Origin of the sequence: Propionicicella superfundia DSM 22317 (genome assembly GCF_000423465.1) — a bacterium.
Lineage (GTDB): Bacteria > Actinomycetota > Actinomycetes > Propionibacteriales > Propionibacteriaceae > Propionicicella > Propionicicella superfundia.
The window spans coordinates 1-55,228 of the sequence record NZ_AUIA01000019.1; the positions used below are offsets into that span (position 1 = coordinate 1).

The 55,228-nt window shown below is 68.8% G+C and carries 57 protein-coding genes and 1 pseudogene; 35 read left to right on the forward strand and 23 right to left on the reverse strand.

The window, feature by feature from the left end; translation table 11 throughout:
- A partial coding sequence (locus tag G555_RS22540; RefSeq protein ID WP_425413819.1) for a YncE family protein occupies nt 1–2,701 on the forward strand: 2,701 nt, incomplete at its 5' end.
- An 87-nt stretch (nt 2,702–2,788) separates the two neighbouring features.
- On the opposite strand, the gene G555_RS0103580 is transcribed toward G555_RS22540, so the two are convergent.
- Nucleotides 2,789–3,193 (reverse strand): winged helix-turn-helix transcriptional regulator, encoded by a 405-nt coding sequence (locus G555_RS0103580; RefSeq protein ID WP_028707800.1) that lies wholly within the window; start codon nt 3,191–3,193, stop codon nt 2,789–2,791.
- 99 nt (nt 3,194–3,292) lie between these two features.
- Between G555_RS0103580 and G555_RS0103585 the strand changes: the two genes are divergently transcribed.
- From G555_RS0103585 to G555_RS17800, 4 genes are all read left to right on the forward strand, one after another.
- Entirely contained in the window at nt 3,293–3,928 is a 636-nt protein-coding gene (locus G555_RS0103585; protein ID WP_028707801.1) for an NAD(P)-dependent oxidoreductase, read from the forward strand.
- A 206-nt stretch (nt 3,929–4,134) separates the two neighbouring features.
- Nucleotides 4,135–5,817 (forward strand): ATP-binding cassette domain-containing protein, encoded by a 1,683-nt coding sequence (locus tag G555_RS17795; protein WP_051208384.1) that lies wholly within the window; start codon nt 4,135–4,137, stop codon nt 5,815–5,817.
- The gene (locus G555_RS0103595; RefSeq protein WP_051208387.1) at nt 5,814–7,586 is read left to right on the forward strand and encodes an ABC transporter ATP-binding protein; all 1,773 of its coding nucleotides are present in this window, start codon (nt 5,814–5,816) and stop codon (nt 7,584–7,586) included. Before G555_RS17795 ends, G555_RS0103595 begins: the two co-directional genes overlap by 4 nt.
- Nucleotides 7,587–7,716: 130 nt before the next feature.
- Nucleotides 7,717–8,547 carry a Bax inhibitor-1/YccA family protein gene (locus G555_RS17800; RefSeq protein ID WP_425413821.1) on the forward strand — a complete coding sequence of 277 codons (831 nt, stop codon included), beginning with the start codon at nt 7,717–7,719 and terminating at the stop codon, nt 8,545–8,547.
- A gap of 121 nt (nt 8,548–8,668) precedes the next feature.
- Here the strand turns inward: G555_RS17800 and G555_RS21705 are convergent, their stop codons facing one another.
- Entirely contained in the window at nt 8,669–9,382 is a 714-nt protein-coding gene (locus G555_RS21705; RefSeq protein WP_084634673.1) for an NUDIX hydrolase, read from the reverse strand.
- 112 nt (nt 9,383–9,494) lie between these two features.
- On the opposite strand from G555_RS21705, the gene ypfJ reads away from it, so the two are divergent.
- Nucleotides 9,495–10,355 (forward strand): KPN_02809 family neutral zinc metallopeptidase, encoded by an 861-nt coding sequence (gene ypfJ, locus G555_RS0103610; RefSeq protein WP_028707805.1) that lies wholly within the window; start codon nt 9,495–9,497, stop codon nt 10,353–10,355.
- 30 nt (nt 10,356–10,385) lie between these two features.
- On the opposite strand, the gene G555_RS0103615 is transcribed toward ypfJ, so the two are convergent.
- On the reverse strand, nt 10,386–11,333 hold the full coding sequence (locus G555_RS0103615) for a hypothetical protein (protein WP_156887419.1): 948 nt from the start codon (nt 11,331–11,333) through the stop codon (nt 10,386–10,388).
- A 57-nt stretch (nt 11,334–11,390) separates the two neighbouring features.
- Here G555_RS0103615 and G555_RS0103620 point away from each other — a divergent pair, with 57 nt between their 5' ends.
- The 3 genes from G555_RS0103620 to G555_RS17810 all read left to right on the forward strand — a co-directional run bounded on the left by G555_RS0103620 (nt 11,391) and on the right by G555_RS17810 (nt 13,075).
- Nucleotides 11,391–11,972 carry a DNA-3-methyladenine glycosylase gene (locus tag G555_RS0103620; protein WP_028707807.1) on the forward strand — a complete coding sequence of 194 codons (582 nt, stop codon included), beginning with the start codon at nt 11,391–11,393 and terminating at the stop codon, nt 11,970–11,972.
- A 135-nt stretch (nt 11,973–12,107) separates the two neighbouring features.
- A complete protein-coding gene (locus tag G555_RS0103625; protein WP_028707808.1) occupies nt 12,108–12,503 on the forward strand; it encodes an SRPBCC domain-containing protein in 396 nt (131 codons plus the stop codon).
- Nucleotides 12,504–12,643: 140 nt separating this feature from the next.
- Complete coding sequence (locus tag G555_RS17810; RefSeq protein WP_036921117.1) at nt 12,644–13,075, forward strand: Hsp20/alpha crystallin family protein; 432 nt, start codon at nt 12,644–12,646, stop codon at nt 13,073–13,075.
- 236 nt (nt 13,076–13,311) lie between these two features.
- On the opposite strand, the gene G555_RS0103635 is transcribed toward G555_RS17810, so the two are convergent.
- The 5 genes from G555_RS0103635 to arsM form a co-directional block, all read right to left on the reverse strand.
- Nucleotides 13,312–14,130 carry an ABC transporter permease gene (locus G555_RS0103635; RefSeq protein WP_245581185.1) on the reverse strand — a complete coding sequence of 273 codons (819 nt, stop codon included), beginning with the start codon at nt 14,128–14,130 and terminating at the stop codon, nt 13,312–13,314.
- Nucleotides 14,127–15,119 carry an ATP-binding cassette domain-containing protein gene (locus G555_RS0103640; RefSeq protein WP_342662664.1) on the reverse strand — a complete coding sequence of 331 codons (993 nt, stop codon included), beginning with the start codon at nt 15,117–15,119 and terminating at the stop codon, nt 14,127–14,129. The genes G555_RS0103635 and G555_RS0103640 overlap by 4 nt, the downstream gene beginning before the upstream one ends.
- A gap of 11 nt (nt 15,120–15,130) precedes the next feature.
- Nucleotides 15,131–15,619, reverse strand: coding sequence for a Clp protease N-terminal domain-containing protein (locus tag G555_RS17815; protein WP_051208389.1), 489 nt, complete (start codon nt 15,617–15,619; stop codon nt 15,131–15,133).
- A complete protein-coding gene (locus G555_RS0103650; protein ID WP_028707811.1) occupies nt 15,612–15,851 on the reverse strand; it encodes a hypothetical protein in 240 nt (79 codons plus the stop codon). The genes G555_RS17815 and G555_RS0103650 overlap by 8 nt, the downstream gene beginning before the upstream one ends.
- Nucleotides 15,852–15,934: 83 nt before the next feature.
- The gene (gene arsM / locus G555_RS21710; protein WP_084634675.1) at nt 15,935–17,113 is read right to left on the reverse strand and encodes an arsenite methyltransferase; all 1,179 of its coding nucleotides are present in this window, start codon (nt 17,111–17,113) and stop codon (nt 15,935–15,937) included.
- Nucleotides 17,114–17,200: 87 nt separating this feature from the next.
- Between arsM and msrA the strand changes: the two genes are divergently transcribed.
- A complete protein-coding gene (msrA, locus tag G555_RS0103660) occupies nt 17,201–17,833 on the forward strand; it encodes a peptide-methionine (S)-S-oxide reductase MsrA (RefSeq protein ID WP_425413820.1) in 633 nt (210 codons plus the stop codon).
- Between the two features lie 24 nt (nt 17,834–17,857).
- Here the strand turns inward: msrA and G555_RS0103665 are convergent, their stop codons facing one another.
- A complete protein-coding gene (locus tag G555_RS0103665; RefSeq protein ID WP_028707814.1) occupies nt 17,858–18,295 on the reverse strand; it encodes an Lrp/AsnC family transcriptional regulator in 438 nt (145 codons plus the stop codon).
- Between the two features lie 103 nt (nt 18,296–18,398).
- On the opposite strand from G555_RS0103665, the gene ddaH reads away from it, so the two are divergent.
- Nucleotides 18,399–19,271, forward strand: a complete 873-nt coding sequence (gene ddaH / locus G555_RS0103670; protein WP_051208391.1) for a dimethylargininase — start codon at nt 18,399–18,401, stop codon at nt 19,269–19,271.
- A gap of 165 nt (nt 19,272–19,436) precedes the next feature.
- Here the strand turns inward: ddaH and G555_RS0103675 are convergent, their stop codons facing one another.
- Genes G555_RS0103675 through G555_RS17820 form a run of 3 tightly spaced genes read right to left on the reverse strand, consistent with a single transcriptional unit; the run spans nt 19,437 to nt 21,761 of the window.
- Entirely contained in the window at nt 19,437–19,757 is a 321-nt protein-coding gene (locus tag G555_RS0103675) for a putative quinol monooxygenase (RefSeq protein WP_028707816.1), read from the reverse strand.
- Between the two features lie 10 nt (nt 19,758–19,767).
- The gene (locus tag G555_RS0103680) at nt 19,768–20,475 is read right to left on the reverse strand and encodes a uracil-DNA glycosylase (RefSeq protein WP_028707817.1); all 708 of its coding nucleotides are present in this window, start codon (nt 20,473–20,475) and stop codon (nt 19,768–19,770) included.
- Entirely contained in the window at nt 20,472–21,761 is a 1,290-nt protein-coding gene (locus G555_RS17820) for an MFS transporter (protein ID WP_245581186.1), read from the reverse strand. Before G555_RS17820 ends, G555_RS0103680 begins: the two co-directional genes overlap by 4 nt.
- A 74-nt stretch (nt 21,762–21,835) precedes the next feature.
- On the opposite strand from G555_RS17820, the gene G555_RS17825 reads away from it, so the two are divergent.
- Genes G555_RS17825 through G555_RS0103700 form a run of 3 tightly spaced genes read left to right on the forward strand, consistent with a single transcriptional unit; the run spans nt 21,836 to nt 24,258 of the window.
- Entirely contained in the window at nt 21,836–22,966 is a 1,131-nt protein-coding gene (locus G555_RS17825; RefSeq protein WP_051208393.1) for an AI-2E family transporter, read from the forward strand.
- 51 nt (nt 22,967–23,017) lie between these two features.
- The gene (locus tag G555_RS0103695; protein WP_028707818.1) at nt 23,018–23,875 is read left to right on the forward strand and encodes a hypothetical protein; all 858 of its coding nucleotides are present in this window, start codon (nt 23,018–23,020) and stop codon (nt 23,873–23,875) included.
- On the forward strand, nt 23,872–24,258 hold the full coding sequence (locus G555_RS0103700) for a DUF2089 domain-containing protein (protein ID WP_028707819.1): 387 nt from the start codon (nt 23,872–23,874) through the stop codon (nt 24,256–24,258). Before G555_RS0103695 ends, G555_RS0103700 begins: the two co-directional genes overlap by 4 nt.
- A 66-nt stretch (nt 24,259–24,324) precedes the next feature.
- On the opposite strand, the gene greA is transcribed toward G555_RS0103700, so the two are convergent.
- Both greA and G555_RS0103710 read right to left on the reverse strand, forming a co-directional pair.
- Nucleotides 24,325–24,834 (reverse strand): transcription elongation factor GreA, encoded by a 510-nt coding sequence (gene greA, locus G555_RS0103705; protein WP_028707820.1) that lies wholly within the window; start codon nt 24,832–24,834, stop codon nt 24,325–24,327.
- 62 nt (nt 24,835–24,896) lie between these two features.
- Nucleotides 24,897–25,298: a DUF4307 domain-containing protein gene (locus G555_RS0103710; protein ID WP_169337856.1), complete on the reverse strand. Its 402-nt coding sequence runs from the start codon at nt 25,296–25,298 to the stop codon at nt 24,897–24,899.
- 78 nt (nt 25,299–25,376) lie between these two features.
- Here G555_RS0103710 and mca point away from each other — a divergent pair, with 78 nt between their 5' ends.
- The 3 genes from mca to G555_RS0103725 all read left to right on the forward strand — a co-directional run bounded on the left by mca (nt 25,377) and on the right by G555_RS0103725 (nt 27,331).
- The gene (gene mca / locus G555_RS17830; RefSeq protein WP_051208395.1) at nt 25,377–26,309 is read left to right on the forward strand and encodes a mycothiol conjugate amidase Mca; all 933 of its coding nucleotides are present in this window, start codon (nt 25,377–25,379) and stop codon (nt 26,307–26,309) included.
- Nucleotides 26,310–26,386: 77 nt separating this feature from the next.
- Nucleotides 26,387–27,037 (forward strand): DUF1707 SHOCT-like domain-containing protein, encoded by a 651-nt coding sequence (locus G555_RS21055; protein ID WP_051208397.1) that lies wholly within the window; start codon nt 26,387–26,389, stop codon nt 27,035–27,037.
- Nucleotides 27,038–27,100: 63 nt separating this feature from the next.
- Nucleotides 27,101–27,331, forward strand: a complete 231-nt coding sequence (locus G555_RS0103725) for a hypothetical protein (RefSeq protein ID WP_028707822.1) — start codon at nt 27,101–27,103, stop codon at nt 27,329–27,331.
- Nucleotides 27,332–27,344: 13 nt separating this feature from the next.
- Here G555_RS0103725 and trhA read toward each other — a convergent pair whose 3' ends face one another.
- Complete coding sequence (gene trhA, locus G555_RS0103730) at nt 27,345–28,022, reverse strand: PAQR family membrane homeostasis protein TrhA (RefSeq protein ID WP_051208399.1); 678 nt, start codon at nt 28,020–28,022, stop codon at nt 27,345–27,347.
- A 105-nt stretch (nt 28,023–28,127) separates the two neighbouring features.
- Between trhA and G555_RS0103735 the strand changes: the two genes are divergently transcribed.
- The 3 genes from G555_RS0103735 (at nt 28,128) to G555_RS0103745 (ending at nt 31,198) form a co-directional block, all read left to right on the forward strand.
- Nucleotides 28,128–28,934, forward strand: coding sequence for an isoprenyl transferase (locus G555_RS0103735; RefSeq protein ID WP_028707824.1), 807 nt, complete (start codon nt 28,128–28,130; stop codon nt 28,932–28,934).
- 242 nt (nt 28,935–29,176) lie between these two features.
- A complete protein-coding gene (gene phoH2 / locus G555_RS0103740) occupies nt 29,177–30,511 on the forward strand; it encodes an RNA 5'-3' helicase PhoH2 (RefSeq protein ID WP_028707825.1) in 1,335 nt (444 codons plus the stop codon).
- Nucleotides 30,512–30,646: 135 nt separating this feature from the next.
- Nucleotides 30,647–31,198 carry a DUF4245 domain-containing protein gene (locus tag G555_RS0103745; RefSeq protein WP_169337858.1) on the forward strand — a complete coding sequence of 184 codons (552 nt, stop codon included), beginning with the start codon at nt 30,647–30,649 and terminating at the stop codon, nt 31,196–31,198.
- A gap of 74 nt (nt 31,199–31,272) precedes the next feature.
- On the opposite strand, the gene G555_RS0103750 is transcribed toward G555_RS0103745, so the two are convergent.
- The 3 genes from G555_RS0103750 to G555_RS0103760 are packed head-to-tail and all read right to left on the reverse strand — an operon-like array spanning nt 31,273 to nt 33,371.
- Entirely contained in the window at nt 31,273–31,500 is a 228-nt protein-coding gene (locus G555_RS0103750) for an exodeoxyribonuclease VII small subunit (RefSeq protein ID WP_028707827.1), read from the reverse strand.
- Nucleotides 31,478–32,722, reverse strand: coding sequence for an exodeoxyribonuclease VII large subunit (xseA, locus tag G555_RS0103755; RefSeq protein WP_028707828.1), 1,245 nt, complete (start codon nt 32,720–32,722; stop codon nt 31,478–31,480). Before xseA ends, G555_RS0103750 begins: the two co-directional genes overlap by 23 nt.
- Nucleotides 32,723–32,777: 55 nt before the next feature.
- A complete protein-coding gene (locus G555_RS0103760; RefSeq protein ID WP_028707829.1) occupies nt 32,778–33,371 on the reverse strand; it encodes a hypothetical protein in 594 nt (197 codons plus the stop codon).
- 46 nt (nt 33,372–33,417) lie between these two features.
- On the opposite strand from G555_RS0103760, the gene G555_RS0103765 reads away from it, so the two are divergent.
- Entirely contained in the window at nt 33,418–34,362 is a 945-nt protein-coding gene (locus G555_RS0103765; protein ID WP_036921123.1) for a 4-hydroxy-3-methylbut-2-enyl diphosphate reductase, read from the forward strand.
- Between the two features lie 72 nt (nt 34,363–34,434).
- Nucleotides 34,435–35,673, forward strand: coding sequence for a threonine ammonia-lyase IlvA (gene ilvA, locus G555_RS0103770; protein WP_028707831.1), 1,239 nt, complete (start codon nt 34,435–34,437; stop codon nt 35,671–35,673).
- A 44-nt stretch (nt 35,674–35,717) separates the two neighbouring features.
- Here ilvA and G555_RS17840 read toward each other — a convergent pair whose 3' ends face one another.
- Entirely contained in the window at nt 35,718–37,286 is a 1,569-nt protein-coding gene (locus G555_RS17840) for a DNA recombination protein RmuC (protein WP_051208407.1), read from the reverse strand.
- Nucleotides 37,287–37,420: 134 nt separating this feature from the next.
- Between G555_RS17840 and ychF the strand changes: the two genes are divergently transcribed.
- From ychF to G555_RS21715, 3 genes are all read left to right on the forward strand, one after another.
- The gene (gene ychF, locus G555_RS0103780; protein WP_028707832.1) at nt 37,421–38,494 is read left to right on the forward strand and encodes a redox-regulated ATPase YchF; all 1,074 of its coding nucleotides are present in this window, start codon (nt 37,421–37,423) and stop codon (nt 38,492–38,494) included.
- 142 nt (nt 38,495–38,636) lie between these two features.
- The gene (locus tag G555_RS0103785) at nt 38,637–39,887 is read left to right on the forward strand and encodes an ATP-binding protein (RefSeq protein WP_028707833.1); all 1,251 of its coding nucleotides are present in this window, start codon (nt 38,637–38,639) and stop codon (nt 39,885–39,887) included.
- A 712-nt stretch (nt 39,888–40,599) separates the two neighbouring features.
- Nucleotides 40,600–41,076, forward strand: coding sequence for a GNAT family N-acetyltransferase (locus G555_RS21715; RefSeq protein ID WP_084634677.1), 477 nt, complete (start codon nt 40,600–40,602; stop codon nt 41,074–41,076).
- A 162-nt stretch (nt 41,077–41,238) separates the two neighbouring features.
- On the opposite strand, the gene G555_RS23190 is transcribed toward G555_RS21715, so the two are convergent.
- Nucleotides 41,239–41,361, reverse strand: a complete 123-nt coding sequence (locus tag G555_RS23190; protein ID WP_281168169.1) for a hypothetical protein — start codon at nt 41,359–41,361, stop codon at nt 41,239–41,241.
- Between the two features lie 344 nt (nt 41,362–41,705).
- Here G555_RS23190 and G555_RS17845 point away from each other — a divergent pair, with 344 nt between their 5' ends.
- The 4 genes from G555_RS17845 (at nt 41,706) to G555_RS0103810 (ending at nt 46,178) form a co-directional block, all read left to right on the forward strand.
- On the forward strand, nt 41,706–42,236 hold the full coding sequence (locus tag G555_RS17845; protein ID WP_051208403.1) for an Lrp/AsnC family transcriptional regulator: 531 nt from the start codon (nt 41,706–41,708) through the stop codon (nt 42,234–42,236).
- Between the two features lie 3 nt (nt 42,237–42,239).
- Entirely contained in the window at nt 42,240–43,379 is a 1,140-nt protein-coding gene (alr, locus tag G555_RS0103800) for an alanine racemase (protein WP_084634679.1), read from the forward strand.
- Between the two features lie 193 nt (nt 43,380–43,572).
- The gene (gene ald / locus G555_RS0103805) at nt 43,573–44,685 is read left to right on the forward strand and encodes an alanine dehydrogenase (protein WP_028707835.1); all 1,113 of its coding nucleotides are present in this window, start codon (nt 43,573–43,575) and stop codon (nt 44,683–44,685) included.
- Nucleotides 44,686–44,714: 29 nt separating this feature from the next.
- Entirely contained in the window at nt 44,715–46,178 is a 1,464-nt protein-coding gene (locus tag G555_RS0103810) for an amino acid permease (protein WP_084634681.1), read from the forward strand.
- A gap of 219 nt (nt 46,179–46,397) precedes the next feature.
- Here G555_RS0103810 and G555_RS0103815 read toward each other — a convergent pair whose 3' ends face one another.
- Entirely contained in the window at nt 46,398–47,429 is a 1,032-nt protein-coding gene (locus tag G555_RS0103815; protein ID WP_169337859.1) for a LacI family DNA-binding transcriptional regulator, read from the reverse strand.
- A gap of 398 nt (nt 47,430–47,827) precedes the next feature.
- On the opposite strand from G555_RS0103815, the gene G555_RS0103820 reads away from it, so the two are divergent.
- The 6 genes from G555_RS0103820 to rbsD all read left to right on the forward strand — a co-directional run bounded on the left by G555_RS0103820 (nt 47,828) and on the right by rbsD (nt 53,818).
- A complete protein-coding gene (locus G555_RS0103820) occupies nt 47,828–48,844 on the forward strand; it encodes a LacI family DNA-binding transcriptional regulator (protein WP_028707838.1) in 1,017 nt (338 codons plus the stop codon).
- Nucleotides 48,844–50,352: a sugar ABC transporter ATP-binding protein gene (locus G555_RS0103825; RefSeq protein WP_028707839.1), complete on the forward strand. Its 1,509-nt coding sequence runs from the start codon at nt 48,844–48,846 to the stop codon at nt 50,350–50,352. Before G555_RS0103820 ends, G555_RS0103825 begins: the two co-directional genes overlap by 1 nt.
- Nucleotides 50,353–50,377: 25 nt before the next feature.
- Nucleotides 50,378–51,364, forward strand: coding sequence for an ABC transporter permease (locus G555_RS0103830; protein WP_028707840.1), 987 nt, complete (start codon nt 50,378–50,380; stop codon nt 51,362–51,364).
- A 73-nt stretch (nt 51,365–51,437) separates the two neighbouring features.
- On the forward strand, nt 51,438–52,388 hold the full coding sequence (locus G555_RS0103835) for a substrate-binding domain-containing protein (RefSeq protein WP_028707841.1): 951 nt from the start codon (nt 51,438–51,440) through the stop codon (nt 52,386–52,388).
- An 18-nt stretch (nt 52,389–52,406) separates the two neighbouring features.
- Entirely contained in the window at nt 52,407–53,342 is a 936-nt protein-coding gene (locus tag G555_RS0103840) for a ribokinase (RefSeq protein WP_028707842.1), read from the forward strand.
- A 92-nt stretch (nt 53,343–53,434) separates the two neighbouring features.
- Nucleotides 53,435–53,818 carry a D-ribose pyranase gene (gene rbsD / locus G555_RS0103845; protein ID WP_028707843.1) on the forward strand — a complete coding sequence of 128 codons (384 nt, stop codon included), beginning with the start codon at nt 53,435–53,437 and terminating at the stop codon, nt 53,816–53,818.
- A gap of 157 nt (nt 53,819–53,975) precedes the next feature.
- On the opposite strand, the gene G555_RS22155 is transcribed toward rbsD, so the two are convergent.
- Entirely contained in the window at nt 53,976–54,200 is a 225-nt protein-coding gene (locus tag G555_RS22155; protein WP_156887421.1) for a hypothetical protein, read from the reverse strand.
- 147 nt (nt 54,201–54,347) lie between these two features.
- Nucleotides 54,348–54,818: pseudogene (locus G555_RS0103855) on the reverse strand (DUF805 domain-containing protein); the annotation flags it as partial.
- Nucleotides 54,819–55,228 lie beyond the last annotated feature (410 nt).

A 55,228-nucleotide genomic window follows, 5' to 3' on the forward strand; every position in this document is an offset into this window, starting at 1 on the left:
CGAGAGGGTCACGTCGGATGGGGCCGCCTACACCGTCCCCGACACCTGGACCGCCGGAGAGAACCTCACCATCAGCGGCACCGGGTGGACCAATACCCCCGGCACCGCCGGGTCGGTCATCGCCCTCAAACTCGACGACGGCGGCGTCACCCGCACCACCGGCACTCTCGCCAACCCCGCCACCGGGGCCACCATCTCCAACACGACCATCTGGGCCGTCGTCCAGGCAGACGAAACCGGCGCCTGGGAACTCTCCGTCCCCTTCCCCACCACCGCCACCGCCAACACCACCTGGGCCGCCGGCGAGACCCACACCCTGCGTTTCCTCACCGGCTCCCTCCTCACCGGCGACAAGACCCGGTCCGCCGACGCGACGGTCACCATCACCACCGCATCGACACCCTCCGCGTCCCCCAGCCAAACAGCCACCCCACCCCAAACCACAACACCCACCCAGACCCCGGCGGGCGAGACCGGCAACGGATCCATGGCGGTGAGCCCGTCGAAGACTCCCGCGGGCAGCGTCGTCACGGTCGAGGGCACGGGCTTCGACGCCAGGCCCACGGGCACCGGGTTCCTCGCCTTCAAGCTGAACGACGGTCAGATCGCCTTCGACGCCGAGCAGCCCGATGGCGAGACCACCTCCGGGACCGTGTACGTGAGAGACACCGACCTGCTGCCCGACGCGGACGGACACTTCAGCATCCGCCTCCAGTTGCCGGCTGACCTCGCCGACGGTGCCTACTGGGTGCGCGTCCTGAGCGGCACCGACGGCGGCACGACCGTCAGCAAGTACGCCACCTTCGAGGTGGGCACGGTTGAGGGCGGCGACGCGACGGCCACGATCGCCAAGGTCTCCACCGCCACCACCGGCGCGGTGACGGTCTCCATCGAGGGCTCCGGCTACGTCGCGGGCAGCGCCGTGTCGCTCACGTACGGGGGCCAGGCCGTCCAGTGGAGCGGCAACGCCGCCACGGTGACGGTCGGCGACTCCGGCGCCTTCTCCGGGAGCGCCACCCTCGCCGCCGGCACCGCCCTCGCAGGTGAGCACACCATCACTGTCGTCGGCAGTGAGGACGGCTCGAAGGACCTCGCGTTCACGTCCACTCCCGCGGCCACTCTGAGCGGGACCAGCCAGAACAGCACCATCACGGCGACCGTGGTGAACCTGCCCGCCGGCGCGACCGTCACCGCACTCGGCGTCGGCGACGCCAACTGGCTGTCCGCGTCGGTGACCGCCGACGAGACCGGCAAGGCCGAACTGGGCAGCGTCGAGATCCCGGCCGATGCCACGCTTGCCGCCGAGATCGTCGTGCGCTACACCGCTGCTGCCGTCGATCGCGAGTACGCGACCGGGCAGAAGATCACCCCTGACAACACTGTGGTCAACTCCGAGGGCTTCACCGTCACCGAGGCGGCCGTCACGAACGGCCTCTACCAGTCCGCGCTCAACCCGAGCACCGGCAAGCTGTTCGTGACCACCGCCGTCGGACGTCCGCCGGTCACGCAGACGTCGCTGATCAAGCTGGACGGCACGACCCTCGCCGTCGAGACGGAGATCACCCCGGCCGTGGCCGACGAGAGCACCGGCGGACGTTACGCGGTGTACGGCATCGGTCTGGACAACGACCTCGGCCAGGTGTGGGTCACCAACACCCGGCAGAACACCGTCGCGGTGTACTCGCAGGACGATCTCAGCCTGATCAAGCAGTTCCCGGCGGGTTCCACTGCTCACTCCCGTGACGTGGTCGTGGACGAGACCACGCATCTCGCCTACGTGTCGTCCTCGAATCAGAACTACATCGACGTCTACGACGGCCAGACGCTCACCTACAAGGAGCGGATCACTCTTGGGGACGACGACCACCCGTTCACCACGGTGATGAGCCTGGACCTGGATCCGGAGACCGGGAAGCTGTACACCGTGAGCCTCAACTACCCGACGGCGGCCGTGATCGACACCCGTGCGGACGCCGCCGCGCGCAGCGCGAGGGTGACCTACTACTCGCTGGGCACGAACGTCGCCTCCGCCTCGGGCGTCGCGGTGGATCCGGAGCGCAACCGGTTGTTCGTCGCGTCGCAGGCCACCAACAACGTGGTGGTGCTCGACCTGGCGACCGGCGAGATCGTGGCCGACATCCCGACGGGAGCGGGCGCCCTGAATGTGACGTTCGACCCGGTGTACGACCTGGTGTACGTCAGCAACCGGACCGGCGGGACGATCACCGTCATCGACGCGACGACTCTGGAGAAGGTCGCCAACCTCGATGGCGGCGTCAATCCCAACCACGTGACGACGGGGTCGGACGGCACGGTCTATGCCGTGAACAAGGCGCCCCTGGATGCGTCCGGCAACCCGACGAATGCGGTGATGCGGATCGTTCCGCTGGAGGCGTCGACCGAACCCACGACGTCTGCAGATCCCACGACGTCTGCAGATCCCACGTCGGCCACGCCGGTGACGACGGCGCCGTCGGCGAGCGGGTCGGCGTCCTCGTCGGATCCCGGCGCGACCGACTCGAACTCGGCGGCCACGACCGCCGGCTCTTCGGCGGCGACCGACGGCGACCCCGCCGGCTGGGCGGGCCCGCTCGCAGACACCGGAACGGATGCGACGGCGGGCCTGATGGGCGCCATCGGGCTCGTGACAGCGCTGGTCGGCAGTGGGTTGGTCCTGCGCAGGCGCCTGCCGAAGCAGTAGCCGCTGCTGCGTGGACGGGGCTCCTGGACCGATGTCCGGGAGCCCTGTTCCATGCCCACGGCCGGCCCGATGAGGACGGCGCAGGACCTACTCGTCCGCTGCGTGCAGGCTCTCGTAGTCGGCCTGGGCGGCACGGATGTCGCCGAAGTGGCTGATGGACCAGGCCTCCAGGGCCTTGAGGGGCGCACGGAGGCTCTGCCCCGCGTCGGTGAGCGTGTACTCGACGCGGACCGGGACCTCGGGGTGCACCGTGCGCCTGACCAGCCCGTCGCGTTCCAACTCCCGCAGGGTATGGGTGAGCATCTTCTGCGAGATGCCCTCGACCCGCCGCCGCAGCTCGGAGAAGCGGACGGTCTCGTCGCCCAGCGCTCCGACGACGAGGACCGTCCAGCGATCGCCGATCCGGTCGAGGATGCGGCGGGTCGGGCACCCCTGGAGGTAGGGGTTGAGTGCGGGATGGTCCTCGTCCTGCGCGACGGATGTGGTTACCACAAGGTGCCTTCTTCCGAAGTGAGACTTGGTCACCTAACGTAACCATATCGGTCGGATCTTCCCGGCCTGTCCATCGACGAACTCAGGAGTTGTGAACGCATGAGCACCATCGCCGTCATCGGAGGCACCGGATACGCCGGCTCCGCCATCGTGAAGGAAGCAGCCGGGCGCGGCCACGAGGTGATCTCGGTGAGCCGGTCACTGCCCGCCGAGCCCGTCTCCGGGGTGCGTTACGAGCAGGGTCAGGCCATCGCTGCAACCTCGGTGCTCGACGGTGTCGACGTGGTCGTCGGAGCGCTCTCCCCGCGCGGGGACAACCAGGGAACCCTCGTGGACGTGTACACGCTGCTGGCCGCCGCGATCGCGGATGCCGGAACGCGGCTCGTCGTGATCGGCGGGTTCGGCTCGCTGCGTCCGGCTCCCGGCGCGCCCCGCTTCGCCGAAGGGGAGGGGCTGCCTCCGGAGTTCGCCGCCGAGGCGGGCGAGATGAACTCCGTCCGGGCGGCGCTGGAGACCACGCCAGAGACCCTCGACTGGGTGTTCGTCAGCCCCGGTGCCGTGTTCGGCGCCCAGGCCCCGGGCGAGGCGCGCGGGACCTATCGCACCGGCGGGGACGTCGCGCTGGTCGACGCCGACGGCAACTCCGCCATCAGCGGGCCGGACTTCGCCACAGCCGTCGTGGACGAGATCGAGACGCCCACGGTTCATCGGGCGCAGATCAGCTTCGCGTACTGATCGACGAGGCGGTGCGCCGCTCCGGAGGCATCGCGCCCGAGTCCGCGCATCTGATCGCCGGCCGAGGGCTCGGAGATCGACGCCCGCCCTGACACGACACCCTCTCGGGCCCGCGGCGAGTTAGGCTGACCTCACAACCGGGCGCGGCCAGGCCGCCGTCCGTCCTCGGCCCCGTCGCCGGGGATCCGCTCGCAGGAGGTTCGCCCATGGGCCGCGCCGACCGAGGCGCCAGGACTCCGCTCGACCCGGCCGTGAGCCAGGCCTCGCCCCGATGGGTGATGATCTGCTCGGCGACCGTCGCCTGGCTGGGTGCCGCCGCGACGGCGCTGCTCTTCGTCCGGCTCGGCGCGGGGATCGACACCGTCGCGGCCGGCCGTGCCATCTCCGTCGCGGACATCGTCCTCATGGCGTTCCTGGTCCTGCTCGCGGGACTCTCCGCGGCGGGCGTGGCCGTCTTCTCCGTGTGGTCCGGCGGCGAGGCGGAACGCCGCCTCCGCCGCGTGGTCGTGGCCGGCGTGTTCGCGCGCGGAGTCCAGGACGCCGAGCAGAGATCCGGGGCGAACCTCTCACTGGCCACCGAGGGCGTGGAACGCACCGCCCAGTACAGGGCAGGCTTCCTCGGCCCGGTGGTGGGGGCGGTCTCGACACCGCTCGTCGTGCTGGTCGTGATGGCACTCGGCGTGGACGCGGTCACCGCAGGCTGGCTGACCCTTCTGCTGCTGCTCGTGCCGCTCCTGATCGGCGGCTTCCAGCGCATCGTGAGCCCGGTCGGCACCGCCTACCGGCGGTCGCAGCAGCGCCTCACCGCTGCCTTCCTCGAATCCATCCAGGCGCTGGAGACGCTCGTGTACTCGCGTGCGGGCGGTCGCGCCGCGGAGCGGCTCGCCCACGAGGGAGAGGCGCACCGGGCGCAGACGATGCGGCTGCTGGCGGGGAACCAGCTCATCATCTTCGTCCTCGACGCCGCGTTCTCCCTCGCCATGATCGCCACCGGCACGGTCATCGCCGTGTCCCGCGTGGGAGCGGGCGCGCTGACCGCGGGGGAGGGGATCGCGATCGTCCTGATGACGCTCCTGCTCGTCGGCCCGGTCGACCAGGTGGGCAAGTTCTTCTACGTGGGCATCGGGGGTCGCGCCTCCCAGCGCGCCATCTCCGCGCATGCCGCGGCCGCCCGGGGCGCCATGGCGCCGGACGCGCACGTTGCCTCCCGCGACCGGCGGGAATCCCCCGGATCTCTCGTCCTGGACGACGTCACCGCCGCCTGGCCCGACGGACCCGACATCCTGCGCCGGCTCTCACTGCGCGTCGAGCCGGGGGAACGCGTTGCCCTCGTCGGCCCCAGCGGAGTCGGGAAGTCGACGGTGAGCGCGCTCATCCAGGCGCACCTGCTGCCGCGCTCCGGGCACGTCGTGGTCGACGGCCTCGACACCGCGGCGACCGACGCCGCCCGGATCCGGAGCCGGCTGGCCGTCGTCGAGCAGCGGACGTTCCTGTTCCTGGGGTCGATCGCGGACAATCTGCGTCTCGCCTCGCCCACGGCCACCGACGAGGAACTGTGGCAGGCCTTGGACGTCGCCGGCCTCCGCGCCGAGGTGGCCGACCTGCCCCAGGGACTCGCCTCCCCGGTCGGCGAGCAGGGCAGACTCCTCTCGGGCGGGCAGGCCCAACGCCTGGCCATCGCGCGCGCCGCCCTCCGCAATGCCCCGATCCTCGTGCTCGACGAGCCCACGTCGCAGGTCGATCTCGCCGCCGAGGCCGCGATCCTCGCCGCACTCGACAGACTCGCGGAGGGGCGGACGGTCCTGATGATCGCCCACCGGCCGAATGCGATCGGCGCCGCCGACCGGGTCATCGATCTGGGAGCCGTCGGAGCGGGGGCGTCGCGGTGAGCGGGACCACGACCGCGGGCCGTCCCGCCACCGAGCCGCAGGTGGTCGACCGGTGGCGCCTCACCCGGTGGCTCGTCGCACAGACGCGCGGGCTTCTCGCGCCGCTCACATTCTCGGTGCTCGCCCGGATCGCCGGGATGCTCCTCGGCGTGGCTCTTCTCGTGGTTGCCGCCACCGCCGTCGCCAGGATCGCGGTCGGGGACCCGGTCGCCCTTCTCGGGCTGGTCGGCCAACTCGTCGGCCTGAGCCTCGCCAAGGCCCTGCTGCGCTACCTGGAGCACTATGCCGGACACTGGGTCGCGTTCAGCGCGCTCGCCCGGCTGCGAGAGGTCTTCTTCGCACGCCTCGTCCCGCAGGCACCGGCCGCGACCCAGGGACGCGCCGGGGCCGAGCTCACCGATCGTGCGACCAGGGACATCGACCGGATCGAGTCCTTCTTCGCCCACACCTTCCCGCCCGGCGTCGCGGCCATCGTCGTCCCCATCGTCTCCCTGGCCTGGCTGGCCGTCGCGGTGGACGCGACGCTCGCGCTCGTCATCGCGCCGTTCGTGGTCGGCGTGGCCCTTCTCGTCCCTCTGCTGTCGAGCCGCCGGACGTGGCGGCTGACACGCGAGGTCGCCGGCCGCCGGGGCGACCTCGCCACCCACGTCGGCGACGACGTCCAGGGGGTCCGCGAGGTCCTCGCCTTCGACCTCGGCGAGCGGCGGCTGGCCGGGCTCGACGCGGCGGACCGCGTCCTCAGCGCCGCGCGGACCCGTTCGGCAGCCCTGCAGGCGGTGCGTTCCGGGGGGATCGCGACACTGAACGGGGCGGTTCTGGTGGCCGTTCTCGTCACGGGCGGCGCCATCGGGAGCTCCGTCGTGGACGTGGCGGCGGCGCTGGCCGTGGCCGTCTCCTTGTGGGGTCCGTCCCGTGGGGTCGACGACTTCGTCGCCAGCCTGGACGCCGCCTACGCCGCGGCCGCGCGCGTCCGAGAGGTGGCCGACGCGGCGCCGCTCGTGCGCGAGCCGGCACACCCGCGGACGATCGAGGCGGCTGCCGGCGCACGCGTCGACGTGACCGACGTGACCTTCCGCTACCCCGGACGCACCGAGCCCGCCGTCGCGGACCTCAGCCTGGAGTTCGCCGCCGGGTCGTGGACGTGTCTCGTCGGGGTCTCGGGCAGCGGGAAGTCCACACTCGCGTCCCTCCTCGCACGCGGCTGGGACCCGGTCGCCGGCGAGATCCGGCTGGCGGGCGTGAACGTCGCCGATCTGACCCTCGACGACCTCCGCGCGTGCGTGACGCTCGTCCCGCAGCGTCCGACCGTGCTGCGCGGAACCATCGCCGACAACCTTCGTCTCGGGGTGCCGGACGCATCCACCGAACGGCTCCGGGCCGCCGTGGCGACAGCGGCGCTCGACACCTGGATCGACGGTCTGCCCGACGGGCTCGACACACCCATCCGGGAGCGCGGGCTCAACGTCTCCGGCGGTGAGCTGCAGCGCCTCGCGCTCGCCCGGGCGCTCGTCGGGACGCCTCGCGTCCTCGTGCTCGACGAGGGGCTGAGCCAGCTCGACGCCGCCACCGCCGCCGCGGTGCGGGAGCGCCTCGGCGGCCTTCAGCGGACGACCGGGATGACCGTGGTGGAGATCACGCATCGAGCCGATCTCATCCCCGACACGGTCCGGGCGGTCGTGCTGGACGCGGGGCGCGTGCACGAGCAGGGTCCGGCAGGGTCGCTGCGAGGTGCCGGGGGAGCGTTCGACCGCGTCGCGGCCCGGGCATGAGCGCCAGGCCGCGGGACGTGGCGGCGCTGCGGACAAGTCCGGGGTCATCCCCGATGGGCTCGACCGTCCGCGTTGTCTAGACTGGAGTGACTCACGTCAGGAGGAAGCCTTGGAAAGTCGTAACCCGGTCCTGTCCCGACCCGATGTGTGGTCGCCGAACGGGGGGCAGACGACCTATCCGACCTACGCCCAACCTGCCGGGCAGATGCCGGGCCAGGGTTCTGCGCCGCAGTACGACCAGTACGGTCAGCCCGTTCACTACGCTCAGCAGCCCGTGACGCAGCAGGCACCCGGCGTCATGACCCTGGACGACGTCGTGCTGAAGACCGGCATCCTGTTCGCCATCCTGGCCGCCTCGGCGGCGGCGACGTGGCTGCTGGTCCCCGACGCCTTGCTGTACCCGGCCCTCATCGTCTCCTCGATCGCGGGCTTCGTGACGGTTCTGTTCGTGTCGCTGCGCCGCAAGGTCCAGCCCGCGTTCGTGTTCCTGTACGCGCTGGTCGAAGGCGTGTTCATCGGGGCCATCAGCAAGATCTTCGAGAGCCTCTACACGGGGATCGTCGGCCAGGCGATCCTGGCGACGTTCGTCGCGGCCGGCGTCACGCTGGCGGCCTACAAGTTCCTGAAGATCCGCGTCACCCCGATGTTCCAGCGGGTCGTCATGATCGCGACGATCTCGTTCGCCGTCCTGCTGCTGGTGAACTTCGTGTTCGCGATGTTCGGAGCCGGCCTCGGCATCCGCACCATCGGATCCGGTGCGGGTCTGCTGGCCATCGCCGTGTCGGCCATCGCGGTCGTCCTGGCGGTGCTCAACCTCATCCTCGACTTCGACCACATCCAGCGCGGCATCGAGATGCGGGCCCCGGCCGAGCAGTCCTGGGTCGCGGCCTTCGGGCTCATGGTGACCATGGTCTGGCTCTACGTCGAGCTCCTGCGGATCCTGTCCTACTTCAGAGACTGACCCTCGCGCGAAGGGCGGCCCTGCGGGGCCGCCCTTCGTCATGCCCGGTGCGTGCGGGAGCGGCCGTGTACTGCTCGGGAGCGACCGGACTGCCGGAGACGGCCGGCCGCGTCCTGGTGTCTCAGCCGGCGTGACGCTCGGTGTTGTCGGTCAGGTCGGGCAGGTGCCGGTCGAGCAGCATGCGGAATCCGCTCGTCCACGCCGCCCGGCGCCATTCCGCCAGCGGCACCCAGCGCGCCGACGCCGTGGTCCCGCCGATGTCCTGCACGACCGGGACGGTCGGGTCGGGGCACTGGGCGGAATAGATGACCCGCACGGCATGGAAGTCCTCCAGCACCCCTCCGGGGGACAGCCCGATCCAGTGGTCGGTCTGCACATCGAGGAGCTGGTCGAGCTCGATGGCCTGGCTCGCCTCCTCGCGCACCTCGCGCACGACCGCCTGCGACGGACTCTCGCCGGCATCGATCCCGCCACCGGGAAGGCCGAACATGCCGGGCACGGCGGTCTTCTCGGAGAACTCCGTCGCGAGGACACCGCGAGTCGAGAGCACGATGGCGTAGGCGGCGGGGCGCTGCCGCTGGACGATCTCGTCGGCGACGGAGATCTCCAGGCCCGGGTCCATCATCCGCACGCGCTGCGGACTGATGGTCCGGGCGGAGTGGTGCCGCGCGACCTGCACGGTGATGCGGATCTCATCGTGCACGAGCCCGGCGGAGAGGAAACGGACGGCCCGGTACCCCCGGGCCCACAGCAACTGCCGCGGATCGGCGCCGTGATGCAGATGGACGACGAAGAGCGCGGGCCTTCCGGCCGCCGGCACCGCAACGATCTGCATCGATCCATAGTTGCACACGTCCACGGCGCTTCAAGGCGCCGGCCCGCGAGGAAGACCATTCCGCATCGGTTGGCCGCTCGCTACGCTCGACGCACCGATCCGGGAGGTGCCGATGCAGTACAACGAGAATGCGCAGCTCGATCCGTCGCAGATGGGCGGCGGGGGCGGAGGCAGGTCCGGGGGGAAGATCGCCCTCGGGGGAGGAGCAGGCCTCCTGGTGGTGATCCTCGCGCTCGTCTTCGGGCTGAACCCTTCGGCGTTGCTGGGCGACGGCACGACGACCGGCGAGACGTCCACCGGCGCGTACGCGCACTGCACCCGGGGAAGTGACATCTCGGCCGACCGGGACTGCCGCTTCGTGGCGTACACCAACTCCATCCAGGCGTACTGGGCGTCCGCGGTGGAGGGCTACACGATGTCGACGACGAAGACCTTCACCGGTCGGATCGACACCGCGTGCGGCACCGCCACCTCCGCGGTCGGCCCCTTCTACTGCCCGGCCGACAGCACCGTCTACCTCGACACCGGCTTTTTCGACGATCTCGTCACCCAGCTCGGCGCGCAGGGCGGCGATGCCGCCGAGGCGTACGTCATCGCGCACGAGTACGGGCATCATGTGTCGAACCTGATCGGCACGCTCGACGAGGTGCAGCGAGCCGGAAACCAGACCGGCGCCACGTCCCCCCAGGTGCGGCTCGAACTGCAGGCAGACTGCTTCGCCGGTGTGTGGCTCAAGAACGCCCAGACCCAGGAGAACGGCCCGATCAGCGGTGTCACGACCGATGACCTCAAGCGTGCCGTGGACGCGGCCCAGGCGGTCGGTGACGACCGCATCCAGGAGCAGACCACCGGTCGGGTCGACCGCGAGTCGTGGACGCACGGGTCGACCGAGCAGCGCTCGCGCTGGCTCCTGGCGGGCTACTCGTCCGGCAACCCGAACTCGTGCGACACGTTCTCGGCCAAGACTCTCTGAGGCCTCCCGGTCACGGTGCCGCCCGGGAGGTCAGCCGACCTTCTCGCCGTCCAGCGTCGTGGTGAAGCTCGTCCCGCCGACCGTGAAGTACATCTTCGGTGTGCCGGTTCCCTCGCGATCCTCGACAGCGACGCTCCAGACCGTCTCGCTGGTGAACGTGCCCTCCTGCCGCAGGCCCTCCAGCACCTGCCAGATGCGGTCGGCGGACACGACGGAGGCGTGGAACTCGGGCCGGTCGGGTGCGTTGCTGCGCCCCGACGTGGACGCGGGGAACTTCGCCGGACGGAGCCGGCGCAAGGTCGTGTTGTTCATGCCGACGTAGTCGATGTAGGCACCCAGTGCCGAGTCCACGCCGACGCGGAACACCTGCTGCTTCTGCCCGATGGCGTCGGTGAGTCCCTCCTCGATCCCCGACTTGGTGTGGAAATCGAGCGTGGACACCAGCGTCCCGTCGGAACGGAAGAACACCGGTCGCGACTCGGGGTTCGTCGACACGGTCATGAGGACGTCCCCGCCGGAGTAGTCGACGACCTGCAGACTCTGCTGGGCATCCGATCCGGACACCGAGGACGCGGTGCGGAACAGGGCGCCGACATCGCTGAGGTTGAAGTCGTTGATGTCGAAGATGGCCTGGTCGACGTACTGGATGTCGGTGGCGACCTGCTTGATCGCGCCGTCGCGGTACCCCCACGCCTGGGCCTCCGCCCCGACGACGACCGTCACGGTCGCCTCGGTGCGGCTCACCTGAACCATGATGGTCCTGCTGTTGCCCGCAGCGTCGATGAGCTTGCGGATGATCTCGAGCCCCGCTTCGGGCTGGGTGAAGTCCGGTGCCGTGGTCGCCGACGCGGTCACGCTCGGGCTGGCCGGCGAACTGGTGGCGACCGTCGGCGGTGAGGACGGCGTCGTGCAGCCGCCCGCGAACAGCACGAGGCCGATGAGCGCCGTCGCCAGCATCCGGATCGTCCTTCGAGCCACCCTTCGAGACTACAGGCCGGGTGTCTGGGCAGGCTGTGGATGGGCGATGCTGGAGGGGTGCGTCCTCTCACCGATCCGGCGGTTCTCGTCGCTCCGACCCTTCTCGGCGCCGTGGTGCGCGTGGGCGATGTCGCCGTTCGTCTGACCGAGGTGGAGGCGTACGCGGGGGAGAGCGATCCCGCGTCCCACGCGTACCGAGGTCGCACGCGGCGCAACGCGGCGATGTTCGCGGAGGCGGGGGCCATCTACTGCTATCTGTCCCACGGGATCCACACGGCGGTGAACATCGTGTGCCGGGAGGAGGGCGTCGCCGAGGCGGTGCTGTTGCGGGCGGGCGAGGTCGTCGCGGGCACCGAACTCGCGAGGCAGCGGCGAGGAGCCGGGGTGCCGGATCATCGGCTCGCCCGCGGCCCGGGCTGTCTGGGGCAGGCGCTGGGCCTTCGGGTCCTCGACTCGGGCCGACGGCTCGGAGACGCGGGGCTGTCCCTCGCACCCGCTGCGGTGCCCGCGTCGTGGACGCGCGGCGCCCGTGTCGGCGTGTCGCGCGCTGCGGACGTCTTGTGGCGGTTCTGGATTCCCGGCGACGCCACGGTCTCGGCGTACCGCCGCAACCGGCACGCACCCGCGCCGCCCGCGTGAGGCCCGAACCGGACCGAAAGACCTGCGGCAGATGGGACGGCAGGCCGATTCGCACTCCCCGGACAACCGGCAGCGGGGTAACATTTCGCTACGGTTGCCCTACGGGGCTACAACGCAAAGAAGCGAGGTTGAGCGATGTCGCAATTGCACACAGAGGAGACGACGGACACCTCGAACGCCGTGGTCGTGTCGCGCCTGGTTCAGAGTTCCGTCAAGGAGGTCTGGCGACGGCTCGTCAGCGACGAAGGCGCGAACGCGATACTCGGGGAGGGAGGCGTCCTGGGCGACAAGGGACACTCCTGGCGCGCGGCTGACGGCACGTACGGTGTCGTCCGCAGCTATCACCCGCTCGAGCAGATCCGCTTCAGCTGGCACGCCCACGACGGCGCGCCGGGCTCGATGGTCGACCTGCGTATGACTGCCGAGGGCGAGGCCGGCACCACGGTGGAGGTCCGCCACGACCGGCTCGGGCCGGACACGGATCCGAGCGAGATCCAGCGCCGCTGGGAAGAGGCACTGGACCGATTCTGAGGCGAGAGCGGCGGGCCACGGCCCGCCGCTCATCGCTTCCGGCGGCGGATCTCCGGCGTTCGGAATACCTCGTCGTGCGAGGGCGTTAGCACTCATGTAACGAGAGTGCTAATCACTCGTCGAGGAGGGAGTTGGAGACAATGGCTCGTAGCTTTGATCCGCTGCGTGAGATGGAGTCCTGGTTCTCGCAGGTGAATCGCCTGCCGGCGACGGTGGCCATGCCCATGGACCTGTACCGGGACAACGACAAGTTCGTGGCGAGGATCGACCTGCCGGGTGTGGATCCGGCCAGCATCGACGTCGACATCGACGGCCGCACGCTGACGGTCCGCGCCCAGCGCGCGGCGGACGTCCTGTCCGACCAGGCCAGGTGGTTGACGCGGGAGCGGCCCGCCGGGACGTTCGCCCGGCAGTTGACGCTCGGGTACGACGTCGCCCTGGACGGTATCGAGGCCGACTACAGCGACGGTGTCCTGACGCTGCACATCCCCGTGGCCGAAGAGGCGAGGCCTCGCAAGGTCGCCGTGCAGCATGTCGGCGGCGTCAAGCCGATCGAGGCGACCACGGAGTGACCTCGGACTGACACATCCCCGTGGGGGCCCGTGCGTCGCGCACGGGCCCCCACGGTCATGGACACGTTCTGGGTTTCTCCACGGTGGCGTGTCGACAGATACGCGGCTGTCCGCCGCCGCAGCGTCCTTCCAGAACCCCTCTCGGGCAAGCCAGATCGAACATCACCCATCGGTGCGACGGTCCCTGTCGCCAGGGCGGACCGGGGGTGGTTCTCACTTCCCTCGAAGGCCAGAGGTCAGGTCCTGCGCATATAGGCACGCGTGGTCAAGGGGGCGAAGATCGCGACGATAATTGCCGCTCCGAGCAGCGTCCACCAGGCATCGGTCCCCCAGACGCCGTCGTTCGTCAGCGCGCGCAGGGCGGTGATGAGATGCGAGAGCGGGTTCCATTCGGCGATGGGGCGCAACCAGGCGGGGAGTGTGCTGGTGGGGACGAAGGCGTTGGAGAAGAAGGTCATGGGCATCATGATGAGCGTGGCGATCCCCTGGACGGTCCCGGTCGTGCGGGCGGTTACGCCGAGAAGTGCCCAGATCCAGCTCACCGCCCACGTCACCACGATGACGAGCAGCGCTCCGGCGAGAATGCCCCATCCGCCGCCGGGGCGCCAGCCGATAAGGAGTCCGACGAGCATGGTCAGGCTCGTGATGACCGCGTAGCGAATCGTGTCGGTCACCAAGGGCCCGGCCAACGGTGCGACGCGGGCGATCGGCAGGGACCGGAAGCGATCGAACACGCCGGTGTCCATGTCCTCTCTCAGTTGTGTTCCTGTCAGGATCGAGGCCTGGACGACCGATTGCACGATGATCGCAGGGATGAGCGAGGGGAGATAGTCGGCGACGCTTCCGGCGATGGCGCCGCCAAAGAGGAAGGCGAACATGAAGGTGAAGATGAACGGCATCATCAAGACGTCGACCCACTGCTCGGGCGTTCTGCGCAGGCGCAGCAAGGCCCGATAGGCCATCGTCACGGTTTGAGAGATGGTGTCGTACAGGCCGATGTGCTTCTTCAGCACCGGGGGGACCAGGGCCGGCTGTTCCTGAGCGAGCGCGGTCACGCGGCCACCTTCCCCGTGATCTCGGTTTGGGGATCCGCGGTGCCGTGACCCGTGATGGTCATGAACACCTCATCAAGGGTCGGTCGTTCCACGCTGACTTCTGCGAGGCGAATGCCCTGCGTCCGTAGCGCGATGAGCAGATCGGTAATGCGTTCAGGGTCCGCCATCGGGGCGGTGATGTGCCCGCGTTCGGGTGTGGCCGAGGCGCGGGTGCCGAGGACGTGCTCGGTGGTCGCCAGCGCCGCGTCGGTGACGGCGGCATCTGCCAGGGCGAGCTGGAGTGTTGCCGTGCCGACGAGCGCCTTGAGGTCGTTCGCCGTTCCCTCGGCGACGACGCGTCCACGGTCGATGACGGCGATGCGGTCCGCAAGATGGTCGGCCTCGTCGAGGTACTGGGTTGTAAGGAGCACGGTCGACCCATTCGCGACGAGGTCGCGGATGACGTCCCACATCTGTCCGCGTGTGCGGGGATCGAGGCCGGTCGTCGGCTCGTCGAGGAAGATCAGCGGGGGCTGTGCGATCAGGCTGGAGGCGAGGTCGAGGCGCCGCCGCATGCCGCCAGAGTATTTGGCGACCGGCCGAGTCGCGGCCTCGGCGAGTCCGAAGGCGTCGAGCAGATCGAGCCCCCGACGCTTCGCGCCTTGTCGTCCGAGGCCGAGCAGTCGCCCGAAGACGACCATGTTCTCGATTCCGGAGATCTTCTCGTCGACCGAGGCGTCCTGCCCGGTCACGCCGATGAGCTGCCTGACGACATCCGGCTCGTCGATGACGTCATGGCCGAAGATGCTGGCGCGACCGCCGTCGGGTCGGAGCAAGGTGGTGAGCATGGAGATGGTGGTGGTCTTTCCGGCCCCGTTCGGGCCGAGGACCCCGTAGACCGTGCCTCGATCGACACGCAGGTCGACTCCGTCGACCGCGCGAGTCGTGCCGAAGGTCTTGACGAGGCCTTCCGCGACGATCGCGATGTCGGTCGCATCGATGGAAGTCACTGGTTGTCCCTTCATAGGTTGTGGAGTGCCGTCTGGGCGGCGGAGAGGAGTTCCGTCCGGTCGAGGCCGCCGCGGATCAGCGCGCGGGGAACGGTTCCAAGCTCGGCGGAGAGGATGCCGACGAGCAGCGTGAGATCGCTGGGGGGCTGAGTGCGTTCTCGTCGGCCGGGAGTGAGACGGCTGCCGCGATCCCAGGCTTCTTTGGCGGACGCCGAGAGACGTGGGTGGCCGGTGAATGCACGTGGCGCGGCCGCCAGCCGGGTCGGATCCGGGATGCTCAGGCCGATCCTGGCGAGAGTGTGGTCGCGCTCCCGGTCGAGGGCGGTCGAGAAGGCCTCGTGGGTCAGGCCTTGCGGCGAGAGGATCCGGGCGGCTGTGCGGTCTTGGTCGGAGAGCAAGGCGAGGAGCAGATGTTCCGCCGCGACGGTCGCAGACGAACGAGTGGCCGCCTCGGCCTGTGCGACGTCAAGCAGGGCGCGGAAGCCCGCCTGGTCAGCCATTGTTCCTCCTGCGCAGATCGAGGCCCAGTGAGGCCACTCGGCGCACGTGCTTCTTGTGCACCGCCTGCCGGGTGACGTCGAGGGCTTCGGCGATCTGTGCCCATCCCCAACCGGAGCGCAGCGCCCGTTCGACCGCGGAATCCTCCAATTGGTCGGCGAGCGCTCGGAGGGCACCGACGGCTGCGAGATCGTCGGCGATGGGGTCGTCCGCGGAAGCGGATCCGATACTCATGGGTGCAACTCTAGTTGCTTAACCAGCGTTAGGCAACTTGAGTTGCTCTGCCTCGGCGGAGTCAACACATGTTCGGAGAGAGGTCAGGGGTGAACGGGCGCCGGGACGACCGGCTTCGTGGCGCGGATCGTCGCTGACCGGGCCGCATCGTGCACCGCGTGCGACACGGTCACGGAGACACCTTCGAAACCCGCTCGCCTGAGGGCGGCACGGTACTGATCGGCCGTGAGGGCGCCGGCGATACACCCTGTCCACTGTGCGACGTCCGCACGGGTCTCTTCGTCGAGGTCCCCGGTGAGGACGACGTCCGAGATCGCCAGCCGGCCCCCGGGGACCAGTACCCGGAAGGTCTCGGCGATCGCACGCTCCTTGTCGGCGGCGAGATTGACCACGCAGTTGCTGATGACGACGTCCACGGAGCGGTCGGGCAGCGGCAGATCCTCCAGGACTCCCTGTATGAACTCGGCATTGGTGACGCCGGCGCGTGTCGCCTGCGACCGGGCGAGGTCGAGCATCTCCGGCGTCATGTCCACGCCGACCGCACGGCCCGTCGGCCCGACGCGCTGAGCGGCGATGAGGACGTCCGCTCCGGCCCCGCAGCCCAGATCGAGCACGGTCTCACCCGGCTGCGGGTCGGCGGCCGACGTGGGCACGCCGCAGCCCAGCGAAAGCCCGAGAGCCTCGGCGGGAGCGCCCTGGGCGTCGTCGGCGGTGTAGAGGGTCGCGCCGAACACCCCGTCGGGCGTGAGCGCGGCCGGGGTGCAGCACGACGCGGACGCCTCGCGGGCGATGGCCGCGTATCGCTCGCGGACGGATTCCCGGATGTCGGCGTCGGGCGCCGATTCGGTGGACGCGGGCGGAGTGCAGCAGGAGGTCGTCGCGTCGGCCGCGGGGCCGCAGCAGTCGGCGCCGGCGGCGTCGTCGGCGCAACAGTCACCGGTGAGGATGGCGACGGCGTCGGGCATCTCGCCGGCGCAGGCCGGGTTCACCCGATAGGTGGATTGGGTGCCGGATCGTGTGACCGTGAGGAAGCGCGTGGCCACCAGGGCCGCCAGGTGGTGGCTGATGGTGGACTGGGACACCGGGAACGTGGCGGTGAGGTCCTTCACGGACGCCCCGCCGGGGTGCTGGGCGATCCATGCGAGGAGTTGGACGCGGGTCGCATCCGACAAGGTGCGGAACCACTCCGCGTACTCTTCGGCGCGATCGCGGGCGAGCATGCGGGGTGCGGGGAGGACCGGTAGGCCGAGGACGTCGCTCATATCGGGAATCTATCATCGACGATCATCGATGCAAACTGTGCCCGCTCGCCGGAATGATGGCCGCCGCGCGCGCGTTAGGGTGGCATGGTGCGATGGACACGGAGTGTGACGGCCGAGAACGCCCTGCCGGGGCGATCGCGGCCGATCCTGACAGGTGTGGTGTACCACGAGGTGTTCGGCACCCCGCTGGAGCCTGTGCCGAGCGGTCCCGAGGTCGCCTACGTCGCTCTCGGTTGTTTCTGGGGGGCCGAGAAGCTGTTCTGGGGCGTCCCCGGCGTGATCTCGACGGCAGTCGGCTATCAAGGCGGGTTCACGCCGAATCCGACCTATGAAGAGGTGTGCTCCGGGATGACCGGGCATGCCGAGACGGTTCGCGTCGTCTTCGATCCGGCGACGGTGTCGTACCGCGACCTGCTGAAGGTGTTCTTCGAGAACCACGATCCCACGCAGGGCGACAGGCAGGGCAACGACATCGGCACGCAGTACAGGTCGGCGATCTTCCCGGTGTCCGAGGAGCAGCGTGCGGCGGCCGGTGAGGTTCGCGACGCCTTCCAGGCCGAGCTGTCCGGCCACGGGTACGGCGCGATCACCACGACCATCGCACCGGGTGCGCTGCCCCCGTTCTATCTCGCCGAGCGCTATCACCAGCAGTACCTCGACAAGAACCCGAACGGGTATTGCCCGGTCCACGCCACCGGCGTGACCTGCAACGCCGGCTGAGGCGGATGCCGTCGTCCGCGTCGGTCAGCCGGCGTCGCGATTGACCAGGCGGCTGAGGACGATGGCCGAGCGGGTGTGATCCACGCTCGGCGCGCTGCGGACCCGCTCCAGGGCCTCTTCCAAGGACTCGATGTCGCGCGAGCGGATGTGGACGAGCGCATCCGCGTCACCGGTCACGGTCGCTGCGTACACGACGGCCGGCTCCGCGGACAGGATGCGGCGCAGGTCGGCGGGGGCGACGGTGCCGCGACAGAAGAGCTCGATGTACGCCTCGGTGCCCAGACCCTCCAGCCGGGGATCGACCTGCACAGTGAAGGCACGGATCACGCCGGCCGCGGTGAGCCGGTCCACGCGCCTCTTCACGGCGGAGGCCGAGAGCCCGACCCGGGAGCCGAGTTCGCCGAAGGGAGCGCGCGCGTTCTGCCGCAGGAGATCGATGATGGCGCGGTCGATGGCATCCATGCGTCGCAGTGTACGCACTAATCATGCGTGTAAAGAGCAATTGTCGCAGATATCCTGCGCGAAATACCAAGAATGCGCACGTAATCGGTGTCACCATGAAGGCATGACGCTCGTTGACATCCCCTCCGCGGCACCGGCCGGATCGGCCGCAGGCGATCCCGCGCGGCTGGCCGCGCCCAAGCGCGTCCTCATGTGCCGCCCGGAGCACTTCACGGTCAGCTACCGCATCAACCCCTGGATGCACCCCACGCAGCCGACCGACACCGCGCGGGCACTGCGGCAGTGGACGGACCTGCGTGAGACGTACCGCCGGCTCGGCATCGACGTCGAACTCGTCGCCCCGCGGCCCGGCCTGCCGGACATGGTGTACGCCGCCAACGGCGGCTTCGTGCTGGACGGCGTCGCTCTCGGGCCGCGGTTCCGCCACGTCGAGCGCGCATCGGAGGCACCGGCCTACATGGGGTGGTTCGCCGAGCGCGGGCTGCGCGTGGTCGAGCCGACCTCCTACAACGAGGGCGAGGGCGACTATCTCCTTGTCGGCGACACGATCTTCGCCGGCACCGGCTTCCGCAGCGATCGGGCGAGCCATGCCCAGCTCGGCCGTGTGTTCGGACGTGAGGTGGTCAGTCTGCGTCTCGTCGATCCCCGCTTCTACCACCTCGACACAGCCTTCGCCGTCCTCGACTCGGCAGGTGGTCCGCGGTCGGTGGCGTACCTGCCCCAGGCCTTCGACCGGGCGAGTCGCAGAATCCTCGCCGACCGCTTCCCCGACGCCCTCACGGTGAGCGAGGCGGACGCGACGGTGCTCGGGCTGAACTGCTTCAGCGACGGACGCAATGTCGTCGTCGCCGCTCAGGCGACAGGGTTCGCCCGGGATCTCGCCGCAGCCGGCTACGTGGCGCATCCGGTCGATCTGTCGGAGCTCCTGCGAGGGGGCGGCGGCGTGAAGTGCTGCACTCTCGAGCTGCGCTGGTGACGTTCCCGCCGGTGACGACCCGCGGCGACCGCGGTGCGCTTCACCCTCGCACCGGCGTGCTCACCCCGTGTCTCGGATCATCGTCCGCACCGGCAGAATCCGTTACAGATAGAGCATGCCTGTGGTGGTTTCTGGTCGTCGGAGTTTCGACCTGCCCGGTGGCTCTCAGTCGATCGTGATCTCGCCCATCTTGTCCCAGCCCGTGCCGTCGACCTGACGGCTCACGATCTTCGGGGTGTGGGCGAGGGCCTTCGGCATCTCCTTGATCGCCTTCTTGAAGTGCTCGCTGTTGACGTGGGGGACGGCCCCGTCGTCGGTGAACGCTTCGATCAGCACCCACTCGTGGGGGTTCTCGACGCTCTTGGACCACTCGAACCACAGGTTGCCCGGCTCCGCACGGGTCGCCTTCGTGAACTCGTCCACGAGGTCGAGCCAGGTGTCGGTCCATTCGGGCAGCGTCTCGTACTTGACCACGATGAAGTACATCTTCGTCCTCTCACACTCGGGATGAGGTGAGCCTAGTCCCCGTCGCGAGGTCCCAGTCGATGGGGTCCGCGCCCTGCGACACGAGCTGCTCGTTTGCGCGGCTGAAGGGCCGCGACCCGAAGAAGCCGTTGGCCGCCGACATCGGGGACGGGTGCGCGCTGGCGACATACGGGATCGCGCCGAGGGCGGGCACCACGGACTGCGCGTCACGCCCCCACAGGATCGCCACGAGCGGGCCGCCGCGGCTGACAAGCGCCTCGATAGCGGTCTGCGTCACCTTCTCCCATCCCTTGCCGCGGTGCGACCCGGGTCGGCCGGGCGAGACGGTCAGCACTCTGTTCAGCAGCAGCACGCCCTGCTCGAACCACGGCGTGAGATCGCCCGACGGAGCCGGCGGGACGCCGAGGTCGGCCTCCAGCTCGCGGTAGATGTTGACGAGGCTGCGAGGCAGGGGACGGACGTCGGGCGCCACCGAGAAGGACAGTCCCACGGGGTGGCCGGGCGTCGGGTACGGGTCCTGGCCGAGGATGAGCACGCGCACGTCCGCCAGCGGGCGAGTGAAGGCGCGCAGCACGTTCTCTCCCGCCGGAAGATAGGCCCGGCCTGCGGCGATCTCGGCGCGCAGGAACCGTCCCATCTCGGTCACCGTGTCGGCGACGGGGGCGAGCGCGTCGGCCCAGTCGGGCGCGACGAGTTCGCGCAGAGGTCTTGCCGTCATGTGGGATCTCCCTCCTGGTCGACGGCGTCGGCGACGGCCGCCGCGCTCCCGCCGGCCTCATCGGCGATGTCGGTGGGCCCGGGCGGCCGATCGGCCGGGGGCCGCTCCCGAGGCATGAACAGTGCGTACACGGCGCCGCCGAGCAGGATCGCGGCACCCACGGTGAACGCAACGGGTATCGAGAACCGGTCCGCCAGCCAGCCGGCCACGATCGGCCCGACGATGGATCCCACATCGGACGTCATCGAGAAGACCGCGACCGGGGTGCCTCCTCCTCCGCCGGTCGCGTCGCCGACGGCCGCGGTCGGGGCCGTCCCCTGCATCGCGGCACCGATGCCGTAGGCCGACAGGATGACGATGAGCCAGCCGATGGTCGGTGCCAGGGGGATGAGCAGGGTGCTGGTCCCGCACACGACACCCGCGGCGATCATCACGGGTCGCCGGCCCACGCGATCGACGATGCGCCCGATGGGGAACAGGGCGATCGTCTGGCACACCGCGGCGACGGCGAACGCGGTGCCCGTCCAGGTCGTGTCCTGGTGCAACCCCTCCACGACGACGATGGGGACGAGGGCGTTACGAACGCCGAACGACTGCCAGCCCTGCCCGAACGCCATCGCGCACGCGGCCTGATAGCGGACGTCCGCGACGACCTGCCGGAACGGGCGGCTCGCCGCAGGGCGGGAGCGGTGGGCGGCCGCTCGCCCGCCGCGCAGCAGCAGGGTGACGAGTGCCGCGGCCGCGAACAAGGTGGCGGCATAGAAGTAGAACGGCGCCGTCAGGGACACGGCTGCGAGCAGCCCTCCCACGGCGGGCCCGGCCATGCCTCCGAGCAGGAACCCTCCCTGATAGACGCCGCTCGCGCGACCGCGCAGATCCTCGGGCGCCGATGCCAGCAACAAGGCCAGCGCGGCCACCGTGAACATCGCCGAGCCGACGCCGCCGAGCATCCGGAACACGAGCAACTGGGCGAAGGTCTGCGACAGGCCCATCGCCGCGGACGACATCCCGACGATGGTCATGCCGATCGCGATCGCGTTGCGTTCCCCGAGCCATCGGTTGATCCACCCGCAGAAGGGACTGGTCACAAGCCGCATGAACGCGAAGGCCGAGACGACGAAGCCGAGGGCGAGGTTGTCGACCCCGAACGTCTTCGCGTACACGGGCAGGACGGGGACCATGACTCCGAAGCCCAGGGCGACGAGGAAGCCGTTGAAGGACAGCACCCAGACCGATCGGGGGAATCGGGCGGCCTCCCGCATGCCGCCGAGCCCTCGCCACACCACGGGCACGAGGGTACTCGCCCGAGCCGCCGCAGGTGGGTCGGCTACCCTGGCCGGAGGCACGACGGGAGGCAACGATGGCGAACGACAACGACCCCACGCTCGCGAACGACTTCACTCCTCCGGCGCTGCGGATCGCCGCCGGGTGGGCCTGGCGGCTCCTGCTCGTCGCCGCGCTGGCCGGCGGGATCGTCTGGCTGATCAGGTACTTCTCCACGGTGACGATTCCGCTCGCCGTGGCGATCCTGCTGACCGCGCTGCTCACCCCGCTCCACCGGTGGCTGCAGCGCCGCAAGGTGCACCGGGTGGCGTCGACGCTGGTCTGCCTGCTGGTCCTCGTCCTCGTCGTCGGAGGCGTGCTCACGCTGCTCGGTGCGCAGATCGCCTCCGAGGCGCCGAGCCTGTCCGAGAACGCCATCGCCGGCGTGCAGCAGCTTCTCGCGTGGCTCTCCGACGGGCCGCTGCAGGTCAACGACGAGATGATCCAGGGCTGGACGACGCAGCTCACCACGGCCCTCCAGGACGCCGCCGGGAGCATCGCCGGCGTGGTCGCCTCGGCGGGAGCGAGCGTCGGGCATTTCCTGGCCGGCGCCGCCATTGCGATCCTGACCACCTTCTTCTTCCTGCTCGAGGGGGAGCGGATCTGGTCGTTCGTGGTCTCCTTGGTGCCCGGCCCGGCGCGGGCGCGCACGCGGCACGCGGCAGGCGACGGCTGGATCTCCCTGGTCGCGTACATGCGGGCGCAGGTGGTGGTGTGCCTGGTGGACGCGACCGGCGTCCTGATCGCGGCTCTGCTGCTGCAGGTGCCCCTGCCGTGGGCGTTGTTCGGGCTCACCTTCGTCGCCTCGTTCGTCCCTATCCTCGGCGCCTTCGTCGCCGGCGCCGTGGCGGTTCTGCTCGCGCTCGTGGCGCATGGCTGGGTGACGGCGCTCATCATGCTGGGCGCGGTGATCCTCGTCATGCAGTTGGAGTCGCACTTCCTGCAGCCGATCCTGCTCGGCAAGGCCGTGGACATCCACCCGCTCGGCGTGCTGCTGGGCATCGCCGCCGGTTCGGTCGTGGCGGGGCTGGTGGGCGCCTTGATGGCGATCCCGGTGGTGGCGTTCTCCGTGGCGTTCGCGCGGTCGTTGCGGCATCCGGAGCAGTCGTTCGGGCTCGGCGATGACGGACGTCCACCCGAGAGAGGGACGACCCTCAGAGAACCCTGAGAATGGAAAGGCGCGCTTTCGATTCTCGAAAGCGGGGCCTAACGTTGAGGCATGAGCACAAGTCCGGAACTCCAGCGCATCCTTGAGGACCTCGCCGCCGGCCGCATCGACGCGTCCGCGGCCGCCAGGCTCATCGAAGACGCCAAGGCCAAGCCCGCCGAGCCCGACACCGCCGACCTGCCACCGGAGGCGGACCCGGCGCCCGGCACATATCAGCAGCCCGCCTTCGGGGACGAGGTGCCGCCGAGCAGGCGTCGTGCCGCGGGGACCCGGGGCGTGGACCGGATCTCGGTGCGCGCCATCGGGCGCCGTGTCCGCATCGTCGGCGATCCTGCCGTCGCCACGGCCTCGGCGGAGGGGCCCCATGTCCTGCGGCGCAACGGGTCGGTGCTGGAGGTGACCAGCGACGGCGACATCGGGCCGAGCCTCGACGGGTTCACCCTGCTGCGGCCGCCGCGGTCGCTGGACGACATCCGTGCATTGGGGCTCGGCAAGGAACTGCTGCTGCACGTCAACCCGAGCATCATCGTGGACGTCGAGTTGACCGCCGGTTCGCTCGCCACCGAGAAGGTGCCCTATCTGGGCAAGGTCAGGGTCACCGCGGGAGGGGCTGTCCTCACCGACGTCAGCGAGGTCAACGACGTCCTGGTGCAGGCCGGGTCGACCGTGGTGAAAGGCGTCATCGCCACGGGCCGCAACCGGATCCGGTGCGAGTCGGGATCGCTCACCGTGCACCTCGGTGCGGGCTCCCAGGTGACCATCCACGCCGAGGCGCAACTCGGAAAGGTGGCGTGGTCGGGCGCTCACTCGGGGGCCGCCGACGAGGTGGTCCTGGGCGACGGGTCGGCTCGGCTCGATCTCGCCGTCGTCATGGGCTATGCGTCGGTGAAGGCCGGTGAGTCCGAATGAGGCGTCGCTCCACCACGTACCACGCGCCCCGTGAGTGCCCGGTCTGCGGGGACGAACTCGTCGTGACACGGCTCGGCTGTCCGGGGTGCGGCTCCGAACTGGCCGGGACGTTCGAGAACTGCCGGTTCTGCGCCCTGGACGAGGGCGAACTGGAGATCCTGCAGGTGTTCCTGGCGTCGCGGGGGAACCTGCGCGAGGTCGAGAAGCACCTCGGGGTGTCCTACCCGACGGCGCGACTGCGTTTCACCGAGCTCCTGCTGAAGCTCGGGCTCGCCGGGGAGACCGATCCCCCCGCGCAACTGTCCCAGGAACAGGTGCTCGCCGAGGTGACGTCGGGTGCCCTGTCCCCGGAGGAGGCGGCGAGGCTGATCGCCGAACTGTGAGGGAACGCCGGCACGCAAGCCGACAGGCCCGGGAGACTCTCCCGGGCCTGTTCGCGTGTGCGGGGTTCAGCCCGAGAAGGGAGCGACGTCGAGGATCGTCACGCTGATCTCCCGGCCGTTCGGCGCCTTGTACGTCGCGACATCGCCCTTGCGCTTGCCCAGCACCGCGGTGCCGATCGGGGACTGCGGCGAGTAGACGTCGTCGGTGACGGAGCCGTCCAGTCCGAGCACTTCGCGCGATCCGAGCAGGAAGGTGTCGGTGTCGTCGGGATCGCCGTCGAAGGCCACGGTGACGCGGACGCCGGGCGCGACCTCGTCGCTGCTGGGCGCCTCGCCCACCTTCGCACGGGACAGCATGTCCTTGAGCTGGCGGATGCGGGCCTCCTGGTGGCCCTGCTCCTCGCGTGCGGCGTGGTAGCCGCCGTTCTCGCTGAGATCGCCCTCTTCACGGGCTTGCGCGATCTTTGCGCTCACCTGGGCGCGACCTTCGCCGCTCAGGAACTCATACTCGTTCCGCAGCTTGTCGAACGCCTCCTGCGTGAGCCAGATCACGCCGCTGGCATTTTGGTCAGACATCCCACCACCCTATCAGCACGCGTATCGCGGGCGGCCCTCTCCGAGGCCGGTGCCGGAGGGGTTCAGACGGTCCGGCAGTCGCCCAGCGACGCGGACGTGCCGCGCTTGAACGTCTTCACGGTGACGTCGAAGCGGACTTGCGACTGGTCGCCGGGCGGGACGTCGACCGTCAGTTCGCCGACGCGTTCGTAGCTCTCGGACTGGACGTAGACGTCGCAGGTGGCGGCGCGCGCAGGATCGGCGCGCTCCACGATGAGGTTGACCTCCACCGAGGTGTCGGAGCGGACGGTGAACCCCGCGACCTGACCGGCCACGTCGGGATGAGCCGCCTCCCACGCCGCCCAGACGAGCCAGGTCAGCCCGGCGAGGACGAGCAGAGAGCTCAGCGCGACGAGCACGACGCGGCCGCTGCGGGGCCGTGGATACCGTCGCCGAATCCGCTCGGCGTCGTGCAGGTCGCTCACGCCGTCATTGTGCCCCATCCCGCTCCGGCAGGCGGTCACGGCGGGGCCGGGGGACGGGGGTGCGCTTGACTATCCCTCATGCCTGTCGAACTGCTGAACCGTGTGGACGCCGACGGAGCGCCCTTCCGGTTGCTCCACGTCCATGCCCATCCCGACGACGAGTCGTCCAAGGGCGCGGCGACGACGGCGAAGTACGTCTCGGAGGGCGTGCGGGTCGTCGTCGCGACGTGCACGGGCGGGGAGCGGGGGTCGATCCTCAACCCGAAGCTGCAGGGGATCGTGCCCGAGGGCGAGATCGCCGAGGTGCGCCGGGGCGAGATGGCGCGGGCGCGCGAGATCCTCGGCATCGAGCAGGTGTGGCTGGGCTTCGTCGACTCGGGGTTTCCCGAAGGCGATCCGCCGCCGCCGTTGCCCGAGGGCTGTTTCGCTCTGGAGGACGTCGACGAGGCGGCCGGGCGGCTGGTCAAGGTGATCCGCGACCTCCGACCCCACGTCGTCACGACCTACGACGAGCGCGGCGGGTATCCCCACCCCGACCACGTCATGTGCCACAAGATCTCGATGGCGGCCGTGGACGCCGCCGCCGACCCCGATCGCTGGCCGGAACACGGGGAACCGTGGGTGGTGAAGAAGGTCTATTACCAGATGTCGTTCCACCGGCGCCGGTACGCCGAACTGGACAGGCTCATGCACGAGCGCGGACTGCCGTCTCCGTACGCGGAGCGGCTGCGGGACTGGACCGAGGACGAGCTGGGTCCCCGGCTGACGACCTTCATCCCGTGCGCCGACTATTTCGAGGTGCGCGACGCCGCGCTGCTGGCGCACGCGACGCAGGTCGATCCCGACGGGTCGTGGTTCGCCGTTCCCCTGGAGATCCAGCAACTCGGCTGGCCGACCGAGGACTACCAGCTCGTGCGCAGCACCGTGGACGTCCATCTGCCCGAGACCGACCTGTTCGCCGGCCTGTACGGCCCGGGGGACGACGACGGAACGTGGTCCTATTCGATCTGACCCCGGTGGCCAGGGGTTTCAGCGACAGGCACACCCGAGGGTAGCCTGAGGGTGGCCGCCGACGTGAGGAAACGGTGATGAGCGGACCGGTGCACGACCAGGGCCTTCCGGCAGGCTCCGAGGGGTGGGGCGGCTTCACGGCCGACCCGCGCGACCCCGCGACAGCGGGCCTGCGTGCCGGCAACGCCGACCGGGCGCACGCATCGGCGATCCTGGGTCGCGCGCTCGCCGAGGGACGCCTCACCGAGGATGAACACGCGTCGCGGCTGGCATCGGTCCAGGCGACGAAGGAACTCGGGCAGTTCGTGCCCCTCGTGTCCGACGTGATGATCCGATCGGTCCCGGCGCCCCAGGAGCAGGCCGTCCAGCGGCGTTCCCGGGTTCGCGCGGGAGCGCTCCGAGGATGGGCGGCGCTGTCGGCGCTGCTGATCGCGATCTGGGTCGTGACCAGCGTGACAGCGGGGGAGCTTCTCTACTTCTGGCCGATCTGGCCGATGCTGGGGATGGCCGTTCCCATGATCTTCGCGGTGTCGGCGCGCGGGTCCGGTGGCGAGGGTCGAACCCGGTCCGAGCGCCGCGAGACGCGAGGCGTCGAACGCCTCGAACGGCGGGAGCAGCGGGCGATCGGGTCCGGCGAGCACGGCGACCTCTCCAGCGGACAGGCCGCGCAGCCCACCGAGCAGCAGCCCCAGGAATACCCGTTGTACCGGCCGGACGACCTGCGCTGAGCATGTCGCGCGACGCCCGCCCGGGCTCTGTGGCACAAGCGCGGCTCGGAGTAGGGTGACGCCATGCCGGTGCTGCAACTCGATCCGAACTCGGTCCAGGCGGGGGCCCTGCCGCTGTTCATCGTCCTCGGGCTCGCCGTCGTGATCGCACTCGGCTTCTTCAACATGCGCAGCCACATGCGAAAGATCACCGCACCGTCCCAGGCGGAGGTCGCCGGCCGATCGGCTCACGCCGCCGAGCCGGAGGTCGCCGGACCGGGGAGTCCTGCGACCGCGGCCGAGGACCGAACCTGACGAGTCGGCCGGATCAGCGGGGGACGAGCACCGCGATCAGGATCGCGGCGAACTGCGTCCCTGCGGCCAGGATCGTGCAGAGGTGGAACACCTCGTGGAACCCGAACCACCCCGGGATCGGGTTGGGGCGCTTCGTCGCGTACGCCACCGCGCCCACGGAATAGACCAGGCCCCCGATGACCAGCAGGATGACGACCGCGGCCCCGCCGGACACCCAGAAGGCAGGAAGCCAGAACAGGGCCAGCCAGCCGGTGAGGACGTACAGGACCGTGTACAGCCAGCGCGGCGCTCCGAGCCACAGGATGCGCATCGCCATGCCGGCGAGCGCGACCGCCCAGACGAGCGTGAGCAGGACGACGCGGGACGTCCCTGTGAGGAGGGCGACGGCGAGCGGTGTGTAGGTCCCGGCGATGAAGCCGAAGATGTTGGCGTGATCCGCGCGGCGGAACAGGGCGAGTGTCCGCGGGGACCAGGTGCCGCGGTGATACGCGGCGCTGGTGCCGAACAGGATCATGGCCGTGAGGACGTAGACGGCGGTCGCCGCGCGGAGTGCGAAGGTGGGCGCGATGACCATGAGAACGAGGCCGGCTATGAGGAACACCGGTGTGGCGCCGAGGTGCAGCCACCCGCGCAGGCGGGGCTTGGCGGGTGCGTCCACGGGCGCGGCCGGTTCGGTGAGAGTCGGGGGCATCCGATCACTCCTTGGCTACGGTGCCGTAACCTACGGCATCGTAGGTAACCGTACTCCGTGGGGCGACACAGCTCAACGGCATCTCGTCGGGATACGCTGACCCCCATGGCGCGCTGGTGGGATCGGGTGACCGGGCTGGTCGATCGGCTGCGCCCCACCGGACTGGTCTACTCGACCTACGAGCAACAGCTCCTCTCCCATCTCGACAAGGAGAAGCTGCCCCAGCACGTCGCCGTCCTGGCCGACGGAAACAGGCGCTGGGCCAGGCAGAACGCACCGGGTCAGCCGCTCGTCGCGGGGTACCGGGCGGGCGCCGACCGGCTCGTGGAATTCTGCGGCTGGTGCGACGAGGTCGGCATCCCCGTCGTGACCCTGTGGGTGCTCAGCACCGACAATCTGGCGCGCAGCGAGTCGGACGAGGTGCAGCCTCTGCTGGAGGTGATCGCCGCCCTCATCGAGGAGCTCGGGGAGCGGTGGCGCGTGCAGGCGGTGGGCGACCTCTCGCTGCTTCCCGACGCCATCGCGGCACGGCTGCGGGCGGCACAGGAGGCCGGTGCGGATCGTGCGGGGATGCACGTCAACGTCGCCGTCGCGTACGGCGGGCGCCACGAGCTCACCGATGCCGTGCGCTCCCTCATCGCCGAGGAGGCGGCGCGCGGCGCCACCATCGGACAGCTCGCGGACAGGATCTCCGACACGCGGATCGCCGAACACCTCTACACGAAGGGCCAGCCCGACCCCGACCTCATCATCCGCACGTCGGGCGAGCAGCGGCTGTCGGGCTTCCTGCTGTGGCAGAGCGCCCACAGCGAGTTCTACTTCTGCGAGGCGCTGTGGCCCGACTTCCGCAGAGTCGACTTCTATCGGGCACTGCGTTCCTACGAGGCGCGGGAGCGCCGATTCGGCCGCTGACAGGCCCGGCGACATCCAGGTGACGACTGTGTGACGCGCTGCGTGTCGTGCGTGACGCGCCCGGCTCCGCACGTACATTCGAACCGTGGCCGCCGCGCCCTGCGGGACCACTCGGGGGGTCGTCCATGCAGCGACCGGCTCACGCGGGACGGTTCCGCGGGCCAGCGCCAGGATCTCTCCCGGCCCACATCTGACAGGTGGGGCCGGGCGGGACGACCGTGCGGCCCCGGGGAAGGACCGCCGTGACCACCACAGCCCACGATCGCAGCGTCGCCACCACGTCGCCCACGACACTCAAGACCTACGTCGTCGACACGTCGGTGCTTCTCAGCGACGGGTTCGCCCTGAAACGGTTCGCCGAGCACCGGGTCGTCCTTCCCCTGGTGGTCATCGCGGAACTGGAAGCGAAGAGACACCACCCCGAGCTCGGGTACTTCGCGCGTGCGGCGCTGCGCTTCCTGGACGACCTGCGGGTCGAGCACGGACGCCTGGACGCCCCGATCCCGGTGAACGCGGCCGGCGGCACGCTGAAGGTGGAGCTCAACCACACCGACCCCGCGGTGCTCCCGCCCGGCTTCCGGCTGGGCGACAACGACTCGCGCATCCTGTCGGTCGCGCTGAACTACCGCGCCGAGGGCGCGCACGCCGTCCTCGTGAGCAAGGATCTTCCGATGCGGGTGAAGGCGGCCTCGGTGGGGCTCGCCGCCGAGGAGTACCGCGCCGAGATGGCGATCCAGACCGAGTGGACGGGCATGGTGGACGTCGAGGCCGACCCGGCCGAGATCGACGCCCTGTACGCCGACGGGCAGGCGTCGATTGCGAGCACGTTCGGGCTGCCGTGCCACACCGGCGTCGTCGTCCAGGGCGGGGGCTCCTCGGCGCTGGGACGCGTCCTGCCGTCGGGCACGGTGAAGCTCATCCGCGCCGACCGGGACTGCTTCGGCATCCACGGGCGCTCGGCCGAGCAACGCGTCGCCCTGGACCTGCTGCTCGACCCGACGGTGGGCATCGTGTCGCTGGGCGGCCGGGCGGGCACCGGCAAGTCGGCGCTCGCCCTGTGCGCGGGGCTGGAGGCGGTGCTGGAACGCCGGATGCACTCGAAGGTGGTCGTCTTCCGGCCTCTGTACCCGGTGGGCGGGCAGGAACTCGGGTACCTGCCGGGCTCGGAGGGCGAGAAGATGCAGCCGTGGGCGCAGGCCGTGTTCGACACCCTCGGCGCCGTGACCAACAAGAACGTCATCGACGAGGTGCTGGCGCGCGGGCTGCTGGAGGTGCTTCCGCTCACCTACATCCGGGGCCGCTCCCTGCACGACGCCTTCGTGATCGTGGACGAGGCGCAGTCGCTGGAGCGCAACGTCCTGCTCACCGTCCTCAGCAGGATCGGGCAGGACTCGCGTGTCGTCCTCACCCACGACGTCGCTCAGCGTGACAACCTGCGTGTCGGCCGCCACGACGGCGTCGTCGCGGTCGTGGACAAGCTGAAGGGGCACCCGTTGTTCGCGCACGTCACCCTGACCCGTCCGGAGCGCTCGCCCATCGCGGCGCTCGTCACCGAGATGCTGGAGGACCTCGCCTGAGGCGAGCTGTGCACCCGTCGTGCGGGGACCGCCGTCGGATCCCGAGGGCGTCGCACGGTGGCCAGGAGTCGTCCGACGCGGGTGCGTCGCGGCCGGGCTTCCGGTTCGGGCCGGGAACCTGACACCATGGGCGGCGTGGCGCGCAGCAGAGGTGGGGGACGACTGACCGACCTGCTCATCTCGCTCGCCGTGCTGCTGATCCCGATCGTCCTCATCGCGTGGTTCTTCACGCGCGACACCGACGGTCCCACCGTCGACACGGTCGACTGGCGCCCGGTGGCCGAGCAGGCGGCGTCCGAGGCATCCTTCGACGTGCTCGCGCCCACGATCGTCCCCGAGTCGTGGCGGGCGACCCGGGCGCGGTGGACGACCGCCGGGCACCCGGGTCTGGACGGGGAACCGGTGGCCGGGAACACCTGGCAGCTCGGATTCCTGGACAACCGCCCCATGTACGTGGGGCTGGATCAGTCCGACGCGCCGGCCGCCTCCTTCATCTCCGACGTCACCCGCGGCGGCACCGCGAAGGGCACCAGCACCGTCGGGGCGCAGGAGTGGACCCGCTACGCGTCGGCCGACGGCCGGACCCGTGCGCTCGTCCTCACGACCGACGAGAGCACCGCCATCGTGAGCGGCGACCTCCCGTACGAGGAACTGGAGTCCTTCGCCCAGCTTCTCGCGGTGGCCTGACTGCGCGGATCGGCGCTTGCGTGGAGGGTTGTTGTTGGACTACCAACATGAACCCTCCACGTACCCGGCGGTCATCAGTCGGACGTCTGCTCGGGCTCACGCGCGGCGTCGATCCGGGAGCGGGCGCCGTCGAGCCACCCCTGGCAGATCCGGGAGAGCTCTTCGCCGCGTTCCCACAGCGCCATGGACTCCGACAGCGGCACGTTCCCGGCCTCCAGCCGCGACACGATCGAGACGAGTTCGTCGCGCGCCTGCTCGAAGCTGGGCCCGGCGGCGTCGTCACGGGCGGGGGTCTGGGACATCGGTCCTCCTGGTCTTCGTGATGGACGCCACGTCGGCGGTCAGCTCCCCGTCCGCGAGGAAGGCGGTGACCCGGTCTCCGGGTGTGACCTGCGCGACGGACGTGACGGTGGTGGTTGCGGGTCCGACGAGGATCGCATAGCCGCGGGCAAGGGTGCGCTGCGGCGAGAGGGAGCGCAGCCGGAGGGTCAGGTGGTCGACCTCGCGGACGCGGGCGTCGACGTCCGCTGCGACGGCGCGCCGCAGCCGGTGCCGCGTGGCCTCGAGCCGCTCGGCGTGCAGGTCGAGGACGCCCGAGGGATCGCGCATCACCTGACGGGCACGGACGCCGTCGAGCTGCGCCTGCAGGGCCGCATGCAGGGCGGCCACGGCTCGCCGCAGCCGGTCCCGCGCCTGCCGGACCCCCCGGCTCTGCTCGGCGACATCGGGCACGACCCGTTTGGCGGCGTCCGTCGGCGTGGACGCGCGGAGATCGGCGACATGGTCCAGCAGCGGGGTGTCGACCTCGTGGCCGATGGCGCTGACGACGGGGGTGCGACAGGCGAAGACCGCGCGGACCAGACCCTCGTCGGAGAACGGCAGCAGGTCTTCGAAGGAACCGCCGCCGCGGGCGATCACGATGACGTCGACCTCGGGGTGGCGGTCGAGGCCGGCAACCGCCTCGATGACCTGCGCGGCGGCGGACGGACCCTGCACCTGGGTGTGCCGGATCTCGAAGACCGCCGCGGGCCAGCGGTCCTGGACGTTGGTGAGAACATCGCGTTCGGCGGCGCTGCCCGCACCGGTGATCAGGCCGATCCGGCGGGGCAGGAACGGCAGCCGCTGCTTGAGCGCGGGATCGAACAGCCCTTCGGCCCGGAGGAGCCGCTTGGTCTGCTCAAGCTGCGCGAGCAGGCGTCCGATCCCCACGGGGCGCAGATCGTGGCAGTCGAACACGAGCCGTCCGTTGGACGCGAACACGGCAGGCTTCAGCAGCGCCGCGACGGTCGCCCCGTCGGCCAGCGGCCCGGCCGCGTCGAGGGTTCGGGTGGACACCGTGACCGAGACCGAGGTGTCGGCGAGCTTGTCGCGCAGCGTGAGGAAGTGGAGCGAGCCGGCTCGGCGGTTGAGCTGCACGACCTGCCCTTCGACCCAGATCTCACCGAGGCGCTCGACCCATTTCTTGACCTCGCCGACCACGACCCGCAGTGGGACAGGGGTGTCGGGGGAGCTGGTCAGCGGCATGGATCCACTGTAGAGGGGGGTCCGCCCTCGCCGGGTACCGCGAGGACGGGCGCCGTCAAGCCGAGTAGGGCGGCAGGGACGCGTCGAGACGGGCGGTCTGCGCGAGCCGGGCGCGATGCAGGTGGCGCGCCGCGGCGAGGGCGGCGTCGGCCGCGTCGCCGGGGACACCGCGCACGCGTGCGGCCTCCTGGCGCAGGAGCCATTCGCTGCGCCAGCCGAGCGGATGGAGGAGTCCGCGGGCCGCGGCGCCGGGACGGAACCGGAAGACGATCGAGGTGGCCCGGGTTCCGGGAATCGCGTCGATGCGCTCCACGGCGTCCCATTCGACACGCACGCCGGCGCCCACGATCCGTATCGTCGCGCCGGTGCGATCGAGCAGCAGAGGTTCGCGGGAGGGCAGTTGCTGCTGCAGGAGCACGACGAGGAGGAGCAGGACGCCCAGGACGGCGAGGAACGAGGCGGCCGCTCCGAGCCGCGCCAGCCACACGGCGCCGGTGGCCGTCGCGACGACAGCCGCCGCGTCCACGGCGGCCAGCATGCCGACGCGTCTGCCGGCCGAGGCGTCCACCAGCCTGACCGCGTCCGTCCCCTCCGGGGCGCTGACGGGCCGGATGGTGCCCGCCTCGCCGGGAACCGGTTCCAGCCTCACGCGACCACTCTAAGTGGGCCGGGGAGTCTCACCTAGACTGGGCGGCATGGCTGCGCAGAAGAGGCTCGTCGTCGCTGCACCGCGTGGATACTGCGCGGGTGTCGACAGGGCGGTCGTGACGGTGGAGCGTGCGCTCGAGGTGTACGGGCCCCCCGTGTATGTGCGCAAGCAGATCGTGCACAACAAACACGTCGTGGAGGAGCTGGAGGTGCGCGGCGCGGTCTTCGTGGAGGACCTGTCCGAGGTGCCCGAGGGGGCGACGGTGGTGTTCTCCGCGCACGGCGTGTCCCCGGCCGTCCACGAGGAGGCGGCGCGGCGCAACCTGAAGACGATCGACGCCACGTGCCCGCTGGTCACGAAGGTCCACAAGGAGGCCAAGCGCTTCGCCGCCGACGGGATGCAGATCCTGCTCATCGGCCACGCCGGGCACGAGGAGGTCGAGGGGACGACGGGGGAGGCCCCCGAGCACATCACCCTCGTCCAGTCGCCCGGCGATGCACGGGCGGTGGACGTGGCCGACCCGAGCCGGGTCGCGTGGCTCAGCCAGACGACGCTCAGCGTCGACGAGACGTGGGACACGGTCGGGGAACTGCGTTCCCGGTTCCCGTTGCTGGTCGACCCGCCCAGCGACGACATCTGCTACGCGACGCAGAACAGGCAGTCGGCCGTGAAGCAGATCGCGCCGACCGCAGACCTGTTCATCGTGGTCGGGTCGCGGAACTCGTCCAACTCGGTGCGGCTGGTCGAGGTGGCGCTGGAGGCCGGAGCCAAGGCTGCCCACCGGGTCGACAACGCCGGCGAGATCGCTCCGGAGTGGCTGGAGGGCGTGGACACGGTCGGCGTCACCAGCGGGGCGTCCGTGCCGGATGCGCTCGTGCAGGGAGTGCTCGACTTCTTCGAGGCGAACGGCTTCCCGCCCGCCACCGAGGAGCGGCTGACCGAGGAGAACCTCGTGTTCGCCCTCCCGCCCGAGCTGCGCCGCCTCGCGTGAGCCTGTCCACGAGGTGGCCGCTGCGCGGGCTTTCCCGTGTGCGCGGCTGCGACCGGGCACAATGACCCGGTGATGCTTGACGCGGAGGCCGTCGATCGGGCGGCGGAACGGCTGCGGGGTGTGTCGGTCGTGACACCGCTGCAACGCAATCAACGACTCTCCGACGCGACGGGTGCGCGGATCTGGATCAAACGGGAGGATCTGCAGCCGGTTCGCTCGTACAAGATCCGCGGCGCGTACAACCTGATGTCCCAGCTCACCGACGAGGAGCGCGCCGCCGGGGTCGTCTGCGCGTCGGCCGGCAACCATGGGCAGGGCGTCGCCATGTCCTGCAGGCTGCTCGGCATTCGCGGGCGGATCTTCGTGCCGTCGACGACGCCGCGGCAGAAGCGGCAGCGCATGACCGACCTCGGCGGTGACGATGTCGAGCTCGTCGTCGTCGGGGACACCTACGACGACGCGGCCGAGGCCGCCCGCAGGGAATGCGAGCGGACGGGGGCGACGATCGTCCCGGCGTTCGACGACCCGCGGACGATCGCGGGGGGCGGCACCTGCGCGCGGGAGATCGTCGAGCAGTTGGGCAAGGCTCCCGACGTCCTCATCGTGCCCGTGGGCGGGGCCGGGATGCTGAGCGGCTGTCTCGTGTGGATGGCCGAGCGGGCGCCGCAGACGAGGATCGTCGCCGCCGAGCCGTCCGGCGCGGCGTCCCTGGCGGCGGCGCTGGAGGCGGGCCGCCCGGTGACGTTGAACCGGATGGACACCTTCGTGGACGGTGCCGCCGTACGGCGGGTCGGCAACCTCACGTTCTCGCTGTGCTCGCGTCGCCGGCCCGTGACCGTGTCGGTGCCCGAGGGGCGGATCTGTTCGGAGATGCTGGCGTTGTACCAGGTGGACGGCATCATCGCGGAGCCCGCGGGCGCGCTGGCGGCCGCCAGCCTGGGACTCTTCGCGCCGCAGCCCGACACCGATGTGGTCGTGGTCCTGTCGGGCGGGAACAACGACGTGTCGCGCTACGCCGAGATCGTGGAGCGGTCCCTCGTCTACGAGGGACGCAAGCACTACTTCCTGGTGAACTTCCCGCAGGAGCCCGGCGCGCTGCGGCGCTTCCTCGACGAGGTGCTCGGCCCCGACGACGACATCACGCACTTCGAGTACGTGAAGCGCAGCAACCGTGAGGTCGGCCCGGCGCTCGTCGGCATCGAGGTGCCGGGGCCCGACGACTTCGTCCGGTTGCTGCAGAGCATGGACGCGAGCCCGATCACGGCCGAGGTCATCGACCCCAACAGCCCGATGTATCGCTTCCTCGTGTAGTCGCGTGCCGGGGCCCGTGCTCCCAGTGGATGTCGCGGAGCGCGTCAGCCGATGTCGCGCAGCGCGGGCGGAGGGCTCTGCTCGGTGCGCTCGACGAGTTCGTCGACCTCGGGCACCGGCCGCACGAGCTGTGCGACCTCGGGCAGTTCGAACGCCGCCGCTTCGGACGCCACGGGGAGTTCGCCGGGCCTCGGCTCCGACGGGGCCACGACGCCGGCGGGAGGCGCGACGAGCTCGGGGGCGGTGAGTGGACGTACGGCCTCGGGGACGCCGGTCACCTCACCGAGCTCTTTCGCCGTGACCTTGAGGTCGGCGAACTTGCGGGCGGAGACGAACACGCGACTCTCCAACGACGCGACGGTCTGGTTGTACGCCTTGACCGAGGCCCCGAGCGCCCGCCCGAGCTTCTCGACGTGACCGCCCATCGTCGCCAGCCGCTCGTACAGCTCTTGGCCGAGCTGGGCGACCTCGGCGGCGTTGCCGGCGAGCCGGGCCTGCTTCCAGCCGTAGGAGACCGCTCGCAGCATCGCGATGAGCGTCGTCGGGGTGGCGATCACGACGTCTTTGCCGGCGGCGTACTCGTGGAGCTCGGGCATCTGCTGGAGCGCCTCGGCGGCCAGCGCCTCGCTCGGCATGAAGAGGATGACGAACTCGGGCGTCGCGTCGCTCGACCGCCAGTACTGCTTGCCGCTCAGGGCATCGACATGGGACTTCACGTTCTTGGCGAACAGGTGCAGGCAACGGTCGCGCACGGCCGGGTCGTCGGTCTCCTGCGCGTCGAGGAACGACGTGAGGGGCATCTTCGAATCGACGTAGACGAACTTTCCGTCGGAGAGGGTGACGAGCATGTCGGGTCGGATGCGTCCGTCGACCCCCTCGGCGGTGTGCTGCTGGATGAAGTCGCAGTGCTCGACCATGCCGGCGATCTCGACGACGCGCTTCAACTGCATCTCTCCCCACGCGCCGCGGACCTGCGGCTTGCGCAGCGCCGTGACCAGCGCGGTCGTCTCGCGGCGCAGCTCGTCGCCGGTCAGTTTCACGGCCGCCACCTGGTTGCGCAGGTCGGTGGTCATGCGGACCCGTTCCTTCTCCACCTCGGCCAGACGCGCGTTGAAGGACTCGAGCGTCTCGCGCACCGGGGTGAGCAGCGCCTCGGTCTGCTTCAGCCGCTGCTCGGCGGTGGCGTCGGCGGCCTTGCCCTGCCGTTCCAGCGTCTGAGCCGACAACAGCTTGAACTGGTCCGTCATCGTCTCGCGGTCGGCCGCCAGTTCTTCGGCACGGGCCACGGCGGCGTCGCGCTCGGCCTCGGCGCGCCCCACCTGGGCGCGCAGGTCGGCCAACTGCGCATAGACGCCGCTCTTCTCCGCGTCGGCGCGGGCCGCGGACGCACGGGCACGCTCGGTCTCGGCGGACGCCCGTTCGATGGCCGCTCGCGCGTCGGAGCCCTCGGCGCGCAGTTGCGCCAGATCGGCGCGCTGCCGCTCCTCGTCGGCTTCGTGTTCTGCCTTCACCGCCTCCACGCGTGCCCGCAGGACGAGCCACACCGCCAGAGCCGCGGTGAACCCGCCGAGGACCAGCCCGATCACGAGGGTGAGGACGGAGGTGGAGTTCATGGGGAAAGTCTGCCCGCCGCCCCCGACAGTTTCGCCGAGACCCACCGGTGCGTCGCCGATCCGCGTCCTGCCCGCGTCGGCCCGATGGCGGATCGTGAACGGCGGTCCGACGCCCGGCACTAGGCTTGGGCGTCGTGGCATTGACAATCGGAATCGTCGGTCTTCCCAACGCGGGCAAGTCCACCCTGTTCAACGCGCTGACGCGCAACGACGTCCTCGCGGCGAACTATCCGTTCGCGACGATCGAGCCGAACATCGGCGTCGTCGGCGTCCCCGACGGCCGGCTGGACGTCCTCGCGAAGATGAACGCGTCGGCCCAGATCGTCCCCGCCACCGTGAGCTTCGTCGACATCGCCGGCATCGTGAAGGGCGCCAGCCAGGGCGAGGGGATGGGCAACGCGTTCCTCGCGAACATCCGCGAGGCCGATGCGATCTGCCAGGTCACACGCGTCTTCCGCGACGAGGACGTCACGCACGTCAACGGCGCCGTCGAACCGGGCGCCGACCTGGAGATCATCACGACCGAGCTCATCCTCGCCGACCTGCAGACGATCGAGAAGGCGCTGCCCCGGGTCGAGAAGGAGGCGCGGATGCGCAAGGAGCGCCAGCCGGCGCTGGCTGCCATCCAGGAGGCGCAGTCGGTGCTGAACGAGGGCCGGACCGTCTTCCAGGCGGGCCTCGACCCCGAGCCGTTGCGCGACCTGTTCCTCTTGACGGCCAAGCCGTTCCTGTACGTGTTCAACGTCGACGCGGACGTCCTCACCGACGAGGCCCACCTGGCTGAGCTGCGGGCTCTCGTGGCCCCCGCCGAGGCCGTCTTCCTCGATGCCAAGGTGGAATCGGAACTGGTCGACCTCGACCCCGCCGAGGCGCGGGAGTTCCTCGCCGAGATGGGCATCGCCGAGCCCGGCCTGGACACCTTGGCGCGCGTCGGCTACGACACGCTCGGGCTGCAGAGCTTCCTCACCGCCGGCCCGAAGGAGTCGCGCGGCTGGACCATCAAGAAGGGCTGGACCGCGCCCCAGGCCGCGGGCGTGATCCACACCGACTTCCAGAAGGGCTTCATCAAGGCCGAGATCGTGTCCTACGACGAACTCGTCGCCGCCGGGTCCCTCGCCGCCGCCAAGGCCGCCGGGCGCGTCCGCCTGGAGGGCAAGGACTACGTCATGCGGGACGGCGACGTGGTCGAGTTCAGATTCAATGTATAAACAAGGAGCCCCCGCCGTGGCGGAGGCCCCTGAAGTAGATGCACCGGTCCAAGCCCGATGCTCGGGTGAGGCCTCGGCCTAAGGTAGGGTTATGACCCTGAAAATGGTAGCGTAGTCAACCTGCTGGTAGTATGCTGGCTGCGTGCCCTACCTGCAACGGACCATTGATCGGGAGCTGGATGAGTTGCTCGCGCACGCGCCGGCAATCGCCCTCGATGGTCCGAAGGGCGTCGGCAAGACTGACACCGCGAAGCGGCGAGCCCACACGGTGTGGTTCCTCGACGACGCTGCCCAGCGTGAGGTGGCGCAGGCCGATTTCGAGCTGACAGCCGTTCCCGAGGGCACCTTGCTGCTGGATGAATGGCAGAAGCTCCCGCAGGTTTGGGACTCCGTGCGACGCCAGGTGGACGCTGGCGCTCGGCCTGGTCGGTTCCTACTTACTGGTTCGGCGACTCCTGTAGACGCGTCGGGTACGCACAGTGGGGCTGGCCGGATTCTGTCCCTGCGAATGCGTCCAATGGCACTTCACGAGCGTGGGGTGGTCGTGCCCGCCGTGTCGCTGGAATCCTTGTTGGGTGGTGGGCATCCCGAGATCAACGGTCATTCCAGCTACGAGGTGCGTGATTATGCCGAGGCAATCGTCGGCAGCGGGTTTCCCGGGATCATGGGCGCTGCGCCTCGCCTGAGGCGCAGCCTGCTGGATGCCTATCTTCAGCGCGTGATCGATCGTGATTTGCCCGATCTTGGCTTTCAGGTGCGTCGGCCCGAGACGCTCCGTCGCTGGTTGACGGCCTACGCTGCGGCATCCTCGACGACGACGGCCTACTCCAAGCTGCTGGACGCCACCGCCGGAGGAGATGGACGCCAGCCGGCTAAGACCACCACGATTGCGTATCGTGATCACCTCACTCGGCTTTGGTTGCTCGACCCCGTGCCTGGCTGGATCCCGGCTAGCAATGAGATTCGGCGCCTGCAGCAGGCGCCGAAGCATCAGCTCGCTGACCCGGCGTTGGCGGCCAGGTTGCTCAATCTTTCCGCAGACGCGCTGCTAGGCCATGCAGGCGTGCACATGGTCGGGCCGCTGTTTGAGTCCTTGGTAACGTTGGGTGTCCGGGTAGCCGCGCAGATGTGGGAAGCCAAGGTGTTCCATCTGCGGACCAACGCGGGGGAGCATGAGATCGACCTGATCGTCCAGGGGGTGGATGGACAGGTGCTCGCCATCGAGGTGAAGCTGGCGCACTCGGTCTCCGATGCCGATGTTCGGCACCTTCTGTGGTTGCGTGAGCAGATTCCTGATCGCGTCGCAGACCTGGTCGTTGTCACCACCGGAACCACCGCCTACCGCCGCCGCGATGGCGTCGCCGTGATCCCGTTGGCGCTGCTCGGTCCATGAGCACAAGCCGTGTTAGATCTGCGGCTCAGTCAACCGTGTCTCATCCGTTCCGGCCAAGTAGTACGCGCCTAAGTCTTCGTGAGGTTGATACCGGGCCGCTTTGTTGAGTGATGGCTTCCACGATCACGAGGTCGGTGGTCGGGAACGCCGGGTGCCACGGCGGCAGTGGTCGCAACTCGCTCGCGTCAATCACTGACCTTCACAGCGCTCGGAACGTGGTGGAGTGAAGGTTTAACGCGTGAGGTGCGTGATGGTGGAGACTCCGACATCTCCCGCTGAGAAGTGAGTCCCCCGGACCTGGCCCGGCTCGAACGGGCTGCCACCCTCTCAAGCAGCGGGCGGGCTGCTCCCTTACCGGGTAGGCGCAGCTTGGGCAGGCTCAAGGCGATGCTACTACTCGTAAACGGCGCAGGACGCTGCGGCGAGTCTACTGGTGACGGGGAAGTGTCTTGGCGCATCGATCCAGACCTACTCACACCTACCCGGCAGATACTCACAACGCACGGGACGTCGTGGAGTTCCGCTTCAACATATAGACAATGGACCCCCGCCACGGCGGGGATTCCTGAGGTAGATGCACCGGTCCAGCCCGGTGCTCGTGTTCGTCGCACTAGGCTTTCGGCCGTGAGGAGGGAACGTCCCATTGAGGCTGGTTGTCTTTGGATAGTCAGCGTTTGGTCCCTGCGGTCTGCTTTCGCTACATGGAGTTGCTATGACGGATACTGGTGGAATTACGTGGGCCACGATAAGCGGTCGAGATGGATGCGATGATGCATTTCCGGTTCGTTGTTCGGTGTTCGTCGAAGAGCAGGGCATCCCCGCTGACGAGGTATTTGATGGCCTCGACGAAGAGGCGGTTCACATCATAGGTTATTCCGATGGCTTCGCGGTATCCTGCGCCAGGTGTGTTGATGAAGGCGGTGGACGGTGGAGAATCGGTTGGGTTGCGACACGTCAGGCAGTCCGTGGCGCAGGACTAGGCACCCAGGCGATGAACATCGCTTTCGAGGTTGTCACCGGACTCGGCGGGCGGGAGGTAGTGCTTTCCGCACAGGGCACGGCCACCTCGTTTTACGAGAGTCTGGGATTCAATCAGTGTGGCGTGCCTGAGGAACTGCCTTCGGGCTTCGTCCTCATTCCCATGCGCCGCGTCCTCGACGGCCGAGGCGGTAGCACCGTACCGCGCTAGGGCTGCCCCGATCCGGGTCACGTCGACGTTGTCGTTCCGTCGCTGATTCGGTTGACGGCCTCGTTCGCGGCCTCGCCACGCATCGCGGCATGTTCTTTCTGGTGCCACGGCGCTCTCGGTGCCGCGGACCCCAGGTCCGGGCTTCCGCAGGTGGTGAAGGCGTCAGGACTTCGGTCGAGGGGACTCGTCCCAGGCGAGGTCGAGGGACGCGGCGGCCGTGCGGAGCATCGTGTCGCGGGTCCACAGCAGGGCGTCCGGGGTCCGTCGGGCGGACGCCAGTGCCATCCACCAGACTCAGGCCGCGGGATGCGAGCGTCTGCGCGTCGATGAAGCGCAGCACTTCGTCATCGGAGGCGCGGCCGGCGTGGGGAGATTCCCCAGCAGGCCCAGGATCGCCGCGACCGACACGGTCAGCGATGGGTCACCCCTGAATACTGCCTGCTCTACTGAGACAGGGGGGTCTCCATCCGTATTTTCCGTCGGTCGCCTACTGGATCCTGCGGCATACTTCCTCGGAAACGCCATGTGTGGTCGATAAACTCGCTATTTGAATTAGGGGCATTTCTCCGTATCTCTAGCCGACGCGAGCGATGCCCTACGGGGTGTATCGCTAGCGGGGATTGGTCGCGATGGTAAAATTGGACAGGATCGATCAAGGCATCGTCCGGTTGCTCGTACGGAACGGGAGGATGACCAACCACGACATCGCTCGCGCTCTCTCCATCTCCGAATCCACGTGCAGCGTCCGCATCAAGTCGCTGATTACCCGCGGCGTGATCAAAGGTTTCTCTGCGTTGATCGAACCGGCCGATTTCGGGCGCTCGGTGCATGCCGTGATCCTGGTGACACTGCAACCGACGGCTCGCAAGCTGCTGCTACAAGAGGCCGCGCGGCTGACGGAGGTCGACGGCGTCCTGGAGGTGCTGTTCTTGGCAGGGGTCCACGACCTTCTGGTTCAGGTGAGTCTGCCAGACACGACGGCGCTGCGAGATTTCGTGGTGCGCGAGTTGAGTTCACGCGACACGGTTGCCTCGACCGAGACCAGCGTGGTGATGGAGCATCTCCGCGGGCAGACTCCGGTGCCGCTCTGCGATCTCGCCGTCGCCGAAGGCCCTTCGGCAGCCGGTCACCCGTCTTCGTCTGCTCGGCGGGGGGAGTGAAGGATGGGTTCAAATACATCGAGTGTCGCCACGACGCGGCTCGATCACATCCGACTCAACCTGGCCGCCGTCCGCCAGCGGGTGGGTGACCGTCTCGTCCTCGCGGCTGTCAAGGCCAATGCCTACGGACACGGCGCGGTCGCGGTGTCGAGGATGATCGAAGCCACCGGAGCTGCCGACTGGCTCGGCGTAGCGCACGTATCCGAAGGTCTGGACCTACGGCGGGCCGGTGTACGTCTACCCATTCTCAAGCTGTCCGTCGCCCGGGGAGACGAGGTGGGCCAGGCGATTGCGTCCGGCATCACGCTCACTGTCACCGACGAGGCGTCGATTCTCGAAGCCGGACATTCGGCGACCGCGCTCGGTGAGGTGGCGGAGATCCACCTGAAGCTGGACACCGGCATGGGCAGAATCGGGCGGCGGCCCGACGCCGCCCCGCGACTCGCCGCCCTCGCCGCGAAGACCGCCGGCGTCCGGTTGTCCGGCGTCTTTTCCCATCTTCCTGTAGCCGACATGCCATCCCAAGACCGCTTCACCGCCGACCAGCAGCGCCTCTTCGGCGAGGCTGCCAACCTTGTCGAGGCTGCGGTGGGTCCAGTGATCAAGCACCTCGCCAACTCCGCCGGGGTCCTGGCCCATCCGGGTAGTTGGTTCGACATGGTGCGTCCCGGCATCATGATCTACGGCGCCTATCCCGACCCGGCCTGTCCGCACACCGTCGCCCTCGAGCCGGGCATGGAATGGACCACCACCGTGTCCTTCATCAAACGCGTGCGCCCTGGCGAGACCGTCGGCTACGGGCGTACCTGGACGGCGACGGAGGAGACCCGGGTAGCCACCATTCCCGTCGGCTACGGAGATGGATACTCCCGGCGGCTGTCCAATCGGGGTCGAGTCCTCATCAACAACCGGAGCTACCCCATCGTGGGCCGCGTGTGCATGGACCAGAGCATGATCAACCTCGGGCCGACGACGAACGTTGCCGTTGGCGACCCGGTGATCCTTCTGGGCAGAAGCTCGTCCGACCGGATCACGACCGATGATCTTGCGGAGTTGATGGAGACGATTCCCTATGAGGTCACGTGCCTGCTCACACCGCGGGTGGTGCGCGAGAGCATCGAGGTTCCAGGCGAAGGTGCTTAGCGGCAGGAGCCCGGTCGCCGAGCTTCCTGCTTCGTCGAGCTCCACCTGCCGACGAACCTTCGAAGTTCACTCGGCGTCATGGCGGTGCCGTCTCCGAATGCGATTAGTTGGTCTCGGCGCTTCGATGAGCCACCCGATCGGAAAGGCTCTGGGGCGACCGCTAGAACCTGTACTCATTGCAAAGGAGCAACAAATGAGGATCGGCGTCCCCAAGGAAATCAAGGCTCAGGAAAACCGCGTCGGGATCACCCCGGCGGGTGTGCACCAACTGGTTCAACACGGTCACACCGTGATGGTGGAGACCGGAGCGGGCGTCGGCTCGGGAATCAGCGACGACGACTTCAGCCGTGCCGGCGCGACCCTGGTGTCCGCCGCCGACGCCTGGGGCGAAGCCGAGCTGGTGATCAAGGTCAAGGAGCCGATCGAGTCCGAGTACCCGAATCTGCGCGAGGATCTCGTGCTGTTCACCTACCTGCATCTGGCGGCCGATCAGGCCCAGACCGATGCACTGCTGTCCTCGGGAACCACGGCGATCGCCTACGAGACGGTCCAGACCGCCAACGGTGCGCTGCCGTTGCTCTCCCCGATGTCCGAGGTGGCCGGCAGGCTGTCGATCCTGGCGGGCTGCAACTCCTTGATGAGGCACTGCGGCGGCGATGGCGTCCTGCTGTCCGGCGTGCCGGGCACCAAGAACGCCAAGGTCGTGGTCATCGGCGCGGGTGTGGCCGGCAGCAACGCGGCCCAGATGGCCTTCGGGCTGCGAGCGGATGTCACCGTCATCGACATCAACCTGGCACGCCTGGCTCAACTCGACTCGGAGTTCGACGGTCACGTGAAGACGATGTACTCGACCGCCTACTCCATCGGAGAGGCCGTCGTCGATGCGGATCTGGTGATCGGCTCGGTGCTGATCCCGGGTGCACGGGCACCCAAGCTCGTCACCAACGCCATGATCGCCGCTGCGAAGCCCGGTTCGGTCTTCGTCGATATCGCCGTCGACCAGGGCGGCTGCTTCGAGGACACACACCCGACGACCCACGCCGACCCGGTCTACAAGGTCCACGATGCGACGGTCTACGCCGTTGCCAACATGCCCGGAGCGGTGCCCGTCACCTCCACCTATGCGCTCACGAACGCCACCTTGGCCTACGCCACGCAGCTTGCCGACCTCGGGTGGCGTGAGGCGCTCACGGCCAACCCGGCGTTGGCCAAGGGTCTGAACACCTTCGCCGGTTCGCTGGTCAACGCTCCGGTCGCCGAGGCCTGGAACTACGAGGCGATCGCGCTGGCAGAGGTCCTCGGTTAGCACCGGGCCGGACGCTCAGGGAGATTGTCATGACACAAACGGATCGCAGCGCCATTCACCCGGTCGGCGAGCCCAACCCAACCGAAGGAGCAGATGGTCTCAAGCGTGGCTTGGGCAATCGGCACCTGCAGATGATCGCACTCGGGGGGGCGATCGGCACGGGCCTGTTCATGGGTTCGGGCAAGACCATCCATCTGGCCGGTCCTTCCATCCTGTTGATCTATGTGATCATCGGGTTCTTCCTCTTCTTCCTCATGCGGGCGATGGGCGAGCTGCTGTTGTCCAACCTGCGCTACAAGTCGTTCCGCGACGTCGCTGAGGACAAGCTGGGCGCCTGGGCCGGCTTCTTCTCGGGATGGACCTACTGGTTCTGCTGGATCGTGATCGGCATGTCCGACCTGATCGCGGTGACCAGCTACGTCACATGGTGGTTCCCCAACTGCCCGCTGTGGATACCCGCTGTCCTTCTGGTCGCGTTGTTGCTGGGGCTCAACGCCGTGGCCGTGCGTCTGTTCGGCGAGATCGAGTTCTGGTTCGCGATCATCAAGATCGTCGCCATCGTCGCGCTGATCGTTGTGGCCGTCGGCATGGTGATCATCGGCTTCCAGAGCCCTTCTGGGTCGCATGCTTCCGTGATGAACATCCTCAACCTCGAGCATGGCGGCTGGTTCCCCAACGGCATTCTCGGCTTCCTGACAGGCTTCCAGATCGCCTTCTATGCCTTTGTCGGCATCGAATTGGCAGGAACGGCCTCGGCCGAGACGAAGGACCCTCACCGCACCCTGCCCAAGGCGATCAACGCCATCCCTATCCGGATAGTCTTCTTCTACGTCTTCGCGCTCATGGCGATCCTGGCTGTGACGCCGTGGGAGGAGATCAACCCCGAGATCAGCCCGTTCGTGAACATGTTCGCCCTGACGGGTCTCGGCGTCGCGGCCGCGGTGATCAACTTCGTCGTCCTCACCTCGGCGGCGTCGTCCATGAACTCCGGGATCTATTCGACGTCCCGGATGCTGTTCGGCTTGTCCCTGACACGACTTGCCCCGAAGGCATTCGCCAGGCTGTCGAAGTCGTCGGTTCCCGTGAATGCCCTGGTCTTCTCATGTCTGTGCGTGCTTCCCGGCGTGGTGCTGCTCTATGCGTCGGACTCGATCATGGATGCCTTCACCTACGGCACCACGTTGGCGTCGGTGCTCTTCATCTTCGTGTGGACATTGATCATGGTGTCGTATCTCGTGTACCGCAAGAAGACTCCGGAACTCCATCGGAGTTCGTCCTACAAGGTGCCGTTCGGAGTTCCGATGAGCTACGTGGTGCTAGGTTTCTTCGTCGTCATGCTGGTGATCCTCGGCCTCGACATCGACACGTTGATCCCGATGGCGATCGCACCGGTCTGGTTCATCATTCTGGGCGTGGCCTATGCCATTCGCAAGCAGAGAGCCGCGAAGTCTGGGCTCCAGATCGGCTCAGCCGAGCACTCTGACCAAGAGTGAGGCCAGTCGTCACCCAACGATGAATCGGGCGGGTGCGGTCGTGAGCCAAGACCTTCATGATCGGCCGAACGGACGGAAGACCTGCTTTCTCTGAAAGTCGTGTTCTCCCGTCCGTTCGGCGCCAGGGGTCGGCCTGGATGCTCTCGTCCTTGGGAGAGGGCCTGACACAGTCGGACGCCTTCCTGTATCGGCCTGGGCGCGCCGACGATCTCGCCGGTGCTACGCCTTGGGCGCCAGCGCTACCGAAGGTCGAGGAATGTACTCTGTGCCGATCATCTTGACCATCTCGCTCTCGTCGGAGTCGGCTTGCATGAGAAGCGAGGCGGCGGCGCGGCCGAGCGCCGCTCGGGGAAGGCGAACGGCGGCGAGTCCGGGATCGAGAAGTGCGGCGGCGTCACTGTCGCTGAACGTCAAGAGGGAGAAGTCGTGAGGGATGCGGATGTGCAGGGCACGCGCAGCCCGCATGAGGACATACGCGAGGCGTTCGTCGTCGCAGATGACTGCCGTGACTCCCGTGTGGTGCCACCGTCCTAGGAGCGTCTGGGCGTGGTGGAGGGCATCTGGCTGTGTGGGTGAGAATTCGTCGCACAGGACTTCGGCTCCCGATTGCACGAGCTGGGCGATGAGGAGCTTGCGTCTGTGCCACATGGCGAAGGATTCGGTCGCCAGATGCACGTGACCGATCCGAGCATGTCTCAGGGAACGCAGGTGAGAAACCGCCTGGCTCATGGCCCGGGCCTCGTCGTAGGTCACGAGGTGTGCGCCGGGCGGGGCTTCCGGTGCATCGATGACGATGATCTGCGGACCCTGAACACGCTCCAGGGCCAGAAGCTCGCGTCGAGACGGAGCTGCGACAAGAACGGCACTGGTGCCCGCACCGACCGCTGAGGCGATGATCGACTCCGGTGCGTGGCGGCGGTCGCCTGGACGGGTGTCGACGATCGTGATCTGCCATTCTCGGCTGAGACCGCGAGCCAGGCCGTCGAGAATGCTCCCCACATAGTGGCAGAGAGCTCCCGGAAAGAAGAGCGAGATGCTTTTTCCGGTTCCGCCCGAGAGCCGTCGAGCGGAGCGATTGGCCCGGTATCCGAGTTCGCTCACGGCAGCAGCGATACGAGCCTGCAGGTCGGGCCCGATGCGCCCGGCGTACTTGCCCGTTGTCCAGAGGGAGACGGCCGCCTGCGAGCACCCCGCGCGGCGTGCCACGTCCAAAGAAGTGGCACGCCGGCTGGTGGCTCGATCGCTTTCCATTGGGATCCCTCCGATCCAGATCGGCCGCGATGCCACGAGAGGCGTCCCCCCGGCGGTTTCCGCCTCCAACGGGCGGCACCGGGACATGATGCAGCGCTGTCGGTCGAAGCTACTGGTGCACAGGCACGGGTAAGATTCCCATCCGGTCGCCCAGAAGATCGCAGCGTCGAGTTCGTATCCCGAAGGGCGTTTCTGCGTAGTGGGTCCCAGTCCGGTAGGGATGCGATCCCAGGGCCGCCATCTCGACCGAGCCGTGGACGATCCCGGCCAACGAACAGTGGATCCTCGGCTACGAGGGTGGTGTGCATCACAGTTCAGTAACAGATGTTGACCCCACCCATGCAGTGTGGAAACGTTTCCATGTAAACGTTTCCATGCGCGACCCAAAGGAGGGGGAGGTGCATCAGGCGACCATCCGCGATGTCGCGGGCAGGGCGGGCGTCTCGATCGCCACGGCTTCACGGGTGCTCAACGACGCGGGCAACACCTCCGAGGCATCGCGTGCGCGCGTCCGGGATGCGGCGCGCATGCTCGGCTACCGGGCGAACGGGCGCGCGCGTTCGCTGCGCTCGTCCCGGGCCGACACCATCGGGGTGCTCATCTCCGATATTCGAAACCCGTTCTTCGCGGACATTGCTCACGGTGTCGAGCAGGCGGCTCTCGCCGCCGGGATGGTGACGGTCGTGTGCAACGCGAACGAGTCGACCCAGCAGCAGGCGCTGTGCCTTGACCTGCTGCTCACTCAACGTGTGGGTGGCATCGTGATGGCTCCGCAAGGAGACGGCACGGGCGCTCTGACGACCGTTCTCGACCATGGGCTTCCGTTGGTGTTCGTCGACCGGGTGGTCGAGTCGGCTCGGCCCGTGCCGTCGGTCACGTCCGACAACGTGGCGGGTATCGTCCAAGCTGTCGAGCACCTGACCGGTCTCGGGCATCGCCGTGTCGGGTACGTCGCCGGGCCGCAGCAGACGTCGACGGGCCGCGAACGGCTGTCCGCCTTCCAGCGGGCTGCTGCCGAACGCGGGCTTGATCTCGATCCTGGCCTGATCCATCTCGGCGACTTTCGTATGGCCAGCGGTGAGTCGGGCGCGCACGTGCTTCTCGATCTGCCCGAGCCACCGACGGCGATCATCGCCGCCGACTCGCTGATGACACTCGGTGTCGCCATGGCGTGCCGCAAACGCGGCGTCGTGATCGGTCGTGAGCTGTCACTGATCGGCTACGACGACGAGCCCGTGTTCTCGCTCATCGATCCGCCGCTGACCGTGATCGCTCACGATCCGGCCCGGATGGGTGAGCTGGCGTTTCGCATGATCGCCGATGTCATCGCGGGGGAGTCTGTCGCCTCGATCGTCTTGCCGACGGGATTGATCGTCCGCGGGTCCACCGGCGCGGTCCCGACTGGAGGTCACTGATGAATCTCGCTCCCGTGCTGCGCCTGGAGGGTGTGTCGAAGTCGTTCGGCCCGGTCAACGTCCTTCGGCAGGTGACTCTCGACGTCCACCCGGGCGAGGTTCTCGTCCTGCTCGGCGAGAACGGCGCCGGCAAGTCCACGCTCATCAAGATGATCGCAGGCATCCATCATCCCGACGCGGGCCGCATTCTGCTGAACGGTGAGCCCGCCGACCTGTCATCCGTCCACATGGCCGAATCGGCGGGGATCGCCACCATTCACCAAGAGCTCAACATCGTCGGCTCGCTGTCGGTGGCCGAGAATGTCCTCCTCGGACGACTGCCGAACCGCTGCGGCGTGCTCGACAGGAAGCGAATGCGTCGCGCGGCGTGCGAAGCCGTCGCTCGGATCGGTCTCGATGTGGACGTGGACACCCCGGCCGACTCTCTCGGCGTCGCCCAGCAGCAGCTCGTCGAGATCGCCAGGGCGCTCACGCTGGACGCCCGGATCCTCATTCTCGACGAGCCGACGGCCGCGCTGACGGGCTCCGAGATCGACGATCTGTTCACGATCATGGACGAGTTGCGTCGCCGGGGTACGGCCATGATCTTCATCAGTCATCATCTGGAGGAGGTCGCCCGCATCGGGGATCGTGTGGCGGTCCTGCGTGACGGCGACCTGATCGACATCGTGCCCGCCAGCACGCCAGAGGACGAACTCGTTCGCCTCATGGTCGGACGCGCTATCGAAGACCATTACCCGCGTCGGCGGGAATACGAGGGTGCGCCGGACCTCCTGCTGGAGGTGAACGGCCTGTGCCGTGGAGCCCGCGTGCGGGGTGTCTCCCTCGAGGTGAGGGCCGGCGAGGTCGTCGGCGTCGCGGGCCTCGTGGGCGCGGGTCGAACGGAGTTGCTCCGTTGCATCGCAGGTGCCGACCGCTACGACGCCGGCACCGTGACACTCCGCGACGGCCCCGTCGGCAAGGGCAACGTCGGGCAGGCAGTGATGCGCGGCATCGGTCTGGTCCCCGAGGACCGCAAGAATCAGGGCCTGGTGCTGGGTGCGTCCGTGGTCGAGAACGTCGGCTACGCCACCTTGCGTTCGACGTCGCGCGCCGGTCTTGTGGATCGCAAGGGCCAGCGGGCCCGTGCGTCCGAGGTGACCAAGCGCCTTTCGGTGCGGATGCGGGACATCGACCAGCCTGTCCGCGACCTCTCGGGCGGCAACCAGCAGAAATGCGTGTTCGGGCGCTGGGCGCTGGCCGGATCGCGGGTGCTGCTGCTCGACGAGCCGACCCGGGGTGTGGACGTGGGAGCCCGCGTCGAGATCTACGAGTTCATCAACGAGATCACGAGAGCCGGAGGTGGCGTCCTCATGGTCTCCAGCGATCTGCCCGAAGTCCTCGGCATGAGCGACCGCGTCCTGGTCATGAACAACGGACGGATCGTGGGCGAGTTGGCCGCCGAGGAGGCCACCCAGGACTCGGTGATGAGCCTGGCCGTTCGAGACCTTGACGTCTCAACTCTCTGATCCCGCCCCACGGAAGGAAACCGCTATGACCACCGCCACACCGGCCGGTCGCCGCCTCGCCGCGCAGACCGGGCGCTTCGTCTCGGCCAATGGCGCCCTGGTGGGGCTCGTCGTGCTCTGCCTCGCGCTGTTCATCGCCACCCCGCATTTCTTCACTGCCGAGAACCTGGTGAACGTCGGCGTGCAGGCGTCCACGATTGCCGTACTGGCTTTCGGACAGACGTTCGTGATCGTGGCCGCCGGGATCGACCTGTCGGTCGGGTCTGTGGCGGCGCTGGCGTCCATGGCCGCTGCGTGGATGTACGCGGACGCGGGACTTCCCGGGCTGCTCGCCTTGCTCGCCGGACTGTTGACCGGTCTCGTCGTCGGGCTGGTCAGCGGCTTCGCGACGTCATACGGCAAGCTCCCCGCGTTCATCGCGACGCTCGCCATGCTGTCGGTGGCGCGTGGTCTGACTCTGGTCATTTCGGACGGACGCCCGATCTCGACGCCCGACGCTATCTCGTTCCTCGGCTCGGACATTCCCATCGCGGGCGGGGTGACGTTGCCGGTGCCGATCCTCGTTCTGATCGTCGCCGGGCTCGTCTGCAGTTTCGTGCTGAACCGCACGGTGATCGGCCGCTCGATGTACGCCGTGGGTGGAAACATCGAGTCGGCCCGACTGGCCGGTCTGCCCGTCAAGCGCGTTCTGGTCACCGTCTTCGCCTTGTCGGGGCTGTACGCCGGATTGGCGGGGCTGGTGCTGGCAGGGCGGCTCAGCTCGGCCCAGCCGCAGGCGGCCAGCGGCTACGAACTGGACGCCATCGCGGCTGTCGTCATCGGCGGCGCATCCCTTTCGGGCGGAGTGGGCAAGGCCAGCGGCACACTCGTGGGTGCGCTGATCCTGGCGGTCATTCGCAACGGGCTGAACATTCTCAACGTGTCGAGCTTCTGGCAGCAGGTCGTCATCGGGCTCGTGATCGCCGCAGCAGTCGGCATCGACGTCCTGCGCCGCAAAGACACCCGCCACTAGCGGGCATAGGAATCTGTCCGCTCCGGCGGATCAAGTCCACAACCACCTCACCAAAGAAGGAAGAGGGCAACTCATGAAGAAAAGGCTACATATTGTCGCGCTGTCCCTGGCGGCCGCGATGGTGCTCACAGTCTCGGCCTGTGGGCGAGACGCGGGATCGTCCGATGCTTCGTCGGGTACGGCGGGCCAGAAGAAGGTCACGCTTGCTTTGTCCACGCTCAACAACCCGTTCTTCGTCGACGTTCGTGACGGAGCCCTGGCGGAGGCTGAAGCCAAGGGCCTGAGCCTGACCGTCCTCGACGCGCAGAACGACGCGACAACGCAGTCGAACCAGATCCAGACGGACGTGTCCGCAGGAACTGCGGGCATCATCATCAACCCGGTCGACTCCGATGCGGCAGCCGCAGCGATCAAGCCGGCGCTCGACAAGAAGATTCCCGTCGTCGCGGTGGACCGGGCCGTCACCGGTGCGACGGTGACGTCGTTCATCGCGTCCGACAACGTGGCGGGCGGCAAGCAGGCAGCGGACGCCCTGGCGAAGGCCATCGGTGAGAAAGGCAAGATCATCCAACTGCAGGGAACAGCCGGCACCTCTGCCAGCCGCGACCGCGGTCAGGGCTTCACCGACGGCATGAAGGCCTACCCCAACATCCAGATCGTCGCCACGCAGACGGCCGGTTTCGACCGAACCCAGGGGCTCGACGTGACGACGAACCTCCTGCAGGCCAACCCCGACGTCGTAGGCATCTTCGCGGAGAACGACGAGATGGCGCTCGGTGCGATTCAGGCCCTCGGGGACAAGGCGGGCAAGACCGTCTTCGTCGTGGGCTTCGACGGCTCGGCGGACGGGCTGAAGGCGATCACGGCCGGCACGCTCACCGCGACGATCGCGCAGCAGCCGAAGGAACTCGGCAAGACGGCGGTCGACGCCATGGCCGACGCGCTGGCGGGCAATACTCCGGCCGCCACGCAGCCGGTGCCCGTGCAGACGGTCACCAAAGACAACGTCGCCGATTTCTCCTGATCCCGGCGTGATCACACCATGAAGAACAGGACTGCTGAATGCCGCGTGGTCGTTGTGGGATCGGTGAACGCCGACCTGCTGGCGCGCGTGGCCCGACGCCCCGGCCTCGGGGAGACGGTCATCGGGCAATCCCTGACCGTCTCGCCCGGGGGCAAGGGGGCGAACCAGGCACTCGCTGCCGCTCGCACAGGGGCCGACGTCGCCCTGGTGGGCGCTGTCGGCGACGACGAGTACGCGGCGGGCGCGCTGAGCCTGCTGCGCGATTCGGACACCGATTTGTCGGCGGTGGCGAGCGAGTCGACTTCTACCGGGGTCGCGGTCATCACCGTCGGGCCGGACGGCGACAACTCGATCATCGTCATTCCGGGCGCGAACGGCACGGTTGGGCGCGAAGCCGTCGCCCGCCACGCCGGCCTCATAGCGGGCGCAGCCGTCGTTGTCGTACAGATGGAGATCCCGCGTGACGGCGTCGAGGAGGCTGCCCGGCTCGCCACGGGACGACTCGTGGTCAACTACGCACCGGTCGTCCCGATCGACCCGGACGTGCTGCGCCGTGCCGATCCGCTCGTCGTCAACGAGCACGAGGCCGCAGCAGCGGCCTCGCTGCTGGCGTCGGGCTCACCCGATGCCGCGCCTTTGGCAGTGGGGACGGAGGCCGACTGCGCCCAGGCGTTGATCGAGGCCGGCGTCCGCAGCGTCGCCATCACTCTCGGAGAACGGGGGGCGCTGATCTGCGACGGGCCCGGCCGGCCGATCGTGCCGATCCCGGCGATCCCGGTGCAGGCGGTGGACACGACCGGCGCGGGGGATGCGTTCGTCGGGGCGCTCGCCGCTGCGCTTGCAGACGGTTTCACCTTGGAGGATGCGGCGGGGATGGCGACCTCCGTGGCGGCGTACTCCGTGCAGCGCCCGGGGGCGCAGGCGTCCTATCCCAGCGTTGAAACTACACTGTAGATCGCGCAATAGCAGGAGCGGCTCCTGCCCGGCCGGTTGAACAGGTTCGGGAGAAGGAGCCGCTCCGTGCGACGACTCAACGGAGAACATGAATGAAGAGAACTGGCATCTGGAACGCGGACCTCAGCTATCATCTCGCGAAACTTGGTCACACCCAGATCGTGTTCGTCGTGGACGCCGGAATGCCGTTGCCCTCCGGCATTCCGACCGTCGATCTCGCCCTCGTGGCGGGGGTGCCGACTTTACGGCAAGTGCTCGACGCGCTCCTTGCGGAGATCATCGTCGCACAGAGCACTGCTGCACGTGAGTCCAGTGACACGGTGGTCGCCGAGTGGTTCGCAGGGCATGGGCTCACTCCCGAACTGGTCAGCCACCAACAGCTCAAGGCGATGCTCTCGCAGGCATCGCTCATCGTGCGAACCGGCGAGGCGACGCCGTTCGCCAATGTTGCACTTCATTGCGGCGTGCCGTTCTAGAAACGTTGTCGCGCACCGATGCTCGCAGCGGTCGGTGGTGTTCGGACGGCAGAGGGTCTGGTACCGCTTCGCGTGAACAGTCTTGGCGCCGCCTCCGGCCTTGGGCCAGGTCGGAGGCGGCTGCCAAGAGTCGTCAGGTGCTGTGAGTCGTCAGGGGTCACCGGGCCCGTTCGGGTGTCACCGGTCCGTGCCGATGACCGTCGATGACCTCCTTCAGGCGGCGCCCGGTGGACTTCACCGACTCCGTGTGGCCCTCGGCCTCGTCGAATCGCTCATCGATTCTGTGCGCCAGATCCGCGATCCGTTCTGACAGCCGCTGCTCCGACTCCGCCATTGCTGCGATGATGCTCTGCTCAAGGCCGTGAATGTCCTGTTCCGTCATGCCTGGTGACGGTACTGTGACCCGAGGCTGCTACGTACCCCCGGCCGGGCAAATAGGTACGAGCAGAAACACGCCACATGCGTGCCAGCGTCCACACGCATTACCTTTTCTCGTTGCGGCACTGCCCCGGCCCGAGCCGGCGGCTGTTCACGGCTGGGGATCGAACCGGCGACCTTCCGGTTTGGACGGCAGCAGTGCCAGGACGATCACGATCGGGCCACCGACGTACGGCACCAGTTCGAGCAGGGCCCACAGTCCTGCAAGGTTCGCATCGTGCAGTCGACGCCACAGCAGCGCCAGGGCGGGCACGAGCAGAGCGAGCCCGATGACGAGGGACAGGCCGACCCCGGCGAACATCACGCCCGCGCTCGGCGCGTGCACCAGGCCGGGCGACGTCTCGGAGAAGACCTCGTTGCCGTTCGCGTCGAAGCCCATGCTTGTCCTGATGGGGTTCTGCGCTGCCCAGGTCGCGCTGTTGACCGCGCCGATCACCGCCAGGCCGCTCGGGATCAACTGGACGAGGAACCCGAACAAGGACGGCCACCAGTACTCGCTGCGTGAGGCTCGCCCCGTGAACACCGCGTACTTCTTGAAGAATCGCTTCACTGCGGTGCCGAACGACGCCCCGTACAGGGGACGGGAAAGGTCGGCCGGGTCGCTTGCGCCGCCCAAGTCTGTGGAGAGCCCCACGACACAGGGCTCCGGTGCTGGAATCGTCATGCTCTCTTCTCTCATGTGCCAGCGCTGGAAGTCAGCGCGGGCTTGAAGCGGCATCAGTGTGAGTCGACTCTGTGGTCGATGGGGCGGGACGCAGGGCACGTTGGGACTTTGTGCGGGCGATCCGGGATGTTGGCTGGGGTTGGTACGAGCGCGAAGGGGGCGGATAGGTAGGGCACAAGCGTGGACTACGGGCCTGGGCGCGGCGCCTCCTTCGGCGACCGGTTCTTTGTCCGCAAGGCGCCGTGCTGGGAGCCGGCGTGGGCGCTCGGTCGCGCCGACGACACAGATCTCTTCGGGTGCGGCGGGCG

What these genes read in the sequence shown, in the direction of transcription:
- G555_RS0103585 (WP_028707801.1), top strand. Translation starts at nt 3,293, where the DNA reads ATGAGCACCATCGCCGTCATCGGAGGCACCGGATACGCCGGCTCCGCC.
- G555_RS17795 (WP_051208384.1), top strand. Translation starts at nt 4,135, where the DNA reads ATGGGCCGCGCCGACCGAGGCGCCAGGACTCCGCTCGACCCGGCCGTG.
- G555_RS21705 (WP_084634673.1), bottom strand. Translation starts at nt 9,382, where the DNA reads ATGCAGATCGTTGCGGTGCCGGCGGCCGGAAGGCCCGCGCTCTTCGTC.
- ypfJ (WP_028707805.1), top strand. Translation starts at nt 9,495, where the DNA reads ATGCAGTACAACGAGAATGCGCAGCTCGATCCGTCGCAGATGGGCGGC.
- G555_RS0103625 (WP_028707808.1), top strand. Translation starts at nt 12,108, where the DNA reads ATGTCGCAATTGCACACAGAGGAGACGACGGACACCTCGAACGCCGTG.
- G555_RS17810 (WP_036921117.1), top strand. Translation starts at nt 12,644, where the DNA reads ATGGCTCGTAGCTTTGATCCGCTGCGTGAGATGGAGTCCTGGTTCTCG.
- G555_RS17815 (WP_051208389.1), bottom strand. Translation starts at nt 15,619, where the DNA reads ATGGCTGACCAGGCGGGCTTCCGCGCCCTGCTTGACGTCGCACAGGCC.
- G555_RS0103650 (WP_028707811.1), bottom strand. Translation starts at nt 15,851, where the DNA reads ATGAGTATCGGATCCGCTTCCGCGGACGACCCCATCGCCGACGATCTC.
- arsM (WP_084634675.1), bottom strand. Translation starts at nt 17,113, where the DNA reads ATGAGCGACGTCCTCGGCCTACCGGTCCTCCCCGCACCCCGCATGCTC.
- G555_RS0103665 (WP_028707814.1), bottom strand. Translation starts at nt 18,295, where the DNA reads ATGGATGCCATCGACCGCGCCATCATCGATCTCCTGCGGCAGAACGCG.
- ddaH (WP_051208391.1), top strand. Translation starts at nt 18,399, where the DNA reads ATGACGCTCGTTGACATCCCCTCCGCGGCACCGGCCGGATCGGCCGCA.
- G555_RS0103675 (WP_028707816.1), bottom strand. Translation starts at nt 19,757, where the DNA reads ATGTACTTCATCGTGGTCAAGTACGAGACGCTGCCCGAATGGACCGAC.
- G555_RS0103680 (WP_028707817.1), bottom strand. Translation starts at nt 20,475, where the DNA reads ATGACGGCAAGACCTCTGCGCGAACTCGTCGCGCCCGACTGGGCCGAC.
- G555_RS17825 (WP_051208393.1), top strand. Translation starts at nt 21,836, where the DNA reads ATGGCGAACGACAACGACCCCACGCTCGCGAACGACTTCACTCCTCCG.
- G555_RS0103695 (WP_028707818.1), top strand. Translation starts at nt 23,018, where the DNA reads ATGAGCACAAGTCCGGAACTCCAGCGCATCCTTGAGGACCTCGCCGCC.
- G555_RS0103700 (WP_028707819.1), top strand. Translation starts at nt 23,872, where the DNA reads ATGAGGCGTCGCTCCACCACGTACCACGCGCCCCGTGAGTGCCCGGTC.
- greA (WP_028707820.1), bottom strand. Translation starts at nt 24,834, where the DNA reads ATGTCTGACCAAAATGCCAGCGGCGTGATCTGGCTCACGCAGGAGGCG.
- mca (WP_051208395.1), top strand. Translation starts at nt 25,377, where the DNA reads ATGCCTGTCGAACTGCTGAACCGTGTGGACGCCGACGGAGCGCCCTTC.
- G555_RS21055 (WP_051208397.1), top strand. Translation starts at nt 26,387, where the DNA reads ATGAGCGGACCGGTGCACGACCAGGGCCTTCCGGCAGGCTCCGAGGGG.
- G555_RS0103725 (WP_028707822.1), top strand. Translation starts at nt 27,101, where the DNA reads ATGCCGGTGCTGCAACTCGATCCGAACTCGGTCCAGGCGGGGGCCCTG.
- trhA (WP_051208399.1), bottom strand. Translation starts at nt 28,022, where the DNA reads ATGCCCCCGACTCTCACCGAACCGGCCGCGCCCGTGGACGCACCCGCC.
- G555_RS0103735 (WP_028707824.1), top strand. Translation starts at nt 28,128, where the DNA reads ATGGCGCGCTGGTGGGATCGGGTGACCGGGCTGGTCGATCGGCTGCGC.
- G555_RS0103750 (WP_028707827.1), bottom strand. Translation starts at nt 31,500, where the DNA reads ATGTCCCAGACCCCCGCCCGTGACGACGCCGCCGGGCCCAGCTTCGAG.
- xseA (WP_028707828.1), bottom strand. Translation starts at nt 32,722, where the DNA reads ATGCCGCTGACCAGCTCCCCCGACACCCCTGTCCCACTGCGGGTCGTG.
- G555_RS0103765 (WP_036921123.1), top strand. Translation starts at nt 33,418, where the DNA reads ATGGCTGCGCAGAAGAGGCTCGTCGTCGCTGCACCGCGTGGATACTGC.
- ilvA (WP_028707831.1), top strand. Translation starts at nt 34,435, where the DNA reads ATGCTTGACGCGGAGGCCGTCGATCGGGCGGCGGAACGGCTGCGGGGT.
- G555_RS17840 (WP_051208407.1), bottom strand. Translation starts at nt 37,286, where the DNA reads ATGAACTCCACCTCCGTCCTCACCCTCGTGATCGGGCTGGTCCTCGGC.
- G555_RS21715 (WP_084634677.1), top strand. Translation starts at nt 40,600, where the DNA reads ATGACGGATACTGGTGGAATTACGTGGGCCACGATAAGCGGTCGAGAT.
- G555_RS23190 (WP_281168169.1), bottom strand. Translation starts at nt 41,361, where the DNA reads ATGGCACTGGCGTCCGCCCGACGGACCCCGGACGCCCTGCTGTGGACC.
- G555_RS17845 (WP_051208403.1), top strand. Translation starts at nt 41,706, where the DNA reads ATGGTAAAATTGGACAGGATCGATCAAGGCATCGTCCGGTTGCTCGTA.
- alr (WP_084634679.1), top strand. Translation starts at nt 42,240, where the DNA reads ATGGGTTCAAATACATCGAGTGTCGCCACGACGCGGCTCGATCACATC.
- ald (WP_028707835.1), top strand. Translation starts at nt 43,573, where the DNA reads ATGAGGATCGGCGTCCCCAAGGAAATCAAGGCTCAGGAAAACCGCGTC.
- G555_RS0103810 (WP_084634681.1), top strand. Translation starts at nt 44,715, where the DNA reads ATGACACAAACGGATCGCAGCGCCATTCACCCGGTCGGCGAGCCCAAC.
- G555_RS0103815 (WP_169337859.1), bottom strand. Translation starts at nt 47,429, where the DNA reads ATGGAAAGCGATCGAGCCACCAGCCGGCGTGCCACTTCTTTGGACGTG.
- G555_RS0103825 (WP_028707839.1), top strand. Translation starts at nt 48,844, where the DNA reads ATGAATCTCGCTCCCGTGCTGCGCCTGGAGGGTGTGTCGAAGTCGTTC.
- G555_RS0103830 (WP_028707840.1), top strand. Translation starts at nt 50,378, where the DNA reads ATGACCACCGCCACACCGGCCGGTCGCCGCCTCGCCGCGCAGACCGGG.
- G555_RS0103835 (WP_028707841.1), top strand. Translation starts at nt 51,438, where the DNA reads ATGAAGAAAAGGCTACATATTGTCGCGCTGTCCCTGGCGGCCGCGATG.
- G555_RS0103840 (WP_028707842.1), top strand. Translation starts at nt 52,407, where the DNA reads ATGAAGAACAGGACTGCTGAATGCCGCGTGGTCGTTGTGGGATCGGTG.
- rbsD (WP_028707843.1), top strand. Translation starts at nt 53,435, where the DNA reads ATGAAGAGAACTGGCATCTGGAACGCGGACCTCAGCTATCATCTCGCG.
- G555_RS22155 (WP_156887421.1), bottom strand. Translation starts at nt 54,200, where the DNA reads ATGACGGAACAGGACATTCACGGCCTTGAGCAGAGCATCATCGCAGCA.